Genomic DNA, 55,885 nt, shown 5'->3' with positions numbered 1-55,885 from the left:
TAAGTAGCTGAAAATCGGTGCACCTATTCAAGCCGCTTTGCATTTCAAAATGAAACGGCGGCCAGCCAACGCTATGCAACGCAATAAGGTCAGATCTGTTCTAATATTTCCAGATAGGCTTTCACTGTGGCGTAGTAGATCCGCAGGAATTTATTCGCGGATGCCATCATGTAGACGCGGTAGGGTTTGCCTTCGGCTCGTTTTCTGTTCATGAACTGGTAAATTGGTTCATTCGGCGGCGAGTTTTGCAAATAGACGCTCATGACAAGGAATAGCGTCCGGCGTAGCGACGATGCGCCTACCTTGCTCATGCTCTTGTGCCTACCGATCACATCACCAGAGTCATTCGGTGGGGCATCAATACCAGCATAGGCAACGAGTGCTTTCTTGGAGTAAAAACGGCGAACATCCCCAATTTCAGCTATGAGCTGCGGCCCAAGAGTCGGGCCAACGCCAAACATGTCCATGACAACAGGATATTCCGGCAGCTGAGAGGACAGAGATTGCATCTCCTGTTTGAGCACAGCAAGCGCAGCGGAAGTAGCGCTAAGCTGAGATACAGCCTGCTCCACAAGTAGCTTTGTGGTTTCAGATTTCGGCATGACACCAATGTGTCCGCTGGCTTCATCGTAAATGGCGTGTGCTTTTTCTTCACTGAAGTTGTACCCATGCTTTCGGCACCACCGCCAGTACTTGTTCACGAATGACTTTAGGGGGCGTTCAGAGACGCATTCACAATGCCAAAACTCCGCTACGAAATCCACCCACTTCTCACTTCCATCTGCACGGGCAGGGCTGTTAAACAGGCGATTTGCATTTGGAAAGGTCATATCCAGCAAAGAAATCAGATTGTTCTTCAACACAGTCTGCACCTTGGAATACTGTCGGTACTGGCGATAGCAGTTCTTCAGCAACAGCCGGGTATTTTCCTCCGGGATATATCTCGGCAAGGTAAGCCAGCGGTCAAGACCATAGTTCGCCAGCTTTATAGCATCCTTCCGGTCAGTCTTGACACGCCTCAAATCATTGTTCCCGTAGCCATGCACCAGCTTTGCATTGACAACGGAAACATATAACCCTGCGTCGTGAAGCTGCTTTGCCACCGGCGCATGGTAGTTTCCTGTGGCCTCCATGACCACACGCGTCTCACCGTTCAGGCTTTTGAGCCGCCTTGCCAGCTCGCTCAGTTCACTGTCGGTGTGACGCACTTCAAAGGGTGAGATGGCAACCTCTCCAAAGGGACGCATGACGGCAATCGTGCTCCTGCCTTTGGAGATGTCAATACCTACAGAGTTCATGTATCTGCCTCCCATACGAATTTGCAACCGGAATCCATCTTTTTTCTCATTGCCGATTCAATCTATTGGGTGACGCGAACTCTATGGCTCAACCTGCTCAAATCGAACACTGCAATAAGAGGGATGGCTGACAGTCTTATCAACGGACATCTAAGCCCAAGGAGGTGATGGTCAGCCAGTTGCTCCCCTTATTGTAGCTTAGGCATGAGACGGAAAGAAGCCCAGCCGGATGCTGGGCTTCCAACCAATAATTATTCTAATAGAGGAGGATACTAAGATGAGTAAGACATTTCAAAAAAAAAGGCGGGCATCCAGAAAACCCAATTCAGCGGGCGCGTGTGAAAGCCGGACTTACGCAGGTGGAGGCGGTGGAGTTCTTTCCGTTTGAACTGCGCACTTTGCAAGCCTATGAAGCGGGTGATTCTTCTCCGGTTTTGGAGGACGCGCGAATTATGGCTAAAGTCTACCACTGCCGGATTGATGAGCTTGTTGGAGACGAAACTACATAAGCGGGGGAATCCTTTTGTACCAATTCAAAGTGACTCAACTATACAGTCCAACCTTCCGCCGAATGTCCTACGGAATTATGGCCAGTACGGAAGAGAACGGCACATGTACATATACAGCCTATATTCCGGATATTTCCTGTAACAAAGATTTCGTTGATACTCTTGCCCAACGATGTGCCAGAGGACAACTCAGTCCTATGCATTTACTTGATGTTGTGTTAGACGCTTTACCTTGATCTTTAACACCAGGAGGGAACATGGCCTAGCCATGTTCCCTCCTCTATTTTTTGCCGTTTGACGCTTACCACAACAATTTGAGGAAATACGGAAAGGAGTCCATAATGGACAACAAAATGGCCTCATTTGGGGGTCGAAGGGAGTTCCAACGGAAATCCCACTGGAAGTTTTTCTTATTCCTGATTTTTTTGACGGCATTCCTGGTTTCCGGCGGTTTACTGCTGCGAAATTTGTACCGTTCCCAGCAGGAACAGGCGGCTTATGATGCGCTTGCCGAACAAGTGCATCAGATGGAGAAACAGATCGCGGAGGCGGGGGGCGGCGCTCTGCCTACAGAGGACGGCGTTCTTCCACAGTATCAGGCGCTGTGGGAGAAAAATCAGGATTTGGCCGGATGGCTTTCCATTGAAGGAACGGCAATCGACTACCCCGTGATGCATACCGCACAGGACGAGGAGTATTATCTTCGACGGGCTTTTGACCGAAGCAATTCTGTCAGCGGGACTCCATTCCTCGCAGCGGGCTGCTTTACAGGATGCGGAAACTATATCATATATGGGCATAATATGAAAGACGGCAGCATGTTCGCAGCCCTTCTGAACTACGCAGATGATACATTCTGGGAAGAGCATCCTACGATCCGTTTTGATACCCTGGAGGAGACTGGAACGTATCAGGTGCTTGCGGCATTCTACATAGACGTGTCACTTTCAGAAGATGGCGTCGCATTTCCCTTCTACGAATACACGGGTCTACGCGACGAAGCCATCTTCCAAGAGTATCTCGCTCAGGTAGGGGACAGGGCGCTCTATAGCACTGGCGTCACGGCAGAGTTCGGTGAGCAGTTACTGACACTTTCGACCTGCAGTTACAACACCTCAGATGAGCGATTTGTTGTCGTAGCAAAGCAAGTTGTGTAAGGTCTGGCTCTTTTGGCACCTTGCCTTTTATGCAGCTACTCTCCGGCATGGCATCCTATTACCATATCAGGGAAATGGCGTTGGATGACAACTGGCACAGGAGAGATCAGGAGAGGAATGTATTTCTGTTCTCTGAAGATAATAATCCTTCTTCTGGGACCTTCTGGGTGGGCCGCAATGACCCGGCCCCAGGTCCAGTCAATTGGCGCAGCCTCCCCTTGGTGGGGAGGCTGTTTTTCCGTCTGCTCTCATTTCCGTAATCTGTACAGGTTGGAGGTCTGGCCGCCGTTCTCCCGGTAACGGGGCTGCTTTTCCACTCTGCCCAGCCGGACCAAGTCGTTAAGAGCGCGTTTGACTGTGGAGCGGGAGAGACCCAGGTCCGCCGCGATGGTGCCGATAGCATACCAGCTCTCACCCTCACTATTGGCCCGGTCATGAAGGTATAGACATACCGTTTTTGTCCGGGCAGACAGATCCCTGTCCCCATAGACATCATTAAAAAAACTCATCCATTCACACCTCCAGGGCCGTGTTATAGTCGCTCTGGCCCCTGTCCTGATTCGCGGGCGGAGTAGTCCCACGCTTTTTCCTTATGATAGCCTGCGTCAGTTGCCGTTTCCTGGCGTATACCACCTTTCTGGCAGCCTGCTCCGGCATCTGGTAAGGTTCTCCGAAGGTAATCCCCCACTCCAGGAACAGCCGCAGCCGAGTCCTCATGGGATGGGTGCCGGTCTTCATCACCACAAACTCTCTCTTTGGAATGGATTTCAACTCATCCGGCGTCATGAGTGCCCGCTCCATCATCTGCAGGGATTGGCTGGGATCGTTTTTCCCCCGGGAGATGGAGCCGGAGAGGACGGTGCGGCTGCCCAGGGCCTTGGACAGCACCTCCGCTGTCTGGCTCTGAGGCGCGAAGCCGCCGAAGATGGTATCCTGGCAGTTGTCGGTCAGAATCTCCGCGCCCTCCTTGCCATAGTTCTTCTCCAACTGCGCAATGCTCTGGATGATGGGAACCAGGGTCAGCCGCCGGGAACGGCCTGCGGAGAACAGCGGCAGGATATCAAAGGGCGGCATGGTGCCCAGCTCGTCGCAGAAGAACACCACACGGTTCTTCAGCTTTCCGTCGTTTTCATCCGCCAGGAAAAACAGCTCTCTCGCCAGATTCTGGATGATGAGTCCCGCCATGAAGTTCTTAGTGGCGTCCTCTTCCGGGAGGATCAGGAACATGGCGCATTTTTGGGAGGCGAAGGTCTCCGCGTCAATGGCGCTGTCGAAGCAGAGCACCTGCTCCAGCTCTGTATCCAGAAAGGAATTCAGCCTGGAAAGCACCGTGGACATGACGGAGGCCATAGCTTGATCGGAGGCGGTCAGCGCGGCGCCGGCCAGCATATAGGCTCTGTGGTTCTCCGGCAGCCGGTCCATGAGGATCTGGAAGCCGTTCCGCTGGTCCCTGCTCCTGGGGTCTACGGCCAGGAGGTCCTGCACCAGCTTGAACACCGACACGATGTGCCGCATCTCCGGCTCCCCTTCCGTCGGCGGAAGATATTCCGACAACAATAGGATCACCGCGGCCAGGAGACTCTCCGCGGACTCGTAGAAGTAGGCGTTCTCGCCCCGGGAACTCTCACCTTCCGGGTTGATAATACTCTTAGCCAGGATTTTGGTGTATTTCTCTGCTCGGGCCTTGTAGGTCAGGTTGTCCGGGTGCCCTCGGGCCAGATCCATGTAGCGATTGATGAGAGTCAGCAGGTTGTTCCCATCGGATCGTGTGGGATTCCGCAGGTCGATCACGGAGACCTGGTAGCCATAGTATTTGCTGGCCACGGCGCCGTAGTTCCGGGCCAGGTCTCCCTTGGTATCCAGTGCCAGATAGCTCATGCCGCTGGCGCAGGCATATTCCAAATTTGGATACAGAAAGAAGGCGGTTTTGCCAACACCGCTTGCGCCGATCATCAGGCAGTGGATATCGTCGCAATCCACCAGTGCTGTAACATGATTTTTCCGGCCAAGACTGCCCAGCACCAGGCCCTGCTGTCTCGGCAGATGTTCTCCCTTCCGCCAGAGTTCTGGCTGGAAGGGTACATGGCGATATGTTTTTTGAATCTCCCGCTTCGTCGCCCAGCGGGCGGTGCCGTACTGCCCGTCACCCACAGTTTTGCTCTTGATATTGTCCAGGGTGTAGTGCTGGGAGAGAAATGCCAGCCCGCCCACCACGATCAAAGCCACCGCGGCAAAGCCAATCAGTGACCAGATATTCTGATTCACGTGAGATTTTCACCTCATTTCCATCTCCATTCTCTGACGCCTTGGGGCTTCCCGCAGGGCGCAGAGGTCCTCATTCCAATCCTTTTGCTCCGGGACCAGTCGACGAGTGGGAAAGCCGAACTCCGAGGAGATCTGTTTCGCCATCCGTTCGCAGCCCTGATCTCCCGCATTGTCGTGGTCCAGACAGAGAGACACCATCTGCGGAGCTTCCATCCGCGTCAGAATCCACCGTACCGGTTCATAGCTGGTACCGCAGCAGGCCACATAGCTGTGCTGCTGCCAGTTCTCCGGATGCAGGGTGATATAGGAGAGAAGGTCGATAGGGGCCTCAAATACATACAGGTCCCCATCATCTCCCAGATGGTGAAAGCTGTATCGCGCGTCACTGCCCGCCACGTTGAGTTTGAAGGACTTGCCCTGACTGTTGGTGCTGCGCTTCTGCGCGTGACGGGAAACGCCGTGTTCGTCTGTTCCGACGAACACGGCGTTGTGATATTTCGCATCCTCATAGAGCGTTCCCGCCCGCGCGAAGTGGGTGATGATATCCCGGTCGATGTGCCGCTGCTTCATAAGGTAGGCATACACCCGGCGCATATTGTGGTGGGGGAGTGGCAGCGCAAAGAGCTTCTGTGGTTCCGCGTTTCTTTCCGACGCAGACCGAAAAGTCTGTCCCTGCTCTCCGCCCAGCAGTTTTGCAACTGCCTCCTGAAAGGAGCATCCGTCGTGCATCCGTACGAAGTCGATGGCGTGACCGCCCTGCTGCGTATCATGGTCGAACCACTCGCTGCCTCGTATAGTCACACTGTGATTTGTGGCCAGACGCTTATCCCGGCCCGAGGGGAGTAGTTTCTCGCCCCGGCGGAGCAGGTAATCCTCCAGATCCACCGTGTTGGCCTGGTGCTTTTGCTCGTCACTGAATAGGATATATTCTTTTATGATCATCTCACCCCTAAAAGAAAAAGCACCCACTCTCCAGATGGAGAACGGGCGCTTCCAAATCGAACGTAAATTAAGCTGGGATTTATTTTGTCCCTAGTTTTTGAATCAGGTTTTTCAAGAGCGGATCGTACACAGTCCGGATATCTCCGAATACAGTTGTGGCTGTTGCTTCATCGTAGATATGCGAGGTTTCATTGCGGGCATCCAGGAGATGGAGCCAGCCTTCTTCGTGATCCAGAATACCGTCCGCAAACGCCTGCTTCATCACAGACTTCGGGCTGTTGATCTCTGTATACCCCTGGTCCAGCAAATACTCTCGCAGTGTCTTCCAGGCCAGCTCCACACAGAACTCAAATCTCTGGATGACACCATCGCGGATGGAATCCAGGCCCATCTGATCGTAATCAACGATGGCCTCATCCAATCGGTGAACGGCTTGGACCAGCTTTTCATACTTCTCCTGCATTTTGTCCATTAAAATCACACCATCCCGTTCAATATTGGCCACCAATTTTGGATTGGTTTGCTCTGTCACAAAAACCAGATCAAATTCCAGGAGGGTCGGCAATTCGTCCAGCTGCTCACGAAATGCAGGCAAGTCATCTGGGGACACTCCGAAAACCGCGATGTCAATGTCACTGCGGGAGCGGTTGTCCCCCCTGGCTCTGGAGCCGAACAGCACGACACGCTCTGCCCGGAACCTTCGTCCGATGGCAGCTATTTTTCGATACAGGTTTTCCATGGCTCCGTCCATGAAATCTCCTCCTAATCGATCAGGCGAACCTTCTCAGTTGACTATAGTATACTCAATACACGTTTTTCTGTCCAGCAGAAACTCGACCATTGCTCTTTAGATTGAAAATTATGCTTTACTGGAGCCTGATCTCCTCATTCTCATGGTCATCCGGCTTGTGCCCCAGAGCGAGTCTCCGCTCCCGGAACTGTCGGCGGCGCTTGCGGTCGATTTGTAGCCCCCGGTGCATAGCGTCTGTCTTGCAGTTGTCTTCGAAGATCCGGCTCATGTGGTACAGGAGCCGGATCACAGACTGGACCACAGTTGTCCAGTTCTGGTCCGGGTGATCCAGCAGATGTCGGGCGTATGGGTTTCCCTGGGCCGCAGAACGGGATAGCCACTCCCGTCCCAGGGCCTCGTCTCTGGAGCCCCCATTTCCGGAACGATACAGACTTCCCAGTGTGTACTGAGCATACTGGTTTCCGCACTCCGCAGAAGCAGTCAGATATCGGACTGCCAGCTCCAAATTCTTCTCCACCTGTTCGCCCTTCAGGTACAGCACGCCCAGACGATACTGGGCGGTGCTGCTGCCCAGGTCAGCAGCCGCAGTCAGCCATCGAAGCGCGTTTTGGACATTTCCTCGTTTCAGATACCACGTTCCAAGCACATATTGCCCGCGAGGATCGCCATTTCGGGCGGACTGCTCCAGCCAGTACAGCGCCTCACTGCTTCTTCTCTGCTTCATCAGGAGGTCGCTTAGATCACACATGGCCGCCGGATCGCCGCTCTCCGCAGCGTGTTGGACGTGGCGTAGGTCAGCTTCCCGCTGCGGCTCTTCCGCAATCCCTTCTTCCTGTTGTACCAGTAGTAACGCCTCTCGGATTACCATGTTCCGCACAGGCTTGAACTCCTTCTGTTTGGAGAGCGGCAGCCGCTCTGGCAAGTGCTCCGAGTAGGTCCGGCAGATAGACTCCCGCATTTCATTCCAGAGGTCATAGGCTTTTGCCACATGCTCATCAGCGGCCAGCACATCCACGATCCCGTCCACCATCAGCTTCACCTCCGGCGGCAGGTAGCCGTAGACCTTTTTCCCTCGGACCGTCCGCAGGCGCCGCGCCAAGGCCTCTATCTGATCTTCCAGCTGCGGGTTCTCCAGGGTCCCATCCCGCATCTGCCGGATCAGCTCCTGCATGGCCTCCGCGGCATTCTGCTGCAGCTGGTTGCGGTACGCTGTCTTCTGCTCATAGATATGCATCAGGTCCTGTTGGAAGATCCGCCGGGCGAAGGCGGACTTCACCTGCCGGATGCCGTCCGGAGTGAGGTAGCCCTCTTTGGGATCGGAGGAGAAGACCACCATGTGGATATGGACGCTCTTCTCTTTTTCATGGAAGGCGGCGTACCACCGCAGGTGATCCGGATGGATCTTGTAGCCTTTGGCGATGTCGCAAAGGCTGGCGTTTACCAGGGCGCGCCAGTTCTCCGCGTTGTCGTAGCCCAGCCGCTCCGCGTCCTGCCGGCGGATCGCCACCACTGGCGTCCAGACGTTGCCGGGATGCTCCGCCACCTCCCGCACCGCCTCGGACAGATTCTCCACCTTGCCGCCGCTGGTCCAGAGTCCATGCTCTCCCCGCAATTCCACGCCGGGGCGGTGGGACACGTAGTCCAGGTAGTTCTCCCGCTGGCTCATGGGCACCGCAAAGTCCTCTCGAGCCTGTCGGATGAACTCCGACGCGGACTCCTGCGTCTGGTTTTTCAGATAGTCCTCATACTCCAATAGCTCCCTGGCGTCAGGGAAGGCCCGGAGCAACCGCTGGATATAGGCTTTCTGCTTTTTGGTGGCGGGTTGACTTCCCCCATCGGAGAGCACCTCCACACCGGGGCGAGTGGCAAAGTAGCGGATGCGATTTGCTCTCCGGGCGCTGTCTCCTCCGCCTTTGAGATATGGTGACATGAATCGAAGGTCACTCATACGTCATCGTCAAAGACATCCTCCGGGAACCGGCGCTGCTGATCCAGTGCCCTGTCGAAGCTGATCTGACCGTTGGTGCGCCGCACTTCGTCCACGGCATAGGCCCGCAGCTCCCGGCGGTTGATGGGGTCCGCCCGGAAGTGGGCGGCGATGGTGTGGCCCATCATGTTCAGCTCCACACACCACTTGAAGATCATGGAGCGCAGGCGGTTGTGGCTGTCCGCTACGATCCCCTGGAGGGTGTCCACCAACGTGCGGGAGAGAAACACAGATGTGTCCTCTGCTGCTAGGTATCCCATGTAGAACCGGAGGGCCTTCTCTGTGAACTCTCCACGGCTTTTGCAGTTGTCCGCTCTGAGCCAGCCATCCATACGCTGTACGACGTCCGGCTTCAGCCAGACAGTGATCTTCAATCTGTTCTCTTGTTCCATATTTCCTCCAAATCTCTCAAAAGGCCATATACGGCGGTAAAAGCAGCCGGAATCCCCTGCGGCAGTAGTCTCTTGCAGCAGAACCACGGCGGAATTTTTTCAAAGCTGCAAAACCGACGGCGGTATGAAACCCTCCGAAAAGCCCCGCACTGCGGGGCTTTGTGGCTGGACCGCCGGGGCACACCACGGCGGTCCTTTATCCTCGTACTTTTTTCGGTCAGCCATCGTTTCCGGCAAACCATCATGGCCTATGCGGTTCCTGTGCTACCGCATCCGCATCTCCATCACTGGATGATCTGGAGGTTCCAGATACATTTCGCAAAGTTCTCCCAAGGTCTGGCCCGTTCTCTGCACACAGTAATCCTCCATCTTGCTCAGAACAACCATGCGCTCTTCCTCATCCAATTTGTAGATATAGAACTCGTCGCTCCCATCTTCCCGATGGAGTACCACATCCAGAACGCCGCACACATGCCGCGTCCGCATATCGTAGTTGGCGTAGACGTTGATCCAATCGCCATTCTCGGTCGTTTCCACATGGGTACCGAAGACCTGGTCCACATCAAACCAACACGCTAGGTAGAAATTGAGGACGCCATCTACCTCTTCAATCTCACCCTCGAGAGTAACCTCTTCCAGGAGTAGCCGCCGACTACCGCACAATTCAGGCACGTTCTGTTCATCAAACTCCGGTTCATTTTTCGTATTTATGCAGGCCCCTCTCAAATCATCATCTCAAGCAATCTTACAGAGGGCAGAAAGGCGCACCGCCTCGTGGTCGAGGCGGTGCGGGTCTCGGGGGAGTTATGCGGAGGCAGAACCTTCTTTCCAAGCCTCCCGTTCAGCCTGGGTCAATTTGATCCAATCCAGGAGGTTCTGGGATTCCTCCATCCATTTTGCGAAGTTGAGCATTTCCTGCCGGTCTGACAGATCATCCATCTGGGCGGCGGTTTCGAACAGGTCCCAGGTCATATTCAGCGTCTCCAGACCGCTGAGATTGACGGGCAGTTCATCATCCGGCCGCACGTGCTCAGAGGAGCCGCTCTCGGCATAGCTGCGTTCTCTTGCGATGGCATCCAGCCATGCCTGCGTTTCCTCTTCCGGGATGTCCCATGTCTTTCCAACGATGCGGATGCATCTCTCCTGCATCCCTGTGTCCGTAGCTGTTCCAAACAGTGTCCACTGCGTCAGCGCGTCCAGACCGATCCGCTCCTGTAATTCTCTGCCTCTCGTGATATCCATTTTGTGATCCTCCTTTTATTTCGTTCCACTTGGGATAAGCACACAATGCCACGTGTGCCTTGGAAAATCCCTTCACCAAAAGCAATGAGAAACAGAATCCCTCTTTTAGCAAAAGCAACCATGCCGCTGATCCAGGGGGGACTATTGACGCTCTCGAACCGGTCCGTCTCGATTGTCCCCATCCTCCTGTACCTCCAAATCCCGTTTCTTCTCAACAGAATCGGCAGCTTTGGTATGCCGGGGCGGCCGTTTCGGCGGTGTGGGCTTGTTCTTGTTGTCCAGGTAGTCTCGGACCGCCTCCGGCACCTTTGCCTCGTAGAGCTGCCGGAGGGCCTCGTCCATCTGCTTCTGAACGGTGGTCCGCTCCTTTCGGAGCGCGTATTCTAGCGCGTCGAGCTTCTCGCCGTCAAAGGCCAGCGTGATCTCAATCTTTTCCATGGCGCACCTCATCCTTATCTCATATCTCTGGGATCTTCAGTCGTACTGAATGTACGGGATCTCCAGCCAGGCGGTCCAGTTTCGGTCCGTCAGCTGGGTCTTGACCACGCCGTAGTGGGTACCCATAGCCTCAATTACCTCTCCGCCTCCAATGTACACGCCGATGTGTCCGCTCTTCCAGACGGCCAGGCCAGGCGTCTCCGGGATCGTACTTATGGGCCCCTTGACTGCGGCATTGCGGTACATGGTGTCGGCGCCGATGTCCGGCATCCCGTTGGTGCCGTACCGGATCGTCATGGAGTCCGTGTCCAGCCAGCCGTACCCCTTGATGAGCCCCACACAGTCCGCCGTCCGACCGCCCAACCACTTGGAGCGGATGACGTCCGCATAGCTGCCCACACCATCCGGATACTGACGGATTTTGGACTCCATCAGAGACTCCGTCAAGGTCTGACCGAAGGTGCCCCAGACATATCCCCAGCCGGACTCCCAGGCATGGGTGACGTATGCCACCAGATCCTCCGCGTTCTTGGTAGTCGGAGCAGTGAAATCCGAAGTATCCAGCTCCGTGATCCTGCTGCTGCCATACTGGATTTCTCCGGTGTAGCCATCTGCCGCTCCGTAGGCGATCCGGTCGTAGACCGCCTGGGCATTGACCACCAGGTCCTCGGTGATGGGATACCCTGCTGCGTCAAGGTTGTTAAAGGCGATCTCTTGATCGACCGGCACCGCCACTGTGTAGGTCTCTTCCGTGTAGATGGTCTCGCCGGTGTCCGGGTCCGTACCGGAGGCCACCGTGCGAGTCCGCTCCTCGTATCGGACGAAGCAGTCCGCAAAGTCCCGCGCCTCGGACGGGGTGAGCTTCAGGTGCTCGTCCCAGAAGCACAGGGAGAAGAACACCGCCTTGACCCAGTTCCCGTCCAGGCTTCCGCTCTCCATTTGATCGTTGACCTCCGCCACCGCACTGTCCAGTTCCTCCAAACAGGTCTGCATGACACGTACCTGGGCAGCGTATTCCGCGGACATGGAAGACGGAACAACGCCGCCGTTGAACACCAGGTCCACGGCGGCGTTGTTGTGTTGAGTGGTGCCAGAGAGCAACGACAGCAGCAGGGCGGCGATGAGGATGATCGGGGCAAGGACCGCTGCCGCGATCCATCCCACGGTTTTTCTGGCTTGTTCATCTGTCAGGGCTGCCAGTGCAGCCTTAACTGCCGCGGCAGTTATTGCCATCTTGTGCCACGTCCTTTCTGGTCACTTCTTCTGTTTCTTCGACACAGGAGCAGGGAAGGTCTTCAGAGGAGAATACACCGGGAATTGCCAGCTGTGCCTGATCTGCCTCAATGAAATCCCGCCAGGCATAATTTCGGCCCAATCCCCTCACAGTAAGGAGATTGGGCCGCGCTCGATCCTCTATCGCCAACGCTCTTGCCAGCAGATCCGGGTATCGGTGATAGAGGGTCCGGATCTCCCTTCGCTTCATCGAGGGGCAGAAAAAGCAAGAGGACTTCCCTGGTAAGGGAAGCCCCGCGTTTTGTATCTCCTGGATGCACCGATTCCTGTCCCAGCCCCACTCCATCAGAGGATACGCTTTCTGATATTTCCGATCCGCCAGATCATGGGGTAGGGCTCCCAGCCGTCTTTTTTCTTCTCCTGCGTCATACCCAATCAGCTTCACAACATTCTCTCCTCTGGCCCAGGCATTCTGACATGGTGGGTAGTGGGCACAGAATTTCTCCTGAGGAGCCACTTTGTGTTTGAGAGAACACTTCTTCCAGCCATACGCGATAGACGGAAGGGAAGCGGAACGCAGGCACTCCTGTTCCAGTGTCAGCCTCTGTCCCTGACGGTCTGTGTACCACACTCTTGTGATCCCAGGCATTCCGTGTTCTCGCAGCCACTGATCCATGATCCGCAAGTAGTGATAGGTGTGAGGCTGCTCCGCTCCCGGGTCAGCGAATAGAATCAGGTCCACCGGAACATGATGCTGCCACAGCCCCACCAGCATGGCGGTGCTGTCTGTGCCCCCGCCATATCCAACGATGTTCATATTCTACCTTCCGTTCCGAACTGTGCGTTTTTTAGGGTGGAACGATCATCCGCATGAGGACTCATCGACACATTCCCCCCCATGGTTGGTCCGTCGCGCTGTACGGTATTCTTCTGTTCCGTCACGTATCCATACAACGCCTCCATCGCTGCTTCATACTCTGCGCTTTTGGGCTTATTGTCTGCCCAAGCTCGGTATTTGTCAAAATCGATCCCCTGGTCCAGCACCAGTTTGGCAACACCGGGCATCCCGTTGTTGATGCAGACATACAGGGCGGCATAGTTGTCTGGCCCCACTGGCATCCCGTGCGCCAGCAGTTGTTCCGCCATCCACTCCTGGTGCTGTCCCGTGAGGGTATGGAGAACATCCACCGCATAATCGCCCGGCTGGATGCCCTTGTCCACCAATGTTACCGCAGTTTGAAAGTCCAGGCTGGCAGCGGCCTGACGGAGTAGGATTGGGGGTGCGGCGGCGATCTGCTCGGGAGAACATTTGCCGATCAGGTCTTTGACGATGCCCTTTCGGTCGTTGGCATAGGCGTGCAATATGACCTCGCCGGCGAGGGACGGGTATGGCTCAGAGAGGTGGCTTTCCGCCTCCTCCACCATCGTCCGCACCCGCTGGCTGTCCCCGGTCTCCACCGCCCGCTTGCAGGCGGTCAGGTACGCCTCCGGGGAAAACCGCCCCACTGCCGACAGAAGCGCCCGGACCATGTTTCCTCCTGTTCTTCCGGGGCGCCCCGCCGCCTCGATCAGCAGATCGTCCGCCTGATCCGGTACCTTGGGATAGAGCGAACAGAACGCATCAAATTCCCCGTCTCGGATCGCCAGCACCGCTCTGTCATAGTCGCTGAGGCGGAGGGGCCGTTGGCCAACCTCGTCCATATAGGCGGTGATGCTCCCTGTCATGCGGCGCAGGAGCTGTTCTGTCTGGGACATGGCCTGCTCCTGCCGCTCCCGTTGTTCCACCAGCGCGTTGATAAAGGTCCGCTGTTCGGCGGGATTTAAGTGCAGGATCATGTTTTCCGGCTCCGGCTGTTCACCCAAGCGAAGGTACCGGGCGTAGGTCCCCCTGTCCCCTTGGAATGCCTTAATGATGGCGGAGGCAATAAGGTACATCCGGTCCAGGTCGGAACCGCTTTCCCCCAAGGTCTTCCCGGTGGCAAAGCTCTCGATTATGGACTTGCCGTCCTGATACCATCTCAGGGAGATGTCGGTATAGATCCCCTCGCTGCCGCCGTAATCGGTGATACAGAAGATCTCCGCGCCGCGGGGGATCTCCCGGCCGTTTGCCCACTCGCGATCCATAAACAAATATTCATCCGGCAGGTAACCCATGCCCTCCAGCCGGTACCTCAGTTCTTCAAAGACCTCCTGTGCGGTGCGCTGGCCGGCATACACCTTCCTCCGAGGATCGTCCGGGGCGGGTTCCCAGCGTTCTAATTCGATTGGTTTCATTTCATACTCCTTTCGGTTCCTGTATCCATCCGCGCTCCTGAAACCGCTGTGCAGCCGCAGAAGTGTGCGGACAACAATTCGACAAAAGCTGATTGACAAGCCATAGTCTGTCATTTATCATAGTTACATCATATTTTTGAAAGGATGTGCCCTGAATGGCTGCTCGTACTGCCGAAGAACGCATCGCGTTGATCGACGCAAAGATCGCAAAAAAGAAGGAGGAGATCAAGGTTTTGGAAGCGCAGAAGCAGAAGCTCCTCCATCCTGTCACCATGCGATCCGTCATGGAAAAAGCAAAAGCAGCCGGCCTCACCGCGGAACAGATCGCGGAGAAGCTGGGGCTTGAGATGTGATCCCACATCAGGATAGATAGGGCCGATGCCACACAGGGCATCGGCCTTTTTCTTATAACTTGCGTCTACTACCTGTTACCGTCCGCCCGCCGCTCCGAACAGCTTTTCCTTATAAGACGGGGCGTGGACCTCAAGCAGATACCGCTCGTTGCCGCACTTGTAGAGGCAGATCCCCCGCTGGGACTGGCGAATCAGCTCATACTCTTCCGGTTCCAGCTGAAGGAGGTCCATGTAGAACCGTTTATCAATGGTGCCTGCGTTGAACAGGAACTGGTGGGTGGGGATGGCGAACAGGGGCCGGGTCAGCTCCCGGACACCGGGCTGATCGAAGTCCTCCAGATTCTGTGAGGCAAGGACCATGGAAGATCCCCGCTTTCTGACCCGTTTCAGCGCGTTTCGGATATAGGTGATGGCCACCGGATTGGACAGCCACAGGTACAGCTCATCAATCGTGGCCACCGTGTTGCCCGCTGTCAGAAGCCGGTCTGACATATAGGAGAGTACATTGAACAGCAGCGTATTCCGAAGATTCTCCGCCACGTCATCCAGGCCCTTGACACAGAACACCAGGAAGCGGTCGGATGAGATATTGGTGTGACCATTGAAAAATCGGAAATCGGCGCCTTTGCACATGGAGTGCAGGCCCAGCAGCAGATCCCGCAGCATCTCCGGTGGGTACAGGGGGAGAGACTCCTGATCATAGTGCTGATACGTCCGCTCGATCAGATCATAGAGATCCGTCATCACCGGATAGTTCATAGCTCCAAATTGTGAGAGGTCCGTCTCGTCTGAGATGCCCCATTGCTGGTAGAGCCGTTCAATCATCAGTTCCAATGTATCAATGTGCGGTGTATCGAATCCCTTATAGACCCGGAAGATGTCCCGGAGGAAGGAGATGTGCTGGGCCAGAAGCGTACCGCGGAATGCCGGCGGCGCGTCCGGATCCTCCGGCTCGCTGCCGTCATCCCAGCGCCGGGGTTCTAACAGGTTGATCCGATACTGGCCGCTGAGAAGATCCAGGAAACAGCCACCAAGGTGCCCGCAGAGGTCCTCCAGCTCATGCTCTGAGTCCAGGGCAATCACGTTTTTCCCAACCTCCCGCACATTGCACAGCAGGAGCTTGAGCAGATAGCTCTTGCCCTGTCCGGTATTGCCCAGGATCAGGGAACTGCCGTTGGTCTTGTCCGGCGCCCGCCGGTCCAAGTCCACAATGACATTAGAGCCGTACTTGTCCCGGCCAATGAAAAAACCGTGGGGGTCCGTCTTGCCGGAGTAGCTCAGAAAAAAGAGATTTGCCGCGCTGGAGGCGGGCAGGACCCGCTCCGCAAATGTCCCCAGAGTGTTTCGGCCAGCTGGGTTGGATGATAAAAAGCCGTCCCGCTGCCGCAGGAGCAGAGGATCTTTGGACAGCTTGCCGCGCAGGAGGATGGCGCTGATGCTGTCCCGCAGGCGCTGCAGTTCCTCCATAGTCCTCGCGGTCAGCTCCAGGAATACGGAGGTATGCAGCAGCGGCTCACGGTCCCGCCGCATACCCAGGATCAGGGAGGCGGTGTCCTGGAGCTTTGCCTCCGCGGTAACGCTTTGCTTCACATTGCTGACGTTGCTCCGCTCCATGAGGCTCTTGTTGGTGGCGGCATGAAGGATGGCCTCCTCTTCCGCAGCGGACACCTTTCGGACGGCCAGATGCACGGTCACACCCTCCAGTTCTCCAAGCTGCCGCAGCAAAGCCTGTTCTTCCGTCGTGGGAGGATATCCACGCAGCATCATCACAGTGCGATAAGTATTTCCGAAAACGAAATTGTCCGTATTGAACTGGATGGCGCCCGGTGCGATCAGGTCCAGGAACTCTTTTGGCCGCTGGATTGTTGGCGGTTTCGGCGCCGCCCGCTTCTTTTTCTTCTTAGCCATGGAACACCACCCTCTCTCCATCCACGTCTTCCAATGACTCCGGGTCTGCATCATGGAGGTAGTAGGATACCAGCAGCCGCTTCACGTCTTGCTCTTCCGCCAGGCGTACAGAGATGCCGTGGTCGCACAGGGACTTCTCTTTCTGCCGCAGGCCGCCCTCATCCAGCGCGGCCTGCTCCTCCATACGAAGCACCAGGACAAATTCCCGGGACGAGGCGGAAGTAGTCTGGATCTCGTCCAAATATGAGATATCCTTTTGGAGCAGCTCCCGGATCTTAGGAGTCGTTTCCTCTTCCAGCCGGGTCTGATAGTACACCTGGTTCTGCTGAAACGACTCTCTGGAATCCAATCCCAGAACCTCTACCTGTTCCTCCGCTCGAAACAGGTTGCTCAGAGCCGTTACCCTCTGCCGGATACCCTCTGCGGAGAGAACCGAGAGATTATCCGGGTGGATCAGGAAGAACACCAGGCTGCCGCCTGGTATTGCCACGCCGTGGGGCAGGAGTTTGCGAATACCCATCAACTGCCGCGTGGATTGACGCTGCTTCAGCCGTTTGCGCTCTTTCCATTTCTGAAGCCACTTCAAGGGTCCAGCCTCCATTCGTATCTCTGCTGCTGGAAAATCAGGAAGCAGGCCGCCCGACGGAGAAAATCCAGAATACTGGCCCCATCCACCTGAATGGAGAGAAAGGCATATAGAACGGTTACCACCAGCGGCGCCATTCCGACTCCCTGCACCAGAGACAGTACGGAGATCAGAGCAGCCACACCGATGATGGCAATGTCCCGCAGAAGCCACAGCCACAGCATGGGCTTGGCTTTCAGGTTTTCGGGATAGATGTACATGATTACAAGCCCCTTTCATTAGAAATCAAAATGCGGCGCCGCCGGGTATATCCCCGACGGCGCCGTCTGTCGTTTTTACAACTCTTCGCTTGTATGATTCTCTTCTTCCTCATCTACATCCGTGGATACCTCATGCGGTCTCTCTGCTTCATCCGCCAGCGCCCGCTGGATGCAGTCCAGGAAGAATGCTTTCTGCTTGACATGATGTCGATCCAGATAAACCTTGAATTGCTCGAACAGGTCTGCCGGCACCTGGAATGCAACGGTTCTGGATTCTGTACTGCTCATCTGTTTTTCCACCTCTGTCTGATAAAATGTTGTGATCAGCCAAGTCATGTATTCGCCCAGGCTCTTCCCGGACTCTTCCTGATGTTCCCGGACCTGTCGGTGCAGGTCTATCGGGATTTGCGCACACAGATTTTTTGTGTCTGCCACATCTGTGTCCTCCTCTCTAGTTAGTAAAGCAAACATACTCCAATGAAGGTCATAAAGCCATATCCAAAGCCACTAAAGAAAACCTTGAAAGCCAAGCACAAAGCCTAAGAAAAATAACCCGGCAGCATGAGTCTGCAGGTCAGCACACAAAATTTACAGTGGTCCGCACTCCTGCGTTCATGTATAATGGACCTATCTTAAAGTATGGAGGCCATCAATATGATGAGATGCCGTTGGGCTGACCCGCGTTCCGATCTCTACGTCGCCTACCACGACCACGAGTGGGGGCAGCCGGAACACGATGACCGAAAACTCTTCGAGATGCTGATTTTGGAAGGGTTTCAGGCGGGACTCTCCTGGCTGACGATTTTGAATAAGCGGGAGGCATTCCGCACTGCCTTTGACTACTTTGAACCTGTCGTGGTCGCCCAGTACGGCCCAGAAAAAGTCGAGGCACTGATGGAGGACACGGGGATCGTCCGCAACCGGCGCAAAATTCTAGCCGCGATCCAGAATGCCAAGGTCTTTCTCTCCATTCAAGAGGAGTTCGGCTTTTTTGACAGCTATCTCTGGGGCTTTACCGGAGGCCAGGTCATTTTGAATACAGATGATACTCCGCACACGCACACAGAGCTGTCCGACCGCATCTCCAAGGACCTGAAGCGCCGGGGCATGAATTTCGTGGGCACGACCATTATCTATTCGTTTCTCCAGGCAACGGGCGTGGTCAACGACCACGAGCTGGCTTGCTTCTGTCATCCGGGGAATTGGTCAATCCCCCAAAACAATAACGAGGTCCCATCAATGGAACCTCGTTAAAAGAACGCTATGCTATATTCTTTTTCCTGTGTTAATTTGATCTATATTTCCGACTAATTAGAATCCCTCATGTATTATAACTCACCTGCAACTCCCCCCCTAACGGTGTGTGTTTCTTTGGAAAGCTCTCTGGAATAGCAATTTGTTTTTCATAACACAGCGCATACTTCTTGAGTTCAAATGCCCGTTTTGAATACGAAAAACCATTGTTAGTTTCGTAAAGCAGCCCTAATGCTCTGTAATCGGCTACATAATCGTTTTCTCCGGAAACATTACGCTGGTCGATATTTTCGCTTAAGAATAATAGGTCTTCTTCTGTTAGATTTCGTATACATCGACTCAGTTGAAAAAATTTTTGAGTATCGATTTGCTTAGAAAGTAAAGCCCTCGTTAAGGAAGCTATGTAGCGTGCTTTTTGTTTGGTACCGCAATCATCAATCAATTTAATAAGTCGCTTAGCATACTCGTTCAACTTATCTGGTCGGCCTTCGTAATTGGCCTCTGTATTAGGACTTGCATCAGCTAAAGCCTCTGCAAGTGACTGCAAATTTTCCGATTCAAATTGATTTGTTTCTTCATTATACCTATAGGAATATAAAATATATGTTTCAAGGCATTCAAAAAAAATTCCGTCTCTAATCGTGGATGACAGCTTTTTTACATCTTCTAGCATAGACCATGCTGCATTAGGGTCATACATCAATATTCCAATTATATCTTTAAACAAGGTCTTTCCAGAGGCCTTTACAGTATCAGATCTTGCGACTTTAAGAGCTTTATCAAGCATATTTTCCATCAGGAATGCCCCTTTTTAAATTATTTTAACATGACATGAGCACCTATTCGCTTATTACCGTCTAGGAAGGGATGATTCATCACAATGCCATAGCAAAGCCGTACTGCTTTCTGTTGGAGCGACGGATACAGCGGCTGATCGTTGAAGGTCTGGAAGGGAGCTGTAAGGGCAGTCTCAAGCAGGTTCTCATCTCGAAACCCATGGATGCCTCCAGTCTCTTGGATTAGCTCTTCGTGGAGCAGCAATACCTGCTGCATATTCAGCCGAATCATTTAGCTAACTCCTCATAGGCCGCATGATTTCTTGCAATCAGCCGCCGGGATATCTCGCGGACGTCTTCATCGGATGCAGTCTGCTCCTGTTCTGCCTGTGAAAATTCAATCACCAAATAACGGGGAACGTTATTTTTAAGGATGATCGCTTGCCCCTCCTGATCTACCATTCGGGCAACCTTGGAAAAATTCTGATTTGCTTCACTCATGGAAATCATCTGCTCCGTGTTGATCAGCATGGTATTCACCTCCTGCTTTTTAGTATATCTAAAAAGTAGGATAAATTCAACCTATATTCCATAGTCCATAAAAAATTCCTTCTCGATGAGATACATCTGTCTACGCTCGTTTTCAATCAGTTATAACCGCCTATTCCTATTTTAGCACTGTCCCAGCAATCGTCCTGGTGGTGTTGATTGCCGCCTGGGCGGTGTAGACCGCGCTCATGATATTCGCCCGGGTGGTGGTGTCCAGCCCAAAGGTTCCGGCGATCCTGGGGACCTCTCCTGCGGAGAGCATAAGCCCCAGTCCCAGCAGGGCATGGTCCTTGAACACCATAAGTCCCGCCACCAGGATAGTAGATTGGAGGAAGGCTGTCAGGCACAGGCCGATGACCTGCTTCATCCACTGGACGAAGCCGTCGATGTATCCTCGCGGAATAGAGAACATATAGAGACTTCCCACGGCGATCTGAATCAACAGGATACCGCCCCGCTTCAGGTTGGCGAAGAACACCTTAATCACCGCGTAAGCCATAAGGATGACGCAGAACAGGATCATGAGGGGGCTGGTGATGACACCAAGGCCGAAGTAGCTGTTGTCGATCATGTCCGCCAGGGAGTCGATTTCACTGAGGTCCGTAATGATCTGCTGCCCTACCTCTCCGATGGTGGTGTCCGAACCGGTCAGTCCTACAGAAAGAGTTCCTTGGAGGGATACTGACAGGGCGTACAGCCGGACGGGAACCGTGGTGAACAGGGACACGGCAAAGAAGCCCTTGATCATGTCCAGAGCTGTTTGCTGTAGATTGGCCCGGCCGCTGGCGTACTCAATGCCGCACTCGAATGCTCGTACCACTAGGCTCACAGCGAACAGAGCCCAAGCTAGTTTGGAGAAAAACAAAATCACAGCCTGCACCCATTCCAGGTCAAACAGTTCCACGCCCATATTACCCATTTGGGCAAAGAAATTCCCCAAAAAGCCCACCAGTTGGCCATAGAACCAGTCGATGAGATCATCCATGACCGTAGACGCTACAAAGTCCCAGATAAACAATGAAAAAAATTCCTCCGTTCTATATACAAATAATCTGCACCAAAAGTGAAGCACAGCACAAGCGGCGCATCTAGAATTGGGGTTGAAAAAACAAAAGCGGACACAGTTTCTGTGTCCGCTTCTGAAACCCATCAGGAATTGCTGCCTTTGTATTATCCCATGTGTTGCTCAAACTTCCGTTTTGCTTCTGTTACCGCTTTAATGTCTTGTGAGATATGTGGATCCAGTCTCTGTAAAACGAATTCGCGGATCTTCCTGCATTCCCGCAGTGCGCAGTTCATGTCAGACTCATCCAGCTCCATATGGGACGGATACCGCACCTGTACACCATAGGGGGTCAGTTCCACGCAGGCGTCTGCCAACTGCTCAAACTGCGGGTCCCGCTCCATACAGAGCTTGCAGAGCTGAATCAAATCATGTGTCTTGGGCGGTTCCATGCCAAATTGCGCCAGTGTTCCTTTCAGCATTTTCTCAGCTGCCTGTTCGCAGTGATAGCAGATGATCTCCACAGGTACTGGACGCATCCCAAGCAAGTATTCCGCAGCGCCAAGGTCCATTTCCGCCAAGTCAAGCCATTCGCTGCTCCATGTCTCTTGGCCGTTCATACAGGACCACCCCCTCTCTCGCAATTTTTCGTTCCAGGGAGGGCTGTGCTTGCCTCTGCCGAAAGACTCCGGTATGATACACGATCACATCCAGCGGCGTGTCCTGGACCATGAACAGGGCGCGGCGAATTCGTTTGACCGCGTCTGCAGGACGCAATGCCATATCAGAGACGAGAACACACAGATCATAGTCACTATCCCGACTCGGGGTGCCGTAGGCATAGGAGCCAAACAGGTATATTTTTTCAGCATCCACTGTTTCCGCAATGATTTGGCAGATATGGGACAATTCCTCTTTCACTTTAACCGTCATCCTCAGCACCTCCTCGCTGAATTTATTATACCCTGCGGTAGGACATTAAGCAATCTGATTTTCATGATTCCCGAGCCGCGGCATTCCGGTAACCCAAGTTACCTCCCCATGGTCTGCTGGAACTTCTGTCCGGAATCCCAGGTCTTATCCTGTGTCTCAACTTTTGCGGCCTGATAGGCGCCGGATGCCTCTCCGGCAGACTCCATGTAGTCGATAGCCCTGGTGATGGCATCTGGGTCCAGATGCTCCAGAAAAATGCCGCTCCTTGCCAACGCTGGGAGATCCTCCGGCTGCCCGCCAAGAGCCAGGTAATCGGCAGCGTTCTGAATCTCCGTCGGAAGGATGACAGAGTGGACGTCATATAAATGTTGGGCGATTGCTGTCCCATGGCGGCGCTCCACCTCCCGAAATGCCTGACAGATGTCATCCACTACTTTTGAATAGGGCTCTTCAAAATCTTCATTCAACTCGTATGTGGCTTGCAGCCACGCTCCAAAGCCTCCCGCCTGGCCACCAAGGGTTTGTTCCAGGGCGAAAAACTGAAGGGCCCCCTCCGCCAGTTCCCCTGAAAACCGCCTCCTATTTTCCAGGCGTGCCCGCTCTCCCTGGTTCGTATCCATCTTCTGTGTCTGGGCCCTCTCCGAAAATTCCTCTCTCTGCATTACCATTCTCCTTATCCTCCGATGATGCCCCAGATGTAGTTGGGGGCCAGCAGGACGAAGATCAGGCAGACGAACAGGATGGCCGGGCCCGTCCACTCAAATTGTCCGTGCTTCCGATACTCAAAATACGTCAGCGCCAGCTTCACAAAAAACGCAATGGCCAGCACCATGCTCAACGCCGGAAACACTACGCTGTCCACTACAGCCTTGATCTGCTCTGAGGCGTCGCCCCAAGTCTGTTCCACCGCATCCGCCACACTGCCGACCGCCAGGGCTGGGGTGCAGAACAGAGCCGCCAGCAGGTAGAATGCTGTCAGCATAGGCAGGAATCTCTTACGGTTCATCGTTGTTCCTCCTATCGAAAATGGGAGAGCCGACCCAAATCGGGGCGGCTCTCCAGTTTCTGATGCTTCTCAATATCCGGTTCTGGGCAGGGGTTCAGCAGGCTTATAGACCTTGGTCGCCCACCGGGAGGTGGCCATGATCCACTGCCCATCGTGGATGCCGCCCACATCTGTCTGGTTGACGATCTGGCTGCCGCCGGTGAGCCACTGGCTGGCGGTGCAGTACACCACGGGCGCCTCCACCTGCCGGAAGTTGGCCGGCACGATCCCGAACACCACCATGAACTCCGTTGCCTTCTCCCCGGAGGCGAGGCCCAGGGCCGCTGGCGAGGCATCCAGCACATAGTTCTGCTGGGTGCTGAGATTGTCCGCCAGGACCCGGTAGGTATCTCCGCTGAGCGTGGTCTTATAGACGATCTTGTAGCTGCCGGGGACGTTCCAGGTGCCGGTGACGATTTTCTGCAAGTGCGCGAAAGCAGGCAGGCGCTCCCTCCAGTAGAAAGACTCGAGGGATGTGGTGGAGTTGTTGGCGATGTCGGTGAAGTCGTAGCGTAGGGTCTGGCCGGGCATGACCTCCACATAGCCGGTCTTCTTGATGGAGACGTTGGTGTAGAGGCTCTTGTTGGTCATGGCGGCTTTCACGATCTGCCCGGCGTACTCGATCTCCACCTCGATGGGAGTCTTGTCCAGGCCATAGAAATCCGCGGCTTTGGATTCGATCACTTCGTAGCGCGCCAAAGGCAAGGGCTTGGAGACGGCGACACCATTTTTGTCCGTGCGGATGGTATCTACCAGCTTGCCGGTCCGGGCGTTATAAATCTCGAACTCCGTGTTGGGGATGGGCGTCCCGGCGGGCCAGCCATTCATACTGTTATAGTCTGCCGAGGTTTTCGTGATCTGAATCTGACCGGTGATGGGGGTATTCTTCCAGGTGATCTCCGTGGTCTCCCCAGACTTTACATAGACGGTCTTTTTCTCCGTGTCTACGATATAACCTTCGTTTTCCAATTCACGCAAATAAAAGCGGCCACTCTCCAACCCCTCAATGTAAACATAGCCTCGGTCATCCGAGGTGTACTGGCCAATGGGGGTGTTGGTATCATCGTAGAGCAGGAAGGTGACGCCATAAATTCCATCCCCAGTGGCGCTGTCCACCTTATGGAGCAGAATGCCGGAGACGGCCTCATTTTCAATGACCTCCTGGGTGACCTCGCCATCCTTGACGGTGAAATAGTGCCGGGTAGAGTCCAGCTTGAATCCGGAGGGGCTTTCCAGTTCCAGAGCATAATAATCGCCCTCGGCAAGCGGAGCAAACACAGTGCCGGTGTCTCCCGTGGTGACGGTGTCCACTAGGGCGTCATCCGATGCCTTGCGGATCTCAAAAACAGCGTCAGAAAGCCGCTCCGTCTTGTCCGCGGCGTTGACCTTGACCAGCTCCACGCCACCCTCTCTGGCATTCCAGAAGGTCAACGTCTGGACCTCGCCCTCTTTGATGAGGATGCTCTGGGGGCTGCCATCCAGCACAAAGCCCTCCGCTGTTTGGGTCTCCCTGGCGGTGATGGTAGTTCCGGGGGTGAGGCCGGTGATGACCGCACGGCCATCCTCCCCGGTGGTGTAGACGCCGTTGTTGGGACCAATGACCGTCCCGGCGCCGTCTGTGACCAGGAACTCCACGCCGGCCAACGGCTCCCGGTCTGTGCCTTTGATGAACTTTTCCAGGACGAGGGTCGTCTCTGGCTCATTGTACACATACAACGTCTGGGTGTCGTTTGGGTGGACCACCACCGTCTGGGTCCGGGTGGCCTCGTCGATGGTGTACCCTGGAATCGAGGCCGTTTCCGTTGCTACGATAGTCCCAACTACCCCTGAAAGGGTGATTTTTCCCTCCCGGTCCGTATAGTAGAGGCCGTTGGAGGAGAGCTGGCCGTTTTCATCCGGGACATAGGACCCATCCGCATAGGTGATCTTGAACTCCACCCCCTCCAGCGGCTCATGGGTGCCGGAGCTGCTCCGCTTGACGATGACCAGATTGCCTGCGGGAGCATTTCTAAATTCGAGGCCAACGGTTTCGCCGCTGCGGATTAGGGCGTACTGGGGGCTGTCGTCCAGCAGATAGCCAGGCTTGGCCCGTACCTCCCGCGCAACCACTGTGGTTCCAGGGATGAGGCCCTCCACCAGAATCTCGCCCGCGCTGTTGGTCACATACCGGCCGTTGTTGGTGCCGATGAAGTTTCCGCTGCTGTCCGTCAGCAGGAACTCGACGTCAGAGAGCGGCTCCCGTTTCTCATCATCCGAGACCTTCGTAATAAGCAAAGACCCCAACGGCGCGTTGCCGAACCGCAGGGTGACCACATCCTGCTCTTTGCCAGAGATATAGACAGTCTGGGGTTCCGAGTCGATGAGGTGGCCGTCCGGGCTTTCCAGTTCCTGACAGATATAGGTGCCCTCTTTTAGCCCCGTGACCGTGAAGGACCCATTTTTCGAGGTCACATATTCGCCAATGACCGTCCCCTCTGTGCCGGAGGTCTCGCCGCTGAGGTAACGCAGCTCGAATCGTGCGCCCTCCAGCGGCAGCTTCGTCGCACTATCGTATTTGTAGACAACAAGCGCACTGAGAGGCGTGTTGTCCACGACCAACTCACGGCTGACGCCGGCCTCCAGGTAGAACTCATAGACGCCGTCATCCTGGATGGAGAATCCTGTCGGACTCTCCTCCTCGACGACCTTGTACCAGCCCCTGTTGACATTGGTGAGCACGATGCGCCCCGAGGAGTCCGTGTAGTACGTCCCCAGGTCATTGATCTCGCCGGTTTCCGTGTTGTCGCTGGCATAATAGATATGGAACTTGGCGTTCTCAAGTGGATCTTTTGTGATGGAATTGCGTTTGATAACTGTGAGCGATGGTTTGACTGCGTTAAAGAAGCGCACCGTCCGGGTGACGCCCGGCTCCAGGAAAATGGTCTGGGGAATCTCGCTGATAATGACGTTGGACGGTACGTTGACCTCCGAAATTTCGTAGCTGCCGGGGTCCACTTCGAGAAATGCTTTGCCGCTGGAATCGGTCTCTACGGTGTCCAGGAAATCCCCGTCGATCTGCCGGACCTGGTAGGTGACTCCCTCAATGGGAGATCTGTCGGCAATATTCCGCTTGACGATCTCCAATCCGGGCCGGGTGTAATCCTCAAACCGTGCCTCGCTGATTTTGCCGGGCCGGAGGGCGATGGTCTGCTCGCTGGCAGTCCGCACGAACGGCTCCGGAACGGACTCCTCACGGACGATATAAACGCCGGCGGGGAGGTCCTCCACCAGGGCGCTCCCATCCGGTCCGGTGGAGACGGAGGTGCTGAAGGCGCAAGTGACGCCCTCGATAGAATAGACGGCGTTTTCCACGGGAGAGCCATCGACAGCCGAGGTCTTGATGACCTTGATGCCGGGCAACTCCTCGTCTCCAACGGTGACGGTGTACTGCTTATCGCCGTCGGTAACGCTGACGTAGACGCTGTGGGGCGTCGGGTCCAAGGCATAGCCCGCCGGGGCCTCCTGCTCTACAAAGGACCACAGGCCCTCGGTGACATCGTGGACCTCGATGTATCCCCCTCCGGAGGTCACATCGCTGCCAACGATTTGGCCGTCCAGGTAGATGTTATAGACGGCCCCGTCCAGGCCCTTGTCGGTACCGGCGATGACCTTCTGGAAGGTGATGTCGCCATCGCCAGCGGGAGGAGGATCATCGTCATCCTGCGGTTCATCATCTGCGATAACCTTACGGCCGCTGTGGTAGGCGAAGAAGGACTGCCGCCCGGAGACACTGGAGGTGGCCAGCACCGCCCACTTGGAACTCTCGTCCTCCACGATGGAGGCGTGGATGCCCTGGGCGGCGTATTCCTCGATCTGCCGCTGGAATTCGGCATCCTCATTGGCCTTCTGGCCCAGCAGCCAGTTGTAATACTCTACATATTGGTCGTAGGTATCAGCGTTGGCGAAGCCGCCAGCGTCGATGTCGCCGCTGGGATCGCCGCCCGCACTCTTATCGCTCTGATTGTCCCAGATGTAGGTCTGAAGTGCCATGAACAGGCTGCCGGGGATTTCACCGGTGTAGTCCGCAATGTAGCTCATCATCCATTTGACGTTCTCTTTGGTGATGGCGTCCATCTCGCCCAGGCCGGTCTCGGCAACAGCGTCATTCCACAGGGCGTCCGCATCCGCTCCGGTGGCGGAGCGGTACATGTAGGACTGGAGAAACGACTCCGTGCCAGAACGGTAAGAGTAGCCCAGGTCCATGCAGTAGAGCTGCCGCCCCGCCGCCGTGGGCGGGCGGTAGGAATAGGTCTGCCCCTGGGAGTTGAGCCGGGTGGTCCAGAGGTTGGGGTCCGTCACCGGCGTAATCCCCACGCCAGTGGATTCTGCCGCCATCGCCACCGTTGGCAGGAGCGAGAGCACTGTCAGCAGAGTCAGAAGCAATGTGACGATTCTCTTTTTCATAAAACCCTTTCTGACCGTGAAAGGTGGGATAGCCCACTCGAAAGGCCGCTTCGGTGTCCTCCTTTCACGGCCTTTTATTTGGATTTCGAGTGTAAAAGGGCACAAAAAAGCAGGCCGTCCATATAGGACGGCCTGCCATTGCCTATGCAAGCAGCACAGACTGGTCGTTGTATTTTGAGCTGTGATATGCTAGAATAATGTCGATTTTTGCGATGAGAGAGGAAAGAAAGGAACTGCCATGTTTTCGCTCAACCCCATGAAGGAACTGTATGAAAGCCCGCTGCCACCTATGGCCCTGACGGACTATGAGGCATTTTCCAAATTCTTAAATCAGGCTTTGCACTGCTGCCACGAGACCGGGCGGGATTTCAATGTCTATCTGGACTGGGCCATCCGTGCTCTGGCCTCCAGCATGGCCGCGGACAGCGCCGCCAGGATCTTCCTGCCAAAGACCAGAACAGCTCCGTTTTCCTTGGACGATTTGATCCCACTGTCTGAGATCCCCTCCAAGGGGACCGTGCGGGTAGATTTGACGAAGAGCTATGTGGTGGCTCCAATCTGGAACAACACGGATCTTGTGGATGCCGTAAAGGCTTTCTCCGACAGCGGCTTTGAGAATGCGCAGATCGACCAGGTCTTTGGCGGGGCGTACATCCAGGAGCTGAAGCTGGCCATCATCGACTCACCTTCTGATGTGGATGTTCCGTACATTCTCTCCCAGTGGGATCGAGGCAGTATCCAAATGAATGCCTATTCGCTCAAGGACCTCACCAAGGTCCTCTCCACGGACGGAGAGAAGTGGTATCTGCAGGAAGAGAACGGCGAAACAGAATTGCCGGTCCTGGAGCCCCGTATGGCGATCCTCTACAACTGCGGTGCCAGGAGGTTCTGCAAAGATTGATCGAACAAAAAGCAGGCGGCTGCCTGCTTTCTGTTTTATTCTACAGGGTTGTCCACCCAAGTGACGTGATACCCTTCATAAGCGAATATCTGAACGCAGTACCAGCAATCTTCTCCAGCGGCATTCATACCTCGGGCAAGGCCCACGCCAATCTCGGACAGCCCATCATTGAGAATGTTCTTCAGATGTCCGCTGGATGCCGCCCAGTCATCCACAACCACTTCCGCCAGTCCTTTGCCCAACTCCGCCAGCCGGCGGTCCGCGATCCTGTGAATGTTCTCTGCGGTATAGGGACAGTTGCTGACGGTTGACCGGTCAGAGCCATCAGGCCGGATGTGGGAGTAGGTGCCGGTGGCAGCCATTTCATCAGCTCGGACCTGGGCCGCCTGTGTCAGCATGACGTCGGTTTCCAAGTCCGCTAGGCCAGCCTCCTGACGGAGCTGGTTGGTTCTATCAACGATTTCCTGCCGCATGGATGAGATATCCGAGGCAGGTACCGATTGCTCATCGCGTGTCGGCGCCACGCCGGTGTAGGGGGCGCCCGTGTCCACCTGGACGCCGTTGTCCCAATAGACGTTGAATCCCACCTGCCTGCCGGCGTCCCGCAGCTTCACATAGTTGGACCCATTGATGTTGTATGCCTCCATCTTCACCTGCTGTCCATCCACATAGATGGGCTGCCTGGTGGGCACCGCAACGATACCCGCTGCCGCAGCGCCGCCGCAGAACGTCGCACCCAATGCCATGCCGGTGAGCAGCAGTCCCATCTTCTTTCCTCTGTTGTTCATAGCGATATCCCCCTCTTCAGCTTTGGCCAATAGCGTACCGGTTTTTGCAACTTCGGATCATGGGCCGCGGATACCCGCCACAGACTGCAGGTCTGATGGGTCAGATAGACCACCTGGTTCAGCAGATCCTCCGCCTGCATATATTGGGCGTCCTGTACGCCGGTCTTGCAGACGATCACCGGTCGGCCTCCCAGCAGGCGCTGGACCTGTCCGTGATCCAGCAGGACACGGCCCTCCGGCACCTGCAGGTCCACATCCTCATCCGGATGGATTTCGAGGAACTCTTCCACGGTCATGGGGAGTCCCTCTTGCCTGTGGCACCATGATACGCCAAGAAAATGTGGAAAGCTATTGACCAAAACGCAGAAGGAATCGCTCGATCATACAGCAGTTTGTCCATCACGCCTCCACCGCCTGGACGCACCAGCGGTAGGTACGCTGATCCCGGACGCAGGTGTACAGGGTCAGGCGGTTCTCCGCGGAGGGGGATAGCTCGCTCCGATCCGTCTCGCTGATCTTCTCCACGGAGACCACCTTGTAGGTCCGGGTCCCCAGTTTGGTGGCCAGTGTAATTCGGTCTCCGATATCCAGGGTATGGATCTCACCGAAGTAGTCGTTGGTACCCCTATTGTGGGCCGCCAGGGCTATGTTGCCGTTCCAGATGCTGGTTTCCTCAAAGTGCCCCACCCCGCGGGCCAGAGTTTTGCTGCCCGTGCCCTGGTACACCTTGACGTTCAGGTCGACAGCTGGGATCTTGAGGGTCGCCAGATATCCGCCGCTGTAGTAGAGATCACTTGTCACTTCCGTGAAGCCGGTGGACGAAGATACCGTGGACCCGCTGCTGGAGGCGGAGGTCCCCGGTGTCACCACCGCGGCAGAACCGCCGTTGATGACCGCCCCGGTGACTGCCTGTCCTCCCGGTGCCAGGTTGGGGGTGAGGTATGTGCCAGTGTTCAGCGCGTATGCGCTGGGACTGCCAAAGGCCGGTGGGATCCGGGCGGCGTTCTTGCTGCGGTCCTCATTTTTTGCCGCGCCGCCGTCTGCCATGATGACAGGTTCGATGGAAGTGGGATCTCCGTACTCCGGATCGCCCGGCGCGGCGATGGTATAGTCCAGGGCTCCTGCGGGGAATGCCAGACAGGCGGCCAGACAAAGGCTCACAAGGCTTGTAATGACTCGTTTCATGAAAACTCCTCCTCGCATATTTCCCATGCTTTCTTCTCACACTTCATTCTCCTCCACCGGCTCGTGTTCCCGGCGGTGCCGGATGAACAGCGCCGCCCCGGCCACGGCACCCACCAGGGCCACCATGCCGATGGGCACCAGCAGCACAGCCCAGCTGAAGGCCGCCGCTGCGGGCACTTCCTCCACCGGCTGGAGGGGTGTGCCCTCGAAGATGGCCACATAGCGGACACGGTCCAGATTGATTTTGCCAACAGTGCCGGTATAGTCGGCGGTGACGGTGTAACCCTTCACATAGCTGCTGGTAGCACTGCCGGTGTAGGTGGCCACGGCAGTAAAGCGGTCACCCAGGGCGTAGCCGTCCAGGGTTGCTGTGTTGTCCGTCTGCCAGTTGATGGTCTGGAGGGTCAGGGTCCGTCCATTGTCCTGGATGGTCTTGGGGATGTTGGAAGTGTCCTGATTGGCCAGGTTGGGATAGGACCTGGTGGCGGAGATCTCCCGGGTGCTGCTGCCGTAGCCGGAGACTTCCACCTGGACTGTGTCCAGCTGGAGAGACAGGGTGCCCATGTAGCCGTCCTCCGTGATGAACTCCTTCTCCTGAGGCAGCAGTGCCAGGATGGAGGCCATGTCCTTATTGGCGCTCTGGAGGCTGACCGTTTCCGTGTGCTGTCGCTCGTCGTGTTCCGGCAGTTCCTGCCGCAGCAGATCTGTCAGAGTATAGTGGAAACCATCCTGCTCAAAGTCAGACCGGGGGATGCCCGTGGGATCGTCCTCCGGTCCCAGGTCATAGAGCTTTCGCAGCTCGGTGCCATCCTCACTCTGGGTGATAGCAGTAGGGTAGCAGATCTCCACCTCGTTCGTTCCTGCGGCCAGGGCTGTGGGGGCCAGTGTCATCGTCAGGCACAACACAGCGGCGCATAGCATCATTGCTCGTCTCATCTTCATTCTCCTCTCCATTATTTCATTTCTCCCAGCCCGCCTATTTTGGGGCCGGATTGTACTTGCTGCTCCGCTTTGGGCAGGTAGGTCCTGGTATTGAGCTGCATAGAACTCTGTTCATGACTGTATTCTATACGTTCTGCCTCTCTTTCTCGCTGTTCCAATGTGCGGCGCATCAATACGTCGTATTCCCAGGGCAGTGTCTCCAGTAGGATATAAGCGCCCTGTTCCGTGAGTCCATCTGCCTGACAGCGAAGCACCAGGGGATGTCCAGTCCTCTTCCACTGGCGTAAAAAGGCCGGCTGTTTCCAGCCGGCGCCAACGATATACACCCAGCGGAGCGCGGTTTCCTGTCCGCTCTCGCCGCTCAACCACAGATACTTGTCCCGCAGGTCCCGCCGCAGTCTATCTCTGGATGGGACGGGTGTCACCACGCTCCCGGAGAGCTGATAGCGAAGGTTCAAAGCGGAGATACAGTCTTCTGCCGCAGCCGTCGCCTCTGGTATCTCCGCCCATAGCGGCAGCAGTTCCGGTCTGGCCGCCTGAACGTCCTCCCATGCTGTCTCCGCGGGGTATATCAGGACGTGCCGTGCCAGCTCCAGAACATGGATACCATCTGTCATCCCTAGGCTCTTTGCCTGGCGGGAGGGGAGCGCACGGTACCTGGCCAGCGCCTCCTGCAGCGATGGAAACCGCTCCATGGTCCACCCTTTGTGAAAAGTACGCTTGGGCGGGAGGCGCAGGTCATCAATGATGTAATACTGCATCGCAATCTCCTGTTACTTCATGGACATTCCGCCTTGGCCAGGCGTCTTGATTTTCTGACTCTCCTGCAGCTCTTTTTGAAGGCATCGGATCGCATCGTTCACCTGTTCCATTTGATCCGCCTCCTGCTCCTGGGCCAGATGGTCCCGCATCTGGTCCAGCGGGTCAAACAGGGAGAGTAGAAATATCAACTGTTCATCTGAATACAGCTCCATATCCTTGAGCAGAGCATCCCGACACATCCACACTGCGGACACATCCGCTATCTGGTCGATGACTTCAGAGACGGAAAGCGTTTGGAGCGACATCTCATATCTGTCCCATGCAAGGTTGATCCGCATGGCAAGGGCTTGCTCCTTTTCGGAGCGACTCATCTGCTGTAATTTGTTCAGTTTCAGTTCCTGAAGTTTTTCCCTTGCCCAGTCTGGCAGAAACTCTTCCTTCAGCACACCAGTGAAGTCGGTCCGGTTCCAGCGGGCCATTTCTTCATCATTCAGGCAGGTGCAGCGGATAGATCTTCCAATGGCGGTGGGGCTGCACCCAAAGCCGTCATGGGCGTACCAGAGCTGATTTTCAGGCTTCCAGCAGGACTCTTTCAGAGTATCCGGAGAAAGCACCAGCACCTTTCCCTCGTAGTCCAGTTTCTCGAAAGAGTCTGGCTCACATTGATTAGGGCTGAAGAGCCCCAAAGCCTGATACGCGGCACGGTACTGATCTACCACACCATTCAGCACAGCGGAACGGATTGGCACCACAAAGTTGAGATTGTGGGATTTGTCTGGTGGGATATAGATTCGACTGGCCCACTCTTTATTCTCAGAACTGTACTGGCCACCCCATTCCAACTGCTGTATCGTGTTAGCCAGCACCCAAGCTGTTCGTTTATAGCCGAACTCCTGGATAACTTTGGCCAGACAGTCTCCGTCCAGATGGGCACCGTCGTAATGCTGCCAGACGGCTTTCCGAATGGCATCCTTGCAGTCCATGTTGCTCAGGTAACTGGCCCGCCATAGAGACTCTTCTCCCCGTTGGCGGGCATACTCTGCGGAATATGGGTAGAGATATGCTTCATTCATCTCTGCCATCCTCCATAGCAAGGAGGCTCCGGAGGCCCTCCAAGTTGATACAAAAGTCCTCCAGCGTGTCGATCTCATCCTCGTCGAATGCATTCAGAGGATCATCTTCCTCTTGCAGGCTGGCCATCTCGTCGCTTTTTTTCGCCAGTTGTTCCGCCATGGACGTGACGATCTCATCCAGGAAAGCAATCACCTTGACAATTTCCCTAGTAGAGAGCGAATCACGTGCCAGAAGAATGCAGCCCTCTTCCGCACGGAGCACCAACGCCTCCGCGTCTGCGAGACCGGCGATCTGCATAGCAGGGAAGGGGATCTTCTGGGCTTTGCTGTCGGGCTTACGGTGCAGTGTAAATTTCATGGTTATCTTCCTCCTAAAGAGTTTTCAGCGTGTGAGTTGGGATGTTAACTGGGACCAGGACCCATTTCTCATCCATCTCACGTTCAAACAGGTCCAGCTGCTGGTCCATGAGAGGCCTGGGATCGTAGTTGGTGATGATCAGTTCTTTGTAAATTGCCCCACGTTCCTTTTTCAGCGGATTTTCCCGGACCAGGGAGAAGATGAAAAAGTCCTTCCGATACAACTCCCAGGCCAATGCTCATGTACGGTAAGGAAGCAAGCAACCGAAAACAAGAGATAGACCGCCAGCACTACACTATTCCGAACCAAAGACCAAAAGATAAGCATTGTGGGAAAATCTAAACTTTTGGATTTTCCTACAATGCCAACTACGGCGGAATCCCTCCCACTCCTTATATCTTTCTGTATACATTGAATTTGTATTTAGTAAAATGCAGACAACACCACGGATCGGCTTTTGGTTGGACAATTCCAACCAAACACCACAGCAGACAGCAGAAAACATTCTGAACGCTAGGAAGCCGGTATGATTGTTACATATAAGGGGAAGAAAAATTTCTTTTAGGTACTTGCTTTCCTAAAACTGATGTGATACAATGATTTAATCCAGAAAAGGAGTAAAAAATATGCGGCAAGGTATTCTTAAATAAAACTATAATCAAATAGTGGGAACAAAGGATTATGATAGCTCCTTTTGTAGGGGCTTAGTTTTTTGTACCCAATTTAAGAATACTTTTGCCTTATCAATTTTGACATATCCCCAAAAACAGCAATCACAAACAGGTGTATGCTGTATATGTGTATGTCCGCAACTTATAATCCCCAGTGGTAAAAGTATTTTACTGCTGGGGATTTTTATGCCCTTTGGGGCTGTAAAGGGAGGACAATCACATGAAAATAATCAATATTGGAATTCTTGCCCATGTAGACGCTGGAAAGACGACCTTGACGGAGAGCCTGCTATATGCCAGCGGAGCCATTTCAGAACCGGGGAGCGTCGAAAAAGGGACAACGAGGACGGACACCATGTTTTTGGAGCGGCAGCGTGGGATTACCATTCAAGCGGCAGTCACTTCCTTCCAGTGGCACAGATGTAAAGTTAACATTGTGGATACGCCCGGCCACATGGATTTTTTGGCGGAGGTGTACCGCTCTTTGGCTGTTTTAGATGGGGCCATCTTGGTGATCTCCGCTAAAGATGGCGTGCAGGCCCAGACCCGTATTCTGTTCCATGCCCTGCGGAAAATGAACATTCCCACCGTTATCTTTATCAACAAGATCGACCAGGCTGGCGTTGATTTGCAGAGCGTGGTTCAGTCTGTTCGGGATAAGCTCTCCGCCGATATTATCATCAAGCAGACGGTGTCGCTGTCCCCGGAAATAGTCCTGGAGGAAAATACCGACATAGAAGCATGGGATGCGGTCATCGAAAATAACGATGAATTATTGGAAAAGTATATCGCAGGAGAACCAATCAGCCGGGAAAAACTTGCGCGGGAGGAACAGCAGCGGGTTCAAGACGCCTCCCTGTTCCCAGTCTATCATGGCAGCGCCAAAAATGGCCTTGGCATTCAACCGTTGATGGATGCGGTGACAGGGCTGTTCCAACCGATTGGGGAACAGGGGGGCGCCGCCCTATGCGGCAGCGTTTTCAAGGTTGAGTACACCGATTGCGGCCAGCGGCGTGTCTATCTACGGTTATACAGCGGAACGCTGCGCCTGCGGGATACGGTGGCCCTGGCCGGGAGAGAAAAGCTGAAAATCACAGAGATGCGTATTCCATCCAAAGGGGAAATTGTTCGGACAGACACCGCTTATCAGGGTGAAATTGTTATCCTTCCCAGCGACAGCGTGAGGTTAAACGATGTATTAGGGGACCAAACCCGGCTCCCTCGTAAAAGGTGGCGCGAGGACCCCCTCCCCATGCTGCGGACGACGATTGCGCCGAAAACGGCAGCGCAAAGAGAACGGCTGCTGGACGCTCTTACGCAACTTGCGGATACTGACCCGCTTTTGCGTTGCGAAGTGGATTCCATCACCCATGAGATCATTCTTTCTTTTTTGGGCCGGGTGCAGTTGGAGGTTGTTTCCGCTTTGCTGTCGGAAAAATACAAGCTTGAAACAGTGGTAAAGGAACCCTCCGTCATTTATATGGAGCGGCCGCTCAAAGCAGCCAGCCACACCATCCATATCGAGGTGCCGCCCAACCCGTTTTGGGCATCCATAGGACTGTCTGTTACACCACTCTCGCTTGGCTCCGGTGTACAATACGAGAGCCGGGTTTCGCTGGGATACTTGAACCAGAGTTTTCAAAACGCTGTCAGGGATGGTATCCGTTACGGGCTGGAGCAGGGCTTGTTCGGCTGGAACGTAACGGACTGTAAGATTTGCTTTGAATACGGGCTTTATTACAGTCCGGTCAGCACGCCGGCGGACTTCCGCTCATTGGCCCCGATTGTATTGGAACAGGCATTGAAGGAATCGGGGACGCAGCTGCTGGAACCTTATCTCTCCTTCATCCTCTATGCGCCCCAGGAATACCTTTCCAGGGCTTATCATGATGCACCGAAATACTGTGCCACCATCGAAACGGCCCAGGTAAAAAAGGATGAAGTTGTCTTTACTGGCGAGATTCCCGCCCGCTGTATACAGGCATACCGTACTGATCTGGCCTTTTACACCAACGGGCGGAGCGTATGCCTTACAGAGCTGAAAGGATATCAGGCCGCTGTCGGTCAGCCGGTCATCCAGCCCCGCCGTCCAAACAGCCGCCTGGACAAGGTGCGCCATATGTTTCAGAAGGTAATGTAAAGATACATAATCGTCAAGACGGCAACAATCAGAAGTTATGGAGGGTAACAATGGAATATAGTAAGGAAGATTTAATGGAAGCAAAAAAGCAAATTTGGGGAGTGGGAGAGAACATGGGAACAGAGGAAAGTAAAAAAATCTGGGAGGAGAACGCACAATTTTGGGATAATGCAATGGGTGACGAATCTAATGAATTTCACAGAGAGGTAGTGCGTCCCAAAGTAACGGAACTTCTATCTCCTAATCCTGCGGATTACATTTTGGATATTGCGTGTGGCAATGGAAATTATTCTTCGTATCTTGCACAAAGAGGCGCTTCGGTTGTCGCTTTTGATTACAGCAAAAAAATGATAGAATTGGCTAAAAGACGGCAATCACAATATGCAAAACAAATTGAATTTTGTGTGGCGGATGCGACCGATAGAAAAAGTATATTAGAATTAAAAAGAAATCGAGCCTTTACGAAAGCAGTTTCTAATATGGCAATTATGGATATTACGGATATTGAACCACTTCTTATGGCTGTTTATGAACTGTTGCAGGAAAGCGGAATTTTTGTCTTTGCAACGCAACACCCTTGTTTTGTCACGTTGACTGAAAAATATATGACACCGCACAGTTACTATGATATAGCGATTGAAGGGCAACCGAAAGAGCAGATTTATTATCATCGTTCCATACAAGATATTTTTAACCTTTGTTTTAGAGCTGGATTTGTCATTGATGGATTTTATGAAGAATGTTTTAAAACCAACAAAGAAATTCCTATGGTAATGATAGTAAGGCTTAAGAAGGTAAAACGTGATAGCTTAAAATAAATTCAAGTTTGTCGGGTAAATAGCAAACCCAGCCGAGCCAGTCAACGGTCAAGATGAACGGCGCATATGCGCAGCCGTTGACAGCCCCGCCCGCCTTTGCTGGTAGGCAATCAAGGGGCGACAGCAAGAAGTGCCACCGCCCCGCACTATTATTCAGAAAGGGGAATTTCCATGACCGACCAGATAGCCTATCAAGAATATATCCAGCGCAGGTACAACGCCTTTTGCAAGACTGTTATCCGCTGTGCCGCCTTGGACAAGATTTTGAAGCTTAAACGGCAATGGGAACGGCAAGTTTCCCTTGACTATCTGATGAACGAGAAGTTTGTCCAGTTTGCCGCGTCGGAGCCGGACGAGGAATACCCATTTACCGTCTGCGGTCAGACCGTCCTGCTCTGCAACGCCGCCCTTGCCGACGCGATCTCTGTTTTGCCGGAGCAGACGCGGGAAGAAATCCTGCGCTATTACTTTCTGCGCCAGCCGCAGCGCGTGATCGGCGCGTGTATTGGCCGGTCACGCAGCACAGCGGGGCGGCATATCCAGCTTGCCTTGCAGCGGCTACGCGAAGAAATGGGGGTGAGCCGGTATGAGTAGACTTCTCCCCTATGAAACAATCCTCAAAGCCCGTGAGGGCGACCCAGAAGCCGTGAACGCTGTCCTGCTCCACTACGCCGGATATATCCGCTATTTCTCAAAAGTGAACGGGCAGGTCAACGCCGAGGTGGAGGACTATGTAAAGCAGCGGTTAATTGACTGTCAATTCAAGTTCCGGCTTGACGAACCACCGGACAAGTCATAAAAACTGAATACCAGCCGCCACCGACGCGGCCAGCGAAAGCAGTAAGTCTTGAAAAAGATTTACTGCTTTTTTTGTTGTCCGGCTCCGCTCCCGGCCATTTTGCCCCCTGCCGGTTGTAGTAGTAAGCGAGGAGGGAATTTTTCTGCCCTGGTGTTTGGCATTTGGAGCATTTACCCGTAGTAGAGGGCAAAGAGAAAGGATTTCTCCAACACCGGGTAGAAACCACTGCGTCCGGTGTCATTTTAGCGAAAGCGGGCAGGAATGCCCTTTACAGGATTAGTAGTAGCAGAAAAAGAGAAACAAACTTTTGTGGTTGCAGTTTTCCAAAAAAGTGGCGGACGGAAGTGAGAGAAAGTTTGCAGTCACGGAGAGCAAGTTTCTACCACGGTGCCAAAATCCGCAATTCTGCAGTTTTGCCCCTCGCGGGAAACTTGTTGGGGAGTGCCTTCCCCAAACCCTGCTCATGCGCCCTTACGGGCGAGAAAGGAGGTCACACCATGCGAAAGAAATACAACACGCCCCACCGCAGCCGCGTTGTGAAAACCCGGCTGTCCGAAGATGAGTATGCCGACTTCACAGCGCGGCTTGCGCCCTATGGTATCAGCCAGTCCGAATTTCTCCGGCAGGCGATACGGCGGGCGACCATACGCCCGGTTGTCCATGTGTCGTCGGTCAATGACGAGTTGCTTTCCGCTGTCGGGAAGCTGACAGCCGAGTACGGCAGGATCGGCGGCAACCTCAATCAGATTGCCCGGTATCTGAACGAATACGGCGTACCCTACAACACCCTTTCCGGCGAGGTACGCGCCGCCATATCCGACCTTGCCGTCCTCAAGTATGAAGTCCTCAAGAAAGTAGGTGACGCGGTTGGCAACACTCAAGCATATCAACTCTAAAAACGCCGACTACGGAGCCGCCGAGCAATATCTTCTCTTTGAGCATGACGAGTTTACCATGAAGCCCGTCCTTGATGAAACCGGCAGGCTTATCCCCCGCGAGGACTACCGGCTGTCCACGCTGAACTGCGACGGGGAGGATTTTGCCGTTGCGTGTATGCGGGCCAATCTCCGCTATCAGAAAAACCAGCGGCGGGAAGATGTGAAAAGCCACCACTACATCATCAGCTTTGACCCGCGGGACGGGCCGGACAACGGCCTGACCGTAGACCGGGCGCAGGCGTTGGGGGAACAATTCTGTAAAGAGCATTTTCCCGGCCACCAGGCCCTTGTCTGCACCCACCCGGACGGGCATAACCACAGCGGCAACATTCATGTGCATATCGTCATAAACAGCCTGCGGATTGAGGAAGTGCCGTTCCTGCCCTACATGGACAGGCCGGCCGATACGAAAGTCGGCTGCAAGCACCGATGTACCGACGCTGCCCTGCGCTACTTCAAATCCGAAGTCATGGAGATGTGCCACCGGGAGGGGCTTTATCAAATCGACCTCTTGAACGGCAGCAAGAACCGCGTCACCGACCGGGAGTATTGGGCGCAGAAAAAGGGACAGGCCGCGCTGGACAAGCAGAACGCCCCCATGATTGCCGATAGTATCACGCCCCGGCAGACCAAGTTTGAAACGAACAAGGAGAAGCTGCGGCAGACCCTACGGAAAGCCCTTGCCACCGCCGCCAGCTTTGACGAGTTTTCCTCTCTGTTGCTGCAGGAGGGTGTGACCGTCAAGGAGAGCCGGGGGCGGCTTTCCTACCTCACGCCGGACAGGACAAAGCCAATTACCGCCCGGAAGCTGGGCGACGATTTTGACCGCGCCGCTGTCTTTGCCGTTTTAGAGCAAAACGCCGCCAGAGCAGCCGAAGCGCCAGCCAGATCCCCCGATCCCCCACGCACCATAAAAGACCGCTTGCAGGTTGCCAGAGCCGAGATAGCCGCCCCGAAACAGGACGGAGTGCAGCGGCTTGTGGACATTGAGCAGAAAATGGCCGAGGGCAAAGGCCGGGGCTATGAACGCTGGGCGAAGATACACAATCTGAAGCAGGCCGCCAAAACGCTGTCCGTCTACCAGCAATACGGCTTTACTTCCCCGGAGCAGTTAGAAGCCGCCGTTGACACCGCCTATCAGAAAATGCGCCAGACCAGCGGCGAACTGAAAGCACTGGAAACGAAGCTGCAAGGGAAAAAGAAGTTGCAGCGGCAGGTGTTGGCCTACGCCCAGACCAAGGCCGCCCGCGACGGGCTGCGGGCACAGAAATCCGAGAAAGCCCGCGCCGCATACCGGCAGGCCCATGAGAGCGATTTTATCATAGCCGACGCAGCAGCCCGGTATTTCAAGGCGCATGGCATTACCAAGCTGCCCGCCCGGAAAGCGTTGCAGGCCGAGATCGAGCAGCTTATCTCCGAGAAAGACGGCCTGTATAACACCTATCACGAACAGAAACAGCGGTTCAAGGAGTTGCAGACCGTCAAGCGGAACATCGACCAGATTTTGCGCCGGGACGAGCCGCACCGCAGAAAGGAGCAGAGCCATGAGCGATAACCTGCCCCACATGGACTACCGCCAGCACCGGCGGGCGCGGCGGCTGGTACATGAGTGCTGTAACTACGATGAGGGGAACTGCCTGCTATTGGACGACGGGGAGCCTTGCGTGTGCGTCCAGAGCATTTCCTTTTCCCTCATGTGCCACTGGTTCCGTGTGGCTGTCCTGCCCCTTGACGGGGAGCTGGCCGCAGCCCTCTTGTGCCGGGGAAGCCGGAAACGGTGTGCCGTCTGCGGGGCGGCCTTTGTCCCCAAATCCAACCGGGGAAAATACTGCCCCGACTGCGCCGGGCGCATGAAGAAAATCAAAGCCGCCGAGAGAAAGCGGAAACAAAGGCAGAGATGTCACGCTTTAGAGCCTTTCAAACCCGCATAAATCAAGGCTTTTTTCGTGGGTGTCAAAGGGTACGCGATACATTTATCCTTTTCCCCCGGAAACGGCGTTTTAATGCGTGACAATACGCCAAAATCAACCCGAACACAGGGAGGTGATCCTATCGCTGATTATATCAGGGCAGACACGCGGCTGCCCGCCTATCTGCCGTATCCCCGTTTCCTGCTGAAAATGGAGATTTCACAGACCGCCAAGCTGCTGTATTCGCTGCTGTTAGACCGTTCCACCCTCTCCCAGAAAAACAAGTGGCTGGACGACGAGGGCAGGATTTATATTATCTATCCCATCGCGGAGATAGCAGAAATACTGGATAAAGGCAGCACCACCATCAAGGGGGCGCTTAATGAACTGGACACGGCGGGGCTGTTGGAACGGGAACGGGGCGGCTTCTCCGCACCGAACCGGCTTTATGTCAAAGTACCGCCAGTGCCACAGGTACAGTTTTCAGACCAACTGATGGCCGGAAGTCCGCCCCTCATAGAGCCGGAAAACCGTCCTACTGATGGTCAGAAAACCGACCTTATGATGGTCGGAAAACCGTCCCCTAACCAAACTACTATAAACAACCTTACAGAGAGCCAAACAAAGGGAGTGAGTGGGGGGCCGTCCGCGCCCTATGGCCGATATGGAAATATTTTTCTGTCACAGACCGAATACGACGAGTTGCAGGCAGAGTACCCTGACAGGCTGGAACGGTTCATCGAGGAAATGAGCCGCTACCTTGCCGCCAACGGGAAAAGCTACCAGAACTATGCCGCCGCCCTGCGGATATGGGCGGGGAACGACAAAAAGGAAGCCCCTAAAAAGGGCATACCAGACTACTCATGCAAGGAGGGCGAGAGTTTATGAAGAATGAAATCAACGCGGTTTTGGAGAATATGACGACCACCATCCCGGAGCCGGAGGACTACACCGGCGAGGACGGTTTACTGTACTGCGGCAAGTGCCGCAAGCCGAAAGAAGCCTATTTTGCGCCGGATAAGGCCGCTATCTTCGGGCGCGACCGCCACCCGGCAGAGTGCGACTGCCAGAGAACCGCCCGCGAGGAACGGGAAGCCGCCGAAAAGCGGCGCAGACACCTTGACACCGTGGAAGAACTGAAACGCCGGGGCTTTACCGACCCCACCATGCGGGACTGGACTTTCGAGAACGACAACGGCAGGAACCCGCAGACCGGGCTTGCCCGCCGGTATGTGGAGCATTGGGAAGATATGCGGACAGACAATATCGGCTGCCTGTTCTGGGGCGGCGTAGGCACCGGCAAAAGCTACCTTGCAGGCTGTATCGCAAACGCCCTCATGGAGAAAGAAATCCCCGTCCGCATGACGAACTTTGCTCTTATCCTCAATGACCTTGCCGCCAGCTTTGAGGGGCGCAACGAGTACATTTCCCGCCTTTGTCGTTATCCGCTGCTGATCCTTGACGACTTCGGCATGGAACGCGGGACGGAATACGGGCTGGAACAGGTGTTCAATGTGATTGACAGCCGTTACCGCAGCGGCAAGCCGCTGATCGTCACGACCAACCTTACGCTGGACGACCTGCACAACCCGGAGGACACCGCCCATTCCCGGATTTATGACCGCCTGCTTTCCATGTGCGTCCCGGTACGCTTTACCGGCGACAACTTCCGGCAGGAAACCGCCAAGCGGAAAATGGAGAGCATGAAGAAACTGATTACCGACTGAAAGGAGTATTGCCTATGGCAGATAACAAGCAGCACGACACCCGCACCACCCGCCGCCCTGACTGTGTGACGGAAATCCGCATGGGCAATTCCGTCCTTGTCGTGTCCGGCTATTTCAAGAAAGACACCACAACCACAGCCGCCGACAAAATGGCGCGGGTACTGGAAGCGGAAGCCGCTGCTACACAGGAGCCGACTTATCCGGCGTGAACCGGGGCATGGAAAAGCGGCCATGCCAGGGAGCATGACCGCTGGAACGAAAATCGGAAGTGCTTTAGCAATTCTTAATCTCATTCTCTATAAAATAATTTGCAATTTCAAAGGCTTTTATTCTTCTCTTTGCCAATGTGATTTGTGATTTATAACGCTCGGAATTATCCTTTGATTCAAATGTTTTTACTGTTTCTCTTAGCTTGTGCAGAGTTGAATCAATTTGCCTTTTGGCCGCGGTTAATTCATCTATTGTATACTTCATGTTTTCTCCTTTAACTTCTGATTTTTTTGTTAAATCAGAGTATACCACGGAGTTATGAACTTTTCTACTGCAAATATGGGACGACAACCCATACCATAAAAATCGGAAAATTGAAAAGCTGTAAAGAAGCAAATTTAACGCTTTTGCCGCTGTACAGCCCCCGCCGTTCCGTGGTACAATGAAACCACGGAATAGTGGGGCTGGCTGTCGGAAACGGAGGATTTTATGTTAAGACAAGCCACCCAAAACCTCATTACCGCCCTTTATCCGAGATTGTCCCACGAGGATGAATTGCAAGGCGAGAGTAATTCCATATCGAACCAAAAAAGGATACTCGAAACCTACGCAAAACAGAACGGCTTTACCAATCTGCGCTGGTACACCGACGACGGTTTTTCCGGCGCGAACTTCCAGCGGCCCGGATTTCAAGCCATGCTTGCGGACATTGAAGCCGGGAAAGTGGGTACGGTCATCGTCAAGGACATGAGCCGGTTAGGGCGAAACTACTTGCAGGTAGGGTTTTACACGGAAATGCTGTTCCCTCAAAAGGGTGTGCGTTTTATCGCTGTCAACGATAATGTGGACAGTGCCAGCGAGGGCATGGACAACGATTTTACCCCGCTGCGAAATCTGTTCAATGAATGGCTGGTGAGAGATACGAGCAAGAAAATCAAGGCAGTGAAAAAGTCAAAAGGCATGAGCGGCAAGCCTGTTACCAGCAAGCCGGTTTACGGCTATGTGATGGACGAGGACGAGAATTTTATTATAGACGAGGAAGCCGCCCCGGTGGTGCAGCAGATTTACCAGCTTTGCCTTGCCGGGAACGGCCCGACCAAGATTGCCCGTATGCTGACGGAGCAGCAAATCCCCACGCCGGGGACGCTGGAATATCAGCGGACAGGCAGCACCCGCCGTTATCACCCAGGCTATGAGTGCAAATGGGCGACCAACACCGTCGTTCATATCCTCGAAAACCGAGAGTACACCGGATGTCTGGTGAACTTCAAAACGGAAAAGCCTTCTTATAAGGTCAAGCACAGCATAGAGAACCCCGTCGAGAAGCAGGCCATTTTCGAGAACCACCATGAGCCGATCATCGACAAGGAAACATGGGAACGGGTGCAGGAGTTACGCAAACAGCGCAAACGCCCGAACCGCTACGATGAAGTGGGGCTGTTCTCCGGGATTTTGTTCTGCGCCGACTGCGGCCATGTGCTGTATCAGCAGCGGTATCAGAACAAAGACCGCAAACAGGACTGCTACATCTGCGGCAGCTACAAGAAGCGCACCCGCAACTGTACGGCGCACTTTATCCGCACCGATCTGTTGACCGCTGGTGTCCTGGCAAATCTCCGGCAAGTGACCGAATACGCAGCCAAGCATGAGAGCCGGTTTGTGAAACTACTTGTCCAGCAGAACGAGATCGGCGGCAAGCGAAAGACCGCCGCAGCCATCAAGCAGCTTGAACAGGCGCAGGAACGCATTTCTGAAATCAGCCGCATTATCAAGCGGCTGTATGAGGACAATGTAAACGGCAAAATCAGCGATGAGCGTTTCATGGAACTGTCGGCTGACTACGAAGCCGAGCAAGCGGAGCTGAAAAAGAGAGCCGCCGCCCTGCAAGCCGAACTGGACAAGTCACAGGCAGCTACCGTCAACGCCGAGAAATTTATGGGCATTGTCCGCAAGCACCTTGCCTTTGAAGAACTGACCCCCACTCTCTTGCGGGAAATGATCGAGAAAATTGTGGTGCATGAGTGCAGCTATGATGAGAACGGCACCCGCAGGCAGGACATTGAGATTTATTACAGCTTTGTCGGCAAGATTGACTTGCCCGAATAACCGCCCGACCTATCCGACACAATGGCCAAGTGTCGGATAGGAACGGCAAAATTTTTTGCACTTCTATTGCTTCTTTATCACACATAAGCAAAGGGGCAGTTATTGTAAGAGATGATGGCATATCCCGGATACTTCAAGAGGAGGTCCCGTAACAGGGTGTGGTTCTGCTTGGGAAATTCGGCAGGGTATGTTCGCTCCGCTTTCACATAGGGCGGGTCCGCATAGACCACCTCATTGGGATTTTCCCTCTCGCCGATCAGCTCCAGAGCGTCCCGATTCTCCAGGAAGATGCTCTCAATCCGTCGGCTGACTTCAGGGAATCGCTTGATGATGGGCTCCACACGCAGTGTCTTGACCGCCACGGAATTCCCGGTTCCGCTATAGCTACCGTACTGACGCAGCAGGAACGCCGCCGCCCGAACCACATCAAACAGCTTTGCCCGATCATTCAGCACCTTCAACAGCTCTTCCGCCTGTTCCTGCGTGAAGCAGGCGCGGTCCTGAAGGACCAGCTTTTCCTCCTCGATGTGTTTGAAGTAGTCCGCCTCATGTGCCGCAATATTCCGGTATAACTGAAAGGGTTCCCGGCCATGGACTGGGAGGAATCTCAGCTCCCGCGCTAGGGCGTGCTGATTTTCCTTGATACAGCAGAACACATTGAACAGATCGTTGTCCACGTCGTTGTAGATATCCAGCCGCCCCTTCTTCGGCTTCAGCGCCAGACTCAGGGCGGCGCTGCCGCCGAAGACCTCCAGAAACGTCTCCACATGGGGTGGTATCATAGGGGCGATGAATGGGACCAACTTCACCTTGTTGCCTGGCCACGGGAAAAACGGTCTAGCGATGGCAGCCACCTCCCACATCCGAAAGCAGCTTTTCCTCCATGCCGCGCAGCAGGCCCTGCCGGGCGGCTTCCAGGCCGCGGATCATCCGGGCCAGGTGCTCTTCGGTTTCCCGGGCCTCCCCGAAGGTCCTGATATAGAAATATCCGTCCCGGCCGCTGCCGATGGGATACCCCTCCTGCCGCAGATGGTTTACCATCTCGTGCAGCCTGGATTCGCTGACGCCCAGGATGTCTCTGAGTCTCCTGCCTGGTGCTGCATGCTGCCTGCCGGGACACGCACCTTTCAGGTATGCCAACAGTTGTTCTTCTTTTCGCATGATCGCTCCCTTCCGGGATCCGCTTTCCCGAAAATGGGCGCAAAAAAAGAAGGGGCCGCTGTCCCTTTCAGGAAAACGGCCCATATTTCGTATTTGATTTTACATGGTCATATCCCAATCATGCCTGGGCGGCGCGGGCATCCGCAGATGCTGGAACTCCCGGTCATTTCGCCGGATGTAGGCGGTCTCTGATACATTGAGCCGGTATCCCTGCTGTTCCAGAAGGGCTTCTCCGAGTCCAACTGTATCCATACAGTCCCGCAGGAGGGGGTTCTTGAACCCTCCTCGCTTCTCCAGCTCCCGCTTTCCGAAAGCTCCCACATCGTCCGCTCGCATGAAATCATAGCAATGCAGATTCTGAGCGATGTCCAGTGCCTCCTGGAGCCGGTGGCAGTTCTCATACTCCAGTGCAGCCGTGAATTTTTCCATAAAGTCCGGCATTCCTTGCCCTTGCTCTTCCAGCAGGAAGCCCAGATCGTTGCCATCTCGGATGAGGTCATTTAAGTCGTCGTACTCATCCTGAAGAATGGTGATTCCCGGAAGAGAGCAGCGCACCTCCAGCAAATCACATTCTTGGATGGTCTCTGCCTTCAGCTCCCGTAAGGCTAAGGCGATCTCGCCCAGTCGGCTATCTGGCTCTGCGAAGGCATGGTCTGGCAGGCAGGCCCAGGCTCCCTTGGGCACGGCGGGAGCCGCCAGACGAAGCCGCAGGCTCCAGTCCGTCTCCTGCACTTTGTCCAGATTCGTGCCATCGTAGGTCTGCTTCGGTTCCCGGCCGGGGAGCACCACAAAGCAGTCGCCGATGAAGACGCCTGGGTGCAGCTCTTCATACCGGAAGCCGATCTGCTGCAGGTTCGCATAGGGGAGCACCGCCTCCGGCATCTCCGCTTCATAGCGCAGGTAGTATTCCCCCAGCTTTTCGTAGCCTCCCGCGGGGCAGAGTACCTGATAGTCTGAGAGGGAGAGCAGGCAGTTGATGGTCTCTGTGGTCTCTTTCCGATCCAGCTTCAGCACTGCCAGCAGCAGTTCATCTCCCTCTTTTCCAGAGACTTCTCTCAGCCGTCCGGTCGTCAGCATCATTGCGGCCAGCTGATATGCCTCCCGGGCAGAGAGGGTCTTCAACCGATCCAGAAGCCACTGCTTCTCAATGTCATTTGCGGGCTGTCCAAACGGTTTTCCCTCGATTTTGTCCATGTCGATCACCTCATCTCCATACCGCCACGCTGAAACTGCGTCTGCTGCGCCTGCTCCTGCCGGAAGCAGGGGAGAGGACCACCGTCCTTCCGGCGGATCAGGCCATAGTCCGTAATGGCTGCGTCACCCTGCTCCAGCCATTTCTGCCCGATCCAGGCCGCCTGGGGCGTCTGGAACAGATCCTCCGGCAAGTCCGGGTACTTCTCCCGCAAAATCACTTCCGTGTAATCCCAAGGCTCTGCGATCTCAGGGCGGAGTTCATACTGGTCCAATTCTTTTGCCAATTCGATTGCCTGCTCCAAGTTCGGGTTACCACTGGCATCCAACAGTGCTTTGTACTTAGTAAAGGATGCGGTATCCCAAACACGCTGCCTTTGAGACAGCATCTGGGCAAATACATTGACCTGTTCAATTCCTCCCTCATCCTCTATCGCATCATTGATGGACCCTCGCAGGGATGGGATCCGACAGTCCACGCAGTGGAAAGCACATTCTTTCATCGACGCCGCATCCACAGTCTCTACCGCATTCCAGATCGCGTCATCCACCGCGGGGAGATCCAGGGTTGCAGTCAGATCATTGTCGTAAGCAGGGTCATTAAAGAATCCCTTCCGCACTTCCAACACAACAGGGGCACCGGTGCGGTTAAAGTACGGCATGATCTCCTTGCGGTTGTAAACTTCTTTGAAGTCCCCACCTGGCTCCACATAGCCCCGGCGAGTATACACCCCGCCGTGATCTTCCTGATACTGCTTCCCGAATACCTCCAGCAGATCCTTTCGATATGCGCTGCCGTCCTCGGTGGTATCCAACAGTGTCATGGCCTCCTGCGTCAGCATCCCGCTCTCGTACAAAAGCGCCCCAAGTTGCTGATTGTTGAAAACATGGGGCGCCAAGAGGCAGATATCCGCATTGTAGGTCAGGTTGATCAGGCGGGGCAGAGGGATGGGGCCGATGTGCCGTCCGCCCTCGATTTGGAGCAGGCCGTCCAGGCCCATACGGTCGTCCTCACTCAGCATGGCCAGCCGCTGGGCCAGGAGGTTCAATTCATACAGGTTGACGTTGTCGCCGATCATCCCACGCTGGATGCCGGGATATTCAATTTTGGTCAGCTCATTATGACAGTCTCTGGCATCCTTGATCCGGGCTTTCTCCAGGGCGTCGTGAAACTCTGCCCAGGTAGCCGGCATCTCCAGCGCAGTGGCTGTCTCGTACCCCTTTGAGGTCTTGTTGCTGATCTCCACTTCGAAGATTCTTTCAGTCAAGAGTCATCCCTCCTATCTGCTCTTTTCGCTGAATTTCATAGTTCTTGGGATCAGCGCCCGGGACATCCCAGCCCGCCATGGAACCGATCTCCATGGCCATCCGCTGGGCGGGGGTGACCCCCATCCTCTCGTTGAGCCTGTCCGCCTCTTCTACATTCCGCTCTTTATCGCCGGTTTCCCATTCGGAGGGATAGTAGCCGGACTCGCCCCGCCTGATGCAGATGAGCTGGCCAGTGGTCTGCAAAGTGGAGAAGCACAGCTCCGGCAGCCCTTTGGCGATTTGGGGGACAAACTGTTCCTGTTCGGTCTGGATGCTCCAGTCATCTGAATTCCAGAGATGGACATACAGCTCTCCACCATCCACTTTGATCTCCCGCTGTTCAAAGCCCTCGCCCCAGCCATCTGATGCCTGGCCGCTGATAAAGTCCTTGAGCCTGGTCAGCTCTCCAGAAGTGAGTTCACCCACTACCTGACATTCCGCTACACCCCAGAGACAGCCATCCCGAACTTCCACCGTGAATTCTGCGGAGCGGACTTTGGCGTTCAGACTGTCCTGCTCCCCGTACCAGTGCATGAGGCCACGTTCCCGTTCCTCCGGCATCCGGTTTTTGACGAGGGCACCGAGAATCTGATCCTCGTATTCCGTGAGTGTCCGATCATCCCACCGCTCTCCCTCTTCGGAGGAATCCCCCCACTCGTCCCGAGGGTAGAAGTCGGCAGTTAAAGGCATATAGAGCTTCAACAGGGCTGGTTCCGGGGGCAGGACCGTGAAACGGTCCGCTCCAATGACCAGCGCCAAACTACGGCCTTTGTCCCAGGAAATCTGGAACTGTCCCGCATCGTCAATGTAATCCAGGGTCCCCATGGAGCCAGGTGGGATAGGGGCTGGGTCGCTGCCTATCTCTCTGAGCTGAATGCGGCTGCCCGCAGGGTATTGCTCCCGTAGAAAGTCCAGCCACTCTTTTGCAATTTTCATACTTCACATCCTCCTTGATCAAGCCAGCTCCACAGCTCCGGGCGTTTGAATTTCATTTCTGTATTCATTTACCAAGACCTCCGAATGTTATTTCTCGATTGGTGCGCCGCGGATTTTCTTCACCGACGAAGTCCCAGAGAATATCATCCACGGCCTCCCGCACTGATGGGTCATCCGTCAGGGTCTCATGCCGGAAGCCGGTGGTGTTCCGGTAAGGCAGTTCTTCTTGAATGGTTCGAAGATATTCCTGCGGATCTGTGAACTCTTGTTGCTCACCGTTGGCATAGGTCACCCGGCCCACCAGCCGCTCCCGCTGCCGCATCTGCTGTTCTCTCAGGTCATAACAGTACAGATATCCTTGGTAGTCTCCAGGCCGTGGGGTACAGCGCAGGCAGAAGCGGTAGTGCTCAGTCTCCGCGATATAGCCGTAGACACGGTCATTCGTCGAGATCTCTCCACCGTGCGTCCAGCAGTAGGAACTCATCGCAGACAGGCTCTGGAGCGGTCCATTCCGCCGCAGTGTATCCACGATTTGCTGGAGTTCTCTCTTAAACTCTGGGGTATTAAACTGGTCTGAATTGTGAGGCCACCATGTGGACCAGAAGCTCTTGCCGCCTGAGCCGAAATCTATCCGAAGATGTCCTACTGTCCCCAGGACCTCGTCCTGTTTCTCGTCTGAATAGAACAAACCCGCCTCCTCTTGGGAAGCGGGTTTCAATGCAACAGAATATTCTACCGCCGGATTATTACGATCCTTCATCTCTTTCACCTCACATTCTGTGAACACAAGCAATACCACATCTCCCCTCAAAAGTCTACTGAAATATCCGTGGACTCGTCACATGGTCCAAGGAAAAGAGACCGCTCTGCGCCTTTCGACAGCCGCGGTCTCTTTTGTCAATATACTCTTTTCGGCGGGGGAACTTGCACAGCTTATAGGTACGTAAAGAAGTCCGCTGTTAAGCAGCAGATCTCGCCTTTTTGGCCCTTTCCCCAGTACCAGTAATAGACGCCACTCGGAACCGTAAAAAGGGCAGCTGAATAATCACCATTCGGAGCGATCCCTGCTGCGCAGTTGATGCCCCATCGTTCCAGATTCTCCTCCAGAAGTTCATCAAGGGCAGTCTCGTAATCCAACTCAAAGGAATTAGAGCGCATACAGGACTCTCTGAAAAACCGGCCGTCCATCAATCCCGTCGTTGACTCATTTACGACATAGCCACAGTTCCTGCGGCTGGACTGCTCGGCGTCACATATGGTCTTGGCTGCCGTGAAGGTAACGGGTGGCTGATCTGTGAAACGGATCTCTGCAAACGCAAGTGTGCGGTCCTCTCCTGCATGAGCGGAATATGCGAATACAGGATATATGCCGGGAGAGACCTTTTGCTGAAATGCCTTCCGCTTGAAATCGGCGATTTCAAACCGCAGCGTTGGATCTGCCATCACGATCTCACCTGTCGGAAGACTGATAAGGCCGATGTCGTGGCTTCTGATAACAGCCTTGCCATACCGGTTCTGCAAGATTGCGCCGTCCACGGTGTGTATGATCTTTAGATTGTTCCGTGCATCCATATCAAAATCCTTCTGACAGTAACAAAACAGGTATTCCGAAAAGATGATCTTCGTTTGCAGCAGAGTCAGGCATCTTGCCAACACCAAAACGGCTCATGATTTCTGCTTCCTATTGTACGTCATTCGCCATAGATCTTCAATCTTCTTTTCAATATCACTCGCCGCCCATCTTCATACTGGGATTTCTCTTTTGCCAGAAACTCTGATTCATTTGCCTCTCCGACAGATTTCGGTCCATGATCGAACGGATTTCCGACTTTGACCCCAGATATGCTACATAGCCCCGGTCCCCAAAATGGCCGCCTTCCTCCTGGATGCGGTACTGGCCATATTTCTGATAGTCGATGTACGCTTCCAATTTGGGATCAACGTCTAAATTCTTGGACTCCTTAATCAGGAACCAGCCATACTCTTCCGCCGAGCTGATGTCCGGCACCACAGTAAAATCACGAAGTTCTTCTGCCAGATACAGGATTTCCTCCGGTGTCTCCGGCCAAACAGTATCAAAGACTGTATGGAAGTCCTCAAGCGCCTGTCCATCGAACTTTTGCAGGCATCGGGTCAGTGCGTTCAGTGTTTCCAGGTGTTTATTCAAGGGATACTCATCCTCGAAGACACCACGGACCGCCTCGCTGATTTCGGAAGTGTCCAGCATCGCCACACACTGTTCAGGCCGTTCGGCACCCAATCTCCGCAGGGTCCGAGCGATTTTGCTCTCCGCGCATGGGAAATACAGCGTTTCTTGCTCCATAGGATGGTCTGGGAGCGAGAGTATCACAGAGGCCAGGCAGCTCTCGTAGAAATACTCCGGAAAGTGGCGGCCATCATAAAGCTGTGAGAGCTTCATGCCATTGTCATACACAACGCCATAGGGCGTGATTGTTCCACCTCCACCCTCGATCAAAAGCAACGCTGTTTCATATCCATCCAGATTTTCCAGTTCCTCCGCTCTGGCGGTGCCGCCGTTCAGATCCATATAGTGATTCTGGCCGATTTCCTCCAAATCGGAAAAATCCGTGATGATGGTAACCTGCTGACAGGAAAAGGTCAGGTTGATGAGCTCTACGATCCCATGGCAGCCGCAGCTGACTGCCGCCCCCTGAAATTTTGCCGTCTCCCGATCATCGAAGCTGTCCAGCCGCTTGGCCAGATAGTCCAATTCATCCACTGTCATGTTACATCCAACCAACTGCTGCAGGATGGAGGGGCCGTGCTGGATTTCCCGGATAAAGCAGTCCCGCTCGATTGGGTTTCCAATCTCCATTTTCCCCAGCAGTTCCAGGCAGCGGCCGTATTCATTTTCTCCAATAGGGAATGGGATGGTCACCTCTCCATACTCAGGGTGCTGCGCGTTGCTCAGTATGGCTTGCATTTTGTTTTACCTCCAGTTCCTCCCAGTCGCAGGACCACAGATCCGTAGTGGTCAATTAGTAGGGCGTCCAGAATCAACGCCAATGTGAGATTATCCACAAGGTCCTCATCGCATAACTCGGGGATCGTGATGGTCCACCGTCTCTGGCTGATTCCCCGTGCGGCCTGATACAGTGCATATTCCTGTCCGCTGAGTCCATGCAGCACACGCCATTCATGTAAAGCCGTTGGCCATAGGTCAAAGAGATTTGGAGCGCCCCACTGCCGGAGCGGCTCGGTGGCAGTCATCAGATACATAGCAGCCAAACGACGATTTCCGTCATCACGTTTCCAATGGCTGGCCAAGTATGTGGAATAGACCTGTAGGCGGGCAGCGTGACCCTCATTGTAATAGGTGACCGCCTTTTTTCCTGAGAGCACCTTTCGAATCCGATTTCCGAGCAGCCCGTCCATCCAGTGCTTATAGAATTCGGATGCCAGAACAACGTATGTGACCACGCCAGCTTCCGCCCGTTCTTCCAGCCAGGGACATACCCGCAGGGTGTCACGTTTTTTACGATATTCCGTACAGTTTTTGCAGTCCACATCCTCTGGACGGTATCGGAACCGGCAGAGGATCATCTGGCCGCCACCGCGAGGCGTGAAATTCGGCGGTGTCATCATCTGCTGTTCCAATCCTGCCAGAGGGGTATCCTTGAAAAAATACTTTGTCATGTCGTCCTTTCCGGCCCAGTTTCCGAAAAGGGGCGCCAAAAAGGCCGCTCCCTCTTTCGGGATCACGGCCTTATCCTCTTTTTGATTTATATTTTAGGTGTCGAAGGACTCTCTGATTATGTTCTATTTCCCCTTTGTTTAGGAGAAACTCGAAATAGTGTGCTTTTTCACTTGCTTTTTTCTGAGAAAATGTGATAATACTTGGTTGAATTCATCAGAAAAACGTGTTACAATTTTTGTAAATTACAGTGGCGGTGATTTCAATGAAGCGTAATGCGATTTCTGATTTAATCAACTGGAAAAACAGTGCGGACCGCAAGCCGCTGGTCATGCGCGGCGCACGCCAAGTGGGCAAGACCTGGCTGATGCGGGAGTTTGGGCAGAGCTGCTACAGCGGCTTTGTCTATTTCAACTTTGATGAAGAAGACGAATTGAAGTCTATTTTTGAGACCAACAAGAACCCGCAGCGCATTGTTGAATTGCTTTCCCTCATTGCCGGAGAAAAAATTCTCCCCGGGGAGACGCTGATCATTTTTGACGAGATCCAGGAATGCCCGGAGGCGTTGAATTCGCTTAAATACTTCAAAGAGAAAGCCAATGAATACCATGTCATTGCAGCAGGAAGCCTGCTTGCTCAACCGAAGTCCTATCCGGTGGGCATGGTCAACTTGCTGGACCTCTATCCACTGACCTTTGATGAGTTTCTGGAAGCCACAGACGAGGCACTCTATGCCTATTACGAGAGCATCCATAAGGATCAGCAGATCGAGGAAATTTTTCACAACCGCCTGCTGGAAGCCTACAACAACTACCTGATCATTGGCGGGATGCCGGAGTGCGTTGCCTCCTGGGTGAAGGAAAAAGATCCGGCCAAAATTTCCCAAATTCAAAGAGAATTGATCGAAATCTATGAAAACGACTTCTCTAAGCACAATGGCAAGGTCAATAGCGGGCGGATCTTGATGGTATTCCGCAGCATCGTCTCCCAGCTTGCCAAGTCCAATGAGAAGTTCATATACGGTGCTGTACGGCAAGGCGGCAGAGCTCGTGATTTTGAAAAGGCGATTGAGTGGCTGGTCTCGGCGGGAATCTTGAACCGAATCTATAACGTCTCCAAAATGGAGCATCCCCTCTCCGCCTTTGACAAGCTGGATCAATTCAAGCTCTTCTTGTTTGATACCGGCCTGCTCAAGCACATGGCGGGCATTGACAACAGCGCAATTCTTCTGAAGGCTGATTACCAATTCAAGGGGCCGCTCACGGAGAACTACGTCCTGCAGCAGTTCCGAGGACAATTTGCAGTGGAACCACGATACTATTCTGACAAAAACGGAGAGATCGACTTCCTTCTGCAGCATGGGATGGACATCATTCCTGTCGAGGCAAAGGGCGGCGAGGAAAAATCCGCCCCGTCCTTTAAGCGGTACATCGCTGAGCGTCACCCCAAATATGCCATCCGCTTTTCGAAGAGAGGGTACCGCAAGGACGGAGCCATTACCAATATTCCGCTGTACCTGGTCAGAAAAACAAGAGAGCTGCTATAACCAGAAATTAGATCGTTATCGTAAGCGGCCCTCAACCGTTGCCCTTCATCCTTGATCGATATGGGCATCGTGGCCAAGCACGTGAAGTCGGATGTAGACGGTGTCTGCATTGCTGAACCCGACAAGATCGCCTGCCGCCGCCTCTTGTAGAATTACTGTCCCCTGCCGGACTGCTGTCGTGTGAGCCAGGGCATCGAGTTTTACTCCAGGTGATGTAGGCTCAGAGAAAACTTTGTCTGAGATTCGGAAACAGGAGAGTTCGCCATGTTCTGCTAAAGAGGGCGGCGCCTATGTGACGGCGACCGGGAAACCGCGGAAGCTGGACGAGTCTGCTGGTGTTCTGGTGCTGGAGGATAGGGCGCGGATTCCCATCCGGTGCCGGGTCTCGCTGGAGGGGGATTTCCTTTACGGTCCATCCGGCGGTCCCTCCCCCAGCAGAGGAACCCGTGGCTGGGGTACGGACAACCCCGGCAGCGCTGGTACCGGGAGCAGATGACTTGCTCCGGCGAGTCCCAAGGAAAGGCCGGGGCATAGGGTGGTTTCTTCAGGTAATGCAGGCTCATAGATTCTCTCCTTAATTTAAATAGAAAAAGCCGGAGCATTGCTGCTCCGGCAATTTTTTACTTTTATGAAACTCTCTCACCCATTAAAAGTGGTAATTTTTTTCTCGTCATGTACACAGACATGCAACAGCGGACGGATTTCCAGCATATATATAAAATCAAAATAAATTAATTAAATATTTTCGTTTTTTTACTTGTATTTCTTGTTATCTGTGGTTATACTACAGTCAAGGAGGAAGGGTATATGCTGATAGAGTTTAAGTTTTCAAACTACCGGTCGTTCCGAGACGAGGCGGTCCTTTCTATGGAAGCAACTGGCCTGGGGACATTTCGAAAGAGTCTGATCGAGTATAGACCTGCTGGAAAGTCCACAAACCATCCAATCCATCTTCTTCCCGCTGCCGCGATCTATGGAAAGAACGGCGGCGGCAAGAGCAATGTGATTCGGGCATTCTGGTTGGCGGTTCAATTTATTCGGAATGCCCAGCGGACGCAGCATGAAAAAGCCCCCATCCCTGTACGGCCCTTTTTGCTGGATGATACCTCTGCCGCAGAACCGACGCGATTTGAATTTACCTATGTGGATCAAGGAATCAAGT

At 54.3% G+C, this 55,885-nt stretch carries 60 protein-coding genes and 1 pseudogene (1 of these 61 running past the window's edge); 18 read left to right on the top strand and 43 right to left on the bottom strand.

What is annotated here, in order from left to right; genetic code table 11:
* Positions 1-89: 89 nt before the first annotated feature.
* The gene (locus DN611_RS08970; RefSeq protein ID WP_025543352.1) at positions 90-1,298 is read right to left on the bottom strand and encodes an IS110 family transposase; all 1,209 of its coding nucleotides are present in this window, start codon (positions 1,296-1,298) and stop codon (positions 90-92) included.
* Between the two features lie 571 nt (positions 1,299-1,869).
* Here DN611_RS08970 and DN611_RS17310 point away from each other — a divergent pair.
* The gene (locus DN611_RS17310; RefSeq protein WP_353963239.1) at positions 1,870-2,043 is read left to right on the top strand and encodes a DUF6514 family protein; all 174 of its coding nucleotides are present in this window, start codon (positions 1,870-1,872) and stop codon (positions 2,041-2,043) included.
* Between the two features lie 105 nt (positions 2,044-2,148).
* Complete coding sequence (locus tag DN611_RS08965; protein ID WP_174232999.1) at positions 2,149-2,964, top strand: class B sortase; 816 nt, start codon at positions 2,149-2,151, stop codon at positions 2,962-2,964.
* 248 nt (positions 2,965-3,212) lie between these two features.
* On the opposite strand, the gene DN611_RS08960 is transcribed toward DN611_RS08965, so the two are convergent.
* From DN611_RS08960 to DN611_RS08905, 12 genes are all read right to left on the bottom strand, one after another.
* A complete protein-coding gene (locus DN611_RS08960; protein WP_025543356.1) occupies positions 3,213-3,473 on the bottom strand; it encodes a helix-turn-helix domain-containing protein in 261 nt (86 codons plus the stop codon).
* Between the two features lie 4 nt (positions 3,474-3,477).
* Complete coding sequence (locus tag DN611_RS08955) at positions 3,478-5,229, bottom strand: type IV secretory system conjugative DNA transfer family protein (RefSeq protein ID WP_119311123.1); 1,752 nt, start codon at positions 5,227-5,229, stop codon at positions 3,478-3,480.
* Between the two features lie 9 nt (positions 5,230-5,238).
* Positions 5,239-6,171: a DUF3991 and toprim domain-containing protein gene (locus DN611_RS08950; protein ID WP_025543358.1), complete on the bottom strand. Its 933-nt coding sequence runs from the start codon at positions 6,169-6,171 to the stop codon at positions 5,239-5,241.
* 79 nt (positions 6,172-6,250) lie between these two features.
* Positions 6,251-6,922: an HI0074 family nucleotidyltransferase substrate-binding subunit gene (locus tag DN611_RS08945; protein WP_256264631.1), complete on the bottom strand. Its 672-nt coding sequence runs from the start codon at positions 6,920-6,922 to the stop codon at positions 6,251-6,253.
* Positions 6,923-7,037: 115 nt separating this feature from the next.
* Positions 7,038-8,870 (bottom strand): MobP3 family relaxase, encoded by a 1,833-nt coding sequence (gene mobP3, locus DN611_RS08940; RefSeq protein WP_025543361.1) that lies wholly within the window; start codon positions 8,868-8,870, stop codon positions 7,038-7,040.
* Complete coding sequence (locus DN611_RS08935; protein ID WP_025543362.1) at positions 8,867-9,301, bottom strand: hypothetical protein; 435 nt, start codon at positions 9,299-9,301, stop codon at positions 8,867-8,869. Before DN611_RS08935 ends, mobP3 begins: the two co-directional genes overlap by 4 nt.
* 264 nt (positions 9,302-9,565) lie before the next feature.
* Positions 9,566-9,973 carry a hypothetical protein gene (locus tag DN611_RS08930; RefSeq protein WP_145985082.1) on the bottom strand — a complete coding sequence of 136 codons (408 nt, stop codon included), beginning with the start codon at positions 9,971-9,973 and terminating at the stop codon, positions 9,566-9,568.
* A gap of 132 nt (positions 9,974-10,105) precedes the next feature.
* Positions 10,106-10,543, bottom strand: coding sequence for a hypothetical protein (locus DN611_RS08925; protein WP_025543365.1), 438 nt, complete (start codon positions 10,541-10,543; stop codon positions 10,106-10,108).
* Between the two features lie 141 nt (positions 10,544-10,684).
* Positions 10,685-10,981: a DUF6103 family protein gene (locus tag DN611_RS08920; protein WP_025543366.1), complete on the bottom strand. Its 297-nt coding sequence runs from the start codon at positions 10,979-10,981 to the stop codon at positions 10,685-10,687.
* Positions 10,982-11,017: 36 nt separating this feature from the next.
* Entirely contained in the window at positions 11,018-12,214 is a 1,197-nt protein-coding gene (locus DN611_RS08915) for a hypothetical protein (RefSeq protein WP_025543368.1), read from the bottom strand.
* Positions 12,189-13,031: a hypothetical protein gene (locus DN611_RS08910; RefSeq protein ID WP_025543369.1), complete on the bottom strand. Its 843-nt coding sequence runs from the start codon at positions 13,029-13,031 to the stop codon at positions 12,189-12,191. Before DN611_RS08910 ends, DN611_RS08915 begins: the two co-directional genes overlap by 26 nt.
* Positions 13,028-14,488: an ankyrin repeat domain-containing protein gene (locus DN611_RS08905; protein ID WP_256264630.1), complete on the bottom strand. Its 1,461-nt coding sequence runs from the start codon at positions 14,486-14,488 to the stop codon at positions 13,028-13,030. The genes DN611_RS08910 and DN611_RS08905 overlap by 4 nt, the downstream gene beginning before the upstream one ends.
* A 155-nt stretch (positions 14,489-14,643) precedes the next feature.
* Between DN611_RS08905 and DN611_RS08900 the strand changes: the two genes are divergently transcribed.
* Entirely contained in the window at positions 14,644-14,841 is a 198-nt protein-coding gene (locus DN611_RS08900; RefSeq protein WP_025543371.1) for a hypothetical protein, read from the top strand.
* Positions 14,842-14,916: 75 nt separating this feature from the next.
* Here DN611_RS08900 and DN611_RS08895 read toward each other — a convergent pair whose 3' ends face one another.
* From DN611_RS08895 to DN611_RS08880, 4 genes are all read right to left on the bottom strand, one after another.
* Positions 14,917-16,749, bottom strand: a complete 1,833-nt coding sequence (locus DN611_RS08895; RefSeq protein ID WP_025543373.1) for a VirB4 family type IV secretion system protein — start codon at positions 16,747-16,749, stop codon at positions 14,917-14,919.
* Entirely contained in the window at positions 16,742-17,335 is a 594-nt protein-coding gene (locus DN611_RS08890) for a hypothetical protein (protein ID WP_256264629.1), read from the bottom strand. Before DN611_RS08890 ends, DN611_RS08895 begins: the two co-directional genes overlap by 8 nt.
* The gene (locus DN611_RS08885; RefSeq protein WP_025543374.1) at positions 17,332-17,595 is read right to left on the bottom strand and encodes a hypothetical protein; all 264 of its coding nucleotides are present in this window, start codon (positions 17,593-17,595) and stop codon (positions 17,332-17,334) included. Before DN611_RS08885 ends, DN611_RS08890 begins: the two co-directional genes overlap by 4 nt.
* A gap of 75 nt (positions 17,596-17,670) precedes the next feature.
* Positions 17,671-18,030, bottom strand: a complete 360-nt coding sequence (locus DN611_RS08880) for a hypothetical protein (protein ID WP_256264628.1) — start codon at positions 18,028-18,030, stop codon at positions 17,671-17,673.
* Between the two features lie 219 nt (positions 18,031-18,249).
* Here DN611_RS08880 and DN611_RS08875 point away from each other — a divergent pair, with 219 nt between their 5' ends.
* Complete coding sequence (locus DN611_RS08875; RefSeq protein ID WP_256264627.1) at positions 18,250-18,849, top strand: DNA-3-methyladenine glycosylase I; 600 nt, start codon at positions 18,250-18,252, stop codon at positions 18,847-18,849.
* 67 nt (positions 18,850-18,916) lie between these two features.
* On the opposite strand, the gene DN611_RS08870 is transcribed toward DN611_RS08875, so the two are convergent.
* The 9 genes and pseudogenes from DN611_RS08870 to DN611_RS08830 form a co-directional block, all read right to left on the bottom strand.
* Positions 18,917-19,645 carry a hypothetical protein gene (locus DN611_RS08870; protein ID WP_036626644.1) on the bottom strand — a complete coding sequence of 243 codons (729 nt, stop codon included), beginning with the start codon at positions 19,643-19,645 and terminating at the stop codon, positions 18,917-18,919.
* Positions 19,646-19,665: 20 nt separating this feature from the next.
* Positions 19,666-19,917, bottom strand: coding sequence for a type II toxin-antitoxin system death-on-curing family toxin (locus DN611_RS08865; protein WP_051365429.1), 252 nt, complete (start codon positions 19,915-19,917; stop codon positions 19,666-19,668).
* Positions 19,914-20,156: a prevent-host-death protein gene (locus DN611_RS08860; protein ID WP_025543378.1), complete on the bottom strand. Its 243-nt coding sequence runs from the start codon at positions 20,154-20,156 to the stop codon at positions 19,914-19,916. The genes DN611_RS08865 and DN611_RS08860 overlap by 4 nt, the downstream gene beginning before the upstream one ends.
* A 136-nt stretch (positions 20,157-20,292) precedes the next feature.
* A complete protein-coding gene (locus tag DN611_RS08855) occupies positions 20,293-21,192 on the bottom strand; it encodes a conjugal transfer protein TrbL family protein (protein ID WP_025543379.1) in 900 nt (299 codons plus the stop codon).
* 152 nt (positions 21,193-21,344) lie between these two features.
* Positions 21,345-21,797, bottom strand: coding sequence for a HEPN domain-containing protein (locus tag DN611_RS08850; RefSeq protein WP_025543381.1), 453 nt, complete (start codon positions 21,795-21,797; stop codon positions 21,345-21,347).
* Positions 21,760-22,125: pseudogene (locus DN611_RS08845) on the bottom strand (nucleotidyltransferase domain-containing protein); the annotation flags it as partial. The pseudogene DN611_RS08845 and the gene DN611_RS08850, both read right to left, overlap by 38 nt.
* 83 nt (positions 22,126-22,208) lie before the next feature.
* Positions 22,209-22,778 (bottom strand): hypothetical protein, encoded by a 570-nt coding sequence (locus DN611_RS08840; RefSeq protein WP_145985081.1) that lies wholly within the window; start codon positions 22,776-22,778, stop codon positions 22,209-22,211.
* 5 nt (positions 22,779-22,783) lie between these two features.
* A complete protein-coding gene (locus tag DN611_RS08835) occupies positions 22,784-23,116 on the bottom strand; it encodes a DUF3852 domain-containing protein (protein WP_025543386.1) in 333 nt (110 codons plus the stop codon).
* 69 nt (positions 23,117-23,185) lie between these two features.
* Complete coding sequence (locus tag DN611_RS08830) at positions 23,186-27,598, bottom strand: SpaA isopeptide-forming pilin-related protein (protein ID WP_025543388.1); 4,413 nt, start codon at positions 27,596-27,598, stop codon at positions 23,186-23,188.
* 238 nt (positions 27,599-27,836) lie between these two features.
* On the opposite strand from DN611_RS08830, the gene DN611_RS08825 reads away from it, so the two are divergent.
* On the top strand, positions 27,837-28,499 hold the full coding sequence (locus tag DN611_RS08825) for a hypothetical protein (RefSeq protein ID WP_025543389.1): 663 nt from the start codon (positions 27,837-27,839) through the stop codon (positions 28,497-28,499).
* 35 nt (positions 28,500-28,534) lie between these two features.
* Here the strand turns inward: DN611_RS08825 and DN611_RS08820 are convergent, their stop codons facing one another.
* The 7 genes from DN611_RS08820 to DN611_RS08790 all read right to left on the bottom strand — a co-directional run bounded on the left by DN611_RS08820 (position 28,535) and on the right by DN611_RS08790 (position 33,607).
* Positions 28,535-29,287 carry a CAP domain-containing protein gene (locus DN611_RS08820; RefSeq protein ID WP_025543391.1) on the bottom strand — a complete coding sequence of 251 codons (753 nt, stop codon included), beginning with the start codon at positions 29,285-29,287 and terminating at the stop codon, positions 28,535-28,537.
* Entirely contained in the window at positions 29,284-29,583 is a 300-nt protein-coding gene (locus DN611_RS08815; protein WP_025543393.1) for a hypothetical protein, read from the bottom strand. Before DN611_RS08815 ends, DN611_RS08820 begins: the two co-directional genes overlap by 4 nt.
* A 103-nt stretch (positions 29,584-29,686) precedes the next feature.
* Positions 29,687-30,472, bottom strand: coding sequence for a class D sortase (locus DN611_RS08810; protein WP_025543394.1), 786 nt, complete (start codon positions 30,470-30,472; stop codon positions 29,687-29,689).
* 36 nt (positions 30,473-30,508) lie between these two features.
* The gene (locus DN611_RS08805; protein ID WP_025543395.1) at positions 30,509-31,408 is read right to left on the bottom strand and encodes a hypothetical protein; all 900 of its coding nucleotides are present in this window, start codon (positions 31,406-31,408) and stop codon (positions 30,509-30,511) included.
* Between the two features lie 17 nt (positions 31,409-31,425).
* Positions 31,426-32,175 (bottom strand): hypothetical protein, encoded by a 750-nt coding sequence (locus tag DN611_RS08800; RefSeq protein WP_119311119.1) that lies wholly within the window; start codon positions 32,173-32,175, stop codon positions 31,426-31,428.
* Positions 32,176-32,187: 12 nt separating this feature from the next.
* On the bottom strand, positions 32,188-33,249 hold the full coding sequence (locus tag DN611_RS08795; RefSeq protein ID WP_119311118.1) for a DUF3849 domain-containing protein: 1,062 nt from the start codon (positions 33,247-33,249) through the stop codon (positions 32,188-32,190).
* Entirely contained in the window at positions 33,242-33,607 is a 366-nt protein-coding gene (locus DN611_RS08790; RefSeq protein ID WP_025543398.1) for a hypothetical protein, read from the bottom strand. Before DN611_RS08790 ends, DN611_RS08795 begins: the two co-directional genes overlap by 8 nt.
* Positions 33,608-34,498: 891 nt before the next feature.
* Between DN611_RS08790 and tet(W) the strand changes: the two genes are divergently transcribed.
* From tet(W) to DN611_RS08720, 10 genes are all read left to right on the top strand, one after another.
* Positions 34,499-36,418 (top strand): tetracycline resistance ribosomal protection protein Tet(W), encoded by a 1,920-nt coding sequence (gene tet(W) / locus DN611_RS08775; RefSeq protein WP_002586627.1) that lies wholly within the window; start codon positions 34,499-34,501, stop codon positions 36,416-36,418.
* Positions 36,419-36,468: 50 nt separating this feature from the next.
* Positions 36,469-37,236, top strand: a complete 768-nt coding sequence (locus DN611_RS08770) for a class I SAM-dependent methyltransferase (protein WP_002586626.1) — start codon at positions 36,469-36,471, stop codon at positions 37,234-37,236.
* Between the two features lie 171 nt (positions 37,237-37,407).
* Complete coding sequence (locus DN611_RS08760; RefSeq protein WP_002586616.1) at positions 37,408-37,830, top strand: sigma-70 family RNA polymerase sigma factor; 423 nt, start codon at positions 37,408-37,410, stop codon at positions 37,828-37,830.
* A complete protein-coding gene (locus DN611_RS08755) occupies positions 37,823-38,035 on the top strand; it encodes a helix-turn-helix domain-containing protein (RefSeq protein WP_002586615.1) in 213 nt (70 codons plus the stop codon). Before DN611_RS08760 ends, DN611_RS08755 begins: the two co-directional genes overlap by 8 nt.
* A gap of 497 nt (positions 38,036-38,532) precedes the next feature.
* A complete protein-coding gene (locus tag DN611_RS08745) occupies positions 38,533-38,931 on the top strand; it encodes a plasmid mobilization protein (protein WP_002596229.1) in 399 nt (132 codons plus the stop codon).
* Complete coding sequence (locus tag DN611_RS08740; protein WP_002596230.1) at positions 38,903-40,528, top strand: relaxase/mobilization nuclease domain-containing protein; 1,626 nt, start codon at positions 38,903-38,905, stop codon at positions 40,526-40,528. Before DN611_RS08745 ends, DN611_RS08740 begins: the two co-directional genes overlap by 29 nt.
* Positions 40,518-40,904, top strand: coding sequence for a cysteine-rich VLP domain-containing protein (locus DN611_RS08735; RefSeq protein WP_002596231.1), 387 nt, complete (start codon positions 40,518-40,520; stop codon positions 40,902-40,904). Before DN611_RS08740 ends, DN611_RS08735 begins: the two co-directional genes overlap by 11 nt.
* A 15-nt stretch (positions 40,905-40,919) precedes the next feature.
* Positions 40,920-41,771: a replication initiator protein A gene (locus tag DN611_RS08730; protein ID WP_002596232.1), complete on the top strand. Its 852-nt coding sequence runs from the start codon at positions 40,920-40,922 to the stop codon at positions 41,769-41,771.
* Positions 41,768-42,610, top strand: coding sequence for an ATP-binding protein (locus DN611_RS08725; protein WP_002596233.1), 843 nt, complete (start codon positions 41,768-41,770; stop codon positions 42,608-42,610). The genes DN611_RS08730 and DN611_RS08725 overlap by 4 nt, the downstream gene beginning before the upstream one ends.
* Before the next feature lie 14 nt (positions 42,611-42,624).
* The gene (locus tag DN611_RS08720; protein ID WP_002596234.1) at positions 42,625-42,819 is read left to right on the top strand and encodes a transposon-encoded TnpW family protein; all 195 of its coding nucleotides are present in this window, start codon (positions 42,625-42,627) and stop codon (positions 42,817-42,819) included.
* A gap of 64 nt (positions 42,820-42,883) precedes the next feature.
* Here the strand turns inward: DN611_RS08720 and DN611_RS08715 are convergent, their stop codons facing one another.
* Entirely contained in the window at positions 42,884-43,084 is a 201-nt protein-coding gene (locus DN611_RS08715; RefSeq protein WP_002596235.1) for a hypothetical protein, read from the bottom strand.
* Positions 43,085-43,309: 225 nt separating this feature from the next.
* On the opposite strand from DN611_RS08715, the gene DN611_RS08710 reads away from it, so the two are divergent.
* On the top strand, positions 43,310-44,926 hold the full coding sequence (locus DN611_RS08710) for a recombinase family protein (RefSeq protein WP_002596236.1): 1,617 nt from the start codon (positions 43,310-43,312) through the stop codon (positions 44,924-44,926).
* A 77-nt stretch (positions 44,927-45,003) separates the two neighbouring features.
* Here DN611_RS08710 and DN611_RS08705 read toward each other — a convergent pair whose 3' ends face one another.
* From DN611_RS08705 to DN611_RS08665, 9 genes are all read right to left on the bottom strand, one after another.
* A complete protein-coding gene (locus DN611_RS08705) occupies positions 45,004-45,789 on the bottom strand; it encodes a DNA adenine methylase (protein WP_119311116.1) in 786 nt (261 codons plus the stop codon).
* Entirely contained in the window at positions 45,764-45,967 is a 204-nt protein-coding gene (locus tag DN611_RS08700) for a hypothetical protein (protein ID WP_051365430.1), read from the bottom strand. Before DN611_RS08700 ends, DN611_RS08705 begins: the two co-directional genes overlap by 26 nt.
* Before the next feature lie 219 nt (positions 45,968-46,186).
* A complete protein-coding gene (locus DN611_RS08695) occupies positions 46,187-47,281 on the bottom strand; it encodes a hypothetical protein (RefSeq protein ID WP_119311115.1) in 1,095 nt (364 codons plus the stop codon).
* A gap of 5 nt (positions 47,282-47,286) precedes the next feature.
* Positions 47,287-48,546 (bottom strand): hypothetical protein, encoded by a 1,260-nt coding sequence (locus DN611_RS08690; protein ID WP_174232998.1) that lies wholly within the window; start codon positions 48,544-48,546, stop codon positions 47,287-47,289.
* Positions 48,539-49,522, bottom strand: a complete 984-nt coding sequence (locus tag DN611_RS08685) for a DUF4314 domain-containing protein (protein WP_025543403.1) — start codon at positions 49,520-49,522, stop codon at positions 48,539-48,541. Before DN611_RS08685 ends, DN611_RS08690 begins: the two co-directional genes overlap by 8 nt.
* 64 nt (positions 49,523-49,586) lie before the next feature.
* Positions 49,587-50,210 (bottom strand): hypothetical protein, encoded by a 624-nt coding sequence (locus tag DN611_RS08680; protein WP_256264624.1) that lies wholly within the window; start codon positions 50,208-50,210, stop codon positions 49,587-49,589.
* A gap of 245 nt (positions 50,211-50,455) precedes the next feature.
* Positions 50,456-51,094 (bottom strand): DUF4241 domain-containing protein, encoded by a 639-nt coding sequence (locus tag DN611_RS08675; protein ID WP_081692002.1) that lies wholly within the window; start codon positions 51,092-51,094, stop codon positions 50,456-50,458.
* Between the two features lie 154 nt (positions 51,095-51,248).
* Positions 51,249-52,466, bottom strand: a complete 1,218-nt coding sequence (locus tag DN611_RS08670; protein ID WP_119311114.1) for an antirestriction protein ArdA — start codon at positions 52,464-52,466, stop codon at positions 51,249-51,251.
* On the bottom strand, positions 52,451-53,245 hold the full coding sequence (locus DN611_RS08665) for a hypothetical protein (protein WP_025543408.1): 795 nt from the start codon (positions 53,243-53,245) through the stop codon (positions 52,451-52,453). Before DN611_RS08665 ends, DN611_RS08670 begins: the two co-directional genes overlap by 16 nt.
* A 197-nt stretch (positions 53,246-53,442) precedes the next feature.
* On the opposite strand from DN611_RS08665, the gene DN611_RS08660 reads away from it, so the two are divergent.
* A complete protein-coding gene (locus DN611_RS08660) occupies positions 53,443-54,723 on the top strand; it encodes an ATP-binding protein (RefSeq protein ID WP_025543409.1) in 1,281 nt (426 codons plus the stop codon).
* Between the two features lie 807 nt (positions 54,724-55,530).
* Positions 55,531-55,885, top strand: the 5' portion of a protein-coding gene (locus DN611_RS08655) for an AAA family ATPase (protein WP_025543410.1). The gene runs 974 nt beyond the window's last position; the window shows 355 of its 1,329 coding nt (coding positions 1-355); the start codon lies at positions 55,531-55,533; its stop codon lies beyond the right edge, outside the window.

It is taken from the genome of Oscillibacter sp. PEA192 (genome assembly GCF_003574015.1).
GTDB lineage: Bacteria > Bacillota > Clostridia > Oscillospirales > Oscillospiraceae > Oscillibacter > Oscillibacter welbionis.
Note: the sequence above shows the minus strand (reverse complement) of the source record. Positions and strands in the feature narration are given on the sequence as shown.

Excerpts from the sequence above, each read along its gene's own strand:
- DN611_RS08970 (WP_025543352.1), bottom strand. The coding sequence starts at position 1,298 with ATGAACTCTGTAGGTATTGACATCTCCAAAGGCAGGAGCACGATTGCC.
- DN611_RS17310 (WP_353963239.1), top strand. The coding sequence starts at position 1,870 with ATGTCCTACGGAATTATGGCCAGTACGGAAGAGAACGGCACATGTACA.
- DN611_RS08965 (WP_174232999.1), top strand. The coding sequence starts at position 2,149 with ATGGACAACAAAATGGCCTCATTTGGGGGTCGAAGGGAGTTCCAACGG.
- DN611_RS08960 (WP_025543356.1), bottom strand. The coding sequence starts at position 3,473 with ATGAGTTTTTTTAATGATGTCTATGGGGACAGGGATCTGTCTGCCCGG.
- DN611_RS08950 (WP_025543358.1), bottom strand. The coding sequence starts at position 6,171 with ATGATCATAAAAGAATATATCCTATTCAGTGACGAGCAAAAGCACCAG.
- DN611_RS08945 (WP_256264631.1), bottom strand. The coding sequence starts at position 6,922 with ATGGACGGAGCCATGGAAAACCTGTATCGAAAAATAGCTGCCATCGGA.
- mobP3 (WP_025543361.1), bottom strand. The coding sequence starts at position 8,870 with ATGAGTGACCTTCGATTCATGTCACCATATCTCAAAGGCGGAGGAGAC.
- DN611_RS08935 (WP_025543362.1), bottom strand. The coding sequence starts at position 9,301 with ATGGAACAAGAGAACAGATTGAAGATCACTGTCTGGCTGAAGCCGGAC.
- DN611_RS08925 (WP_025543365.1), bottom strand. The coding sequence starts at position 10,543 with ATGGATATCACGAGAGGCAGAGAATTACAGGAGCGGATCGGTCTGGAC.
- DN611_RS08920 (WP_025543366.1), bottom strand. The coding sequence starts at position 10,981 with ATGGAAAAGATTGAGATCACGCTGGCCTTTGACGGCGAGAAGCTCGAC.
- DN611_RS08915 (WP_025543368.1), bottom strand. The coding sequence starts at position 12,214 with ATGGCAATAACTGCCGCGGCAGTTAAGGCTGCACTGGCAGCCCTGACA.
- DN611_RS08910 (WP_025543369.1), bottom strand. The coding sequence starts at position 13,031 with ATGAACATCGTTGGATATGGCGGGGGCACAGACAGCACCGCCATGCTG.
- DN611_RS08905 (WP_256264630.1), bottom strand. The coding sequence starts at position 14,488 with ATGAAACCAATCGAATTAGAACGCTGGGAACCCGCCCCGGACGATCCT.
- DN611_RS08900 (WP_025543371.1), top strand. The coding sequence starts at position 14,644 with ATGGCTGCTCGTACTGCCGAAGAACGCATCGCGTTGATCGACGCAAAG.
- DN611_RS08895 (WP_025543373.1), bottom strand. The coding sequence starts at position 16,749 with ATGGCTAAGAAGAAAAAGAAGCGGGCGGCGCCGAAACCGCCAACAATC.
- DN611_RS08885 (WP_025543374.1), bottom strand. The coding sequence starts at position 17,595 with ATGTACATCTATCCCGAAAACCTGAAAGCCAAGCCCATGCTGTGGCTG.
- DN611_RS08875 (WP_256264627.1), top strand. The coding sequence starts at position 18,250 with ATGATGAGATGCCGTTGGGCTGACCCGCGTTCCGATCTCTACGTCGCC.
- DN611_RS08870 (WP_036626644.1), bottom strand. The coding sequence starts at position 19,645 with ATGGAAAATATGCTTGATAAAGCTCTTAAAGTCGCAAGATCTGATACT.
- DN611_RS08865 (WP_051365429.1), bottom strand. The coding sequence starts at position 19,917 with ATGATTCGGCTGAATATGCAGCAGGTATTGCTGCTCCACGAAGAGCTA.
- DN611_RS08860 (WP_025543378.1), bottom strand. The coding sequence starts at position 20,156 with ATGCTGATCAACACGGAGCAGATGATTTCCATGAGTGAAGCAAATCAG.
- DN611_RS08850 (WP_025543381.1), bottom strand. The coding sequence starts at position 21,797 with ATGAACGGCCAAGAGACATGGAGCAGCGAATGGCTTGACTTGGCGGAA.
- DN611_RS08840 (WP_145985081.1), bottom strand. The coding sequence starts at position 22,778 with ATGGTAATGCAGAGAGAGGAATTTTCGGAGAGGGCCCAGACACAGAAG.
- DN611_RS08835 (WP_025543386.1), bottom strand. The coding sequence starts at position 23,116 with ATGAACCGTAAGAGATTCCTGCCTATGCTGACAGCATTCTACCTGCTG.
- DN611_RS08830 (WP_025543388.1), bottom strand. The coding sequence starts at position 27,598 with ATGAAAAAGAGAATCGTCACATTGCTTCTGACTCTGCTGACAGTGCTC.
- DN611_RS08825 (WP_025543389.1), top strand. The coding sequence starts at position 27,837 with ATGTTTTCGCTCAACCCCATGAAGGAACTGTATGAAAGCCCGCTGCCA.
- DN611_RS08820 (WP_025543391.1), bottom strand. The coding sequence starts at position 29,287 with ATGAACAACAGAGGAAAGAAGATGGGACTGCTGCTCACCGGCATGGCA.
- DN611_RS08815 (WP_025543393.1), bottom strand. The coding sequence starts at position 29,583 with ATGACCGTGGAAGAGTTCCTCGAAATCCATCCGGATGAGGATGTGGAC.
- DN611_RS08810 (WP_025543394.1), bottom strand. The coding sequence starts at position 30,472 with ATGAAACGAGTCATTACAAGCCTTGTGAGCCTTTGTCTGGCCGCCTGT.
- DN611_RS08805 (WP_025543395.1), bottom strand. The coding sequence starts at position 31,408 with ATGAGACGAGCAATGATGCTATGCGCCGCTGTGTTGTGCCTGACGATG.
- DN611_RS08800 (WP_119311119.1), bottom strand. The coding sequence starts at position 32,175 with ATGCAGTATTACATCATTGATGACCTGCGCCTCCCGCCCAAGCGTACT.
- DN611_RS08795 (WP_119311118.1), bottom strand. The coding sequence starts at position 33,249 with ATGAATGAAGCATATCTCTACCCATATTCCGCAGAGTATGCCCGCCAA.
- DN611_RS08790 (WP_025543398.1), bottom strand. The coding sequence starts at position 33,607 with ATGAAATTTACACTGCACCGTAAGCCCGACAGCAAAGCCCAGAAGATC.
- DN611_RS08770 (WP_002586626.1), top strand. The coding sequence starts at position 36,469 with ATGGAATATAGTAAGGAAGATTTAATGGAAGCAAAAAAGCAAATTTGG.
- DN611_RS08760 (WP_002586616.1), top strand. The coding sequence starts at position 37,408 with ATGACCGACCAGATAGCCTATCAAGAATATATCCAGCGCAGGTACAAC.
- DN611_RS08755 (WP_002586615.1), top strand. The coding sequence starts at position 37,823 with ATGAGTAGACTTCTCCCCTATGAAACAATCCTCAAAGCCCGTGAGGGC.
- DN611_RS08745 (WP_002596229.1), top strand. The coding sequence starts at position 38,533 with ATGCGAAAGAAATACAACACGCCCCACCGCAGCCGCGTTGTGAAAACC.
- DN611_RS08735 (WP_002596231.1), top strand. The coding sequence starts at position 40,518 with ATGAGCGATAACCTGCCCCACATGGACTACCGCCAGCACCGGCGGGCG.
- DN611_RS08725 (WP_002596233.1), top strand. The coding sequence starts at position 41,768 with ATGAAGAATGAAATCAACGCGGTTTTGGAGAATATGACGACCACCATC.
- DN611_RS08720 (WP_002596234.1), top strand. The coding sequence starts at position 42,625 with ATGGCAGATAACAAGCAGCACGACACCCGCACCACCCGCCGCCCTGAC.
- DN611_RS08715 (WP_002596235.1), bottom strand. The coding sequence starts at position 43,084 with ATGAAGTATACAATAGATGAATTAACCGCGGCCAAAAGGCAAATTGAT.
- DN611_RS08710 (WP_002596236.1), top strand. The coding sequence starts at position 43,310 with ATGTTAAGACAAGCCACCCAAAACCTCATTACCGCCCTTTATCCGAGA.
- DN611_RS08705 (WP_119311116.1), bottom strand. The coding sequence starts at position 45,789 with ATGTGGGAGGTGGCTGCCATCGCTAGACCGTTTTTCCCGTGGCCAGGC.
- DN611_RS08700 (WP_051365430.1), bottom strand. The coding sequence starts at position 45,967 with ATGGTAAACCATCTGCGGCAGGAGGGGTATCCCATCGGCAGCGGCCGG.
- DN611_RS08695 (WP_119311115.1), bottom strand. The coding sequence starts at position 47,281 with ATGGACAAAATCGAGGGAAAACCGTTTGGACAGCCCGCAAATGACATT.
- DN611_RS08685 (WP_025543403.1), bottom strand. The coding sequence starts at position 49,522 with ATGAAAATTGCAAAAGAGTGGCTGGACTTTCTACGGGAGCAATACCCT.
- DN611_RS08675 (WP_081692002.1), bottom strand. The coding sequence starts at position 51,094 with ATGGATGCACGGAACAATCTAAAGATCATACACACCGTGGACGGCGCA.
- DN611_RS08670 (WP_119311114.1), bottom strand. The coding sequence starts at position 52,466 with ATGCAAGCCATACTGAGCAACGCGCAGCACCCTGAGTATGGAGAGGTG.
- DN611_RS08660 (WP_025543409.1), top strand. The coding sequence starts at position 53,443 with ATGAAGCGTAATGCGATTTCTGATTTAATCAACTGGAAAAACAGTGCG.